This window comes from Paenibacillus sp. FSL H7-0716, from assembly GCF_038002705.1.
In the GTDB taxonomy this organism is placed as follows: Bacteria; Bacillota; Bacilli; order Paenibacillales; family Paenibacillaceae; genus Paenibacillus_AQ; species Paenibacillus_AQ odorifer.
Genome location: NZ_JBBODA010000003.1, coordinates 57672 through 115342, shown reverse-complemented (window position 1 = coordinate 115342; position 57671 = coordinate 57672). Strand labels below are relative to the sequence as shown.

Annotated in this window: 59 protein-coding genes, 1 pseudogene and 1 riboswitch (2 of these 61 cut by a window edge); of the genes and pseudogenes, 41 read left to right on the top strand and 19 right to left on the bottom strand. The window is 45.2% G+C overall.

Annotation, left to right across the window (positions count from 1 at the left end; genetic code table 11):
* Positions 1 to 743, bottom strand: the 5' portion of a protein-coding gene (locus tag MHH60_RS05325) for a carbohydrate ABC transporter permease (RefSeq protein WP_076125253.1). Its footprint begins 139 nt before the window's first position; only the first 743 of its 882 coding nucleotides appear in the window; it begins with the start codon at positions 741 to 743; its stop codon lies beyond the left edge, outside the window.
* 417 nt (positions 744 to 1160) lie between these two features.
* Between MHH60_RS05325 and MHH60_RS05320 the strand changes: the two genes are divergently transcribed.
* Positions 1161 to 1631, top strand: a complete 471-nt coding sequence (locus MHH60_RS05320; protein ID WP_076138022.1) for a VOC family protein — start codon at positions 1161 to 1163, stop codon at positions 1629 to 1631.
* A complete protein-coding gene (locus MHH60_RS05315) occupies positions 1631 to 2329 on the top strand; it encodes an SDR family oxidoreductase (RefSeq protein WP_076138024.1) in 699 nt (232 codons plus the stop codon). The genes MHH60_RS05320 and MHH60_RS05315 overlap by 1 nt, the downstream gene beginning before the upstream one ends.
* Positions 2330 to 2413: 84 nt before the next feature.
* Here MHH60_RS05315 and MHH60_RS05310 read toward each other — a convergent pair.
* Positions 2414 to 2602: pseudogene (locus tag MHH60_RS05310) on the bottom strand (iron chelate uptake ABC transporter family permease subunit); the annotation flags it as partial.
* Between the two features lie 217 nt (positions 2603 to 2819).
* Here MHH60_RS05310 and MHH60_RS05305 point away from each other — a divergent pair.
* Positions 2820 to 3653, top strand: a complete 834-nt coding sequence (locus tag MHH60_RS05305) for a metallophosphoesterase family protein (RefSeq protein ID WP_076138025.1) — start codon at positions 2820 to 2822, stop codon at positions 3651 to 3653.
* A 179-nt stretch (positions 3654 to 3832) separates the two neighbouring features.
* A complete protein-coding gene (locus MHH60_RS05300; RefSeq protein WP_076138027.1) occupies positions 3833 to 4900 on the top strand; it encodes a serine hydrolase domain-containing protein in 1068 nt (355 codons plus the stop codon).
* A gap of 160 nt (positions 4901 to 5060) precedes the next feature.
* On the opposite strand, the gene MHH60_RS05295 is transcribed toward MHH60_RS05300, so the two are convergent.
* Together MHH60_RS05295 and MHH60_RS05290 are read right to left on the bottom strand one after the other, a co-directional pair.
* A complete protein-coding gene (locus tag MHH60_RS05295) occupies positions 5061 to 6269 on the bottom strand; it encodes an MFS transporter (protein ID WP_076138029.1) in 1209 nt (402 codons plus the stop codon).
* Positions 6270 to 6387: 118 nt separating this feature from the next.
* Complete coding sequence (locus MHH60_RS05290; protein WP_076138060.1) at positions 6388 to 7557, bottom strand: serine hydrolase domain-containing protein; 1170 nt, start codon at positions 7555 to 7557, stop codon at positions 6388 to 6390.
* A gap of 178 nt (positions 7558 to 7735) precedes the next feature.
* On the opposite strand from MHH60_RS05290, the gene MHH60_RS05285 reads away from it, so the two are divergent.
* Complete coding sequence (locus MHH60_RS05285; protein ID WP_036675753.1) at positions 7736 to 8194, top strand: Lrp/AsnC family transcriptional regulator; 459 nt, start codon at positions 7736 to 7738, stop codon at positions 8192 to 8194.
* Between the two features lie 121 nt (positions 8195 to 8315).
* Here the strand turns inward: MHH60_RS05285 and MHH60_RS05280 are convergent, their stop codons facing one another.
* The 7 genes from MHH60_RS05280 to MHH60_RS05250 form a co-directional block, all read right to left on the bottom strand.
* Positions 8316 to 8810, bottom strand: a complete 495-nt coding sequence (locus tag MHH60_RS05280; protein WP_076138031.1) for a helix-turn-helix transcriptional regulator — start codon at positions 8808 to 8810, stop codon at positions 8316 to 8318.
* Positions 8785 to 9711, bottom strand: coding sequence for a sensor histidine kinase (locus MHH60_RS05275; RefSeq protein WP_256715222.1), 927 nt, complete (start codon positions 9709 to 9711; stop codon positions 8785 to 8787). The genes MHH60_RS05280 and MHH60_RS05275 overlap by 26 nt, the downstream gene beginning before the upstream one ends.
* A gap of 20 nt (positions 9712 to 9731) precedes the next feature.
* A complete protein-coding gene (locus tag MHH60_RS05270) occupies positions 9732 to 10493 on the bottom strand; it encodes an ABC transporter permease (protein ID WP_076138033.1) in 762 nt (253 codons plus the stop codon).
* Complete coding sequence (locus MHH60_RS05265; protein ID WP_076138034.1) at positions 10486 to 11409, bottom strand: ABC transporter ATP-binding protein; 924 nt, start codon at positions 11407 to 11409, stop codon at positions 10486 to 10488. The genes MHH60_RS05270 and MHH60_RS05265 overlap by 8 nt, the downstream gene beginning before the upstream one ends.
* An 82-nt stretch (positions 11410 to 11491) precedes the next feature.
* Positions 11492 to 12184 carry a response regulator transcription factor gene (locus tag MHH60_RS05260; protein ID WP_076138036.1) on the bottom strand — a complete coding sequence of 231 codons (693 nt, stop codon included), beginning with the start codon at positions 12182 to 12184 and terminating at the stop codon, positions 11492 to 11494.
* A 207-nt stretch (positions 12185 to 12391) separates the two neighbouring features.
* Positions 12392 to 14956 carry an FAD-dependent oxidoreductase gene (locus tag MHH60_RS05255; protein ID WP_076138038.1) on the bottom strand — a complete coding sequence of 855 codons (2565 nt, stop codon included), beginning with the start codon at positions 14954 to 14956 and terminating at the stop codon, positions 12392 to 12394.
* A 6-nt stretch (positions 14957 to 14962) separates the two neighbouring features.
* Positions 14963 to 15247, bottom strand: a complete 285-nt coding sequence (locus MHH60_RS05250) for an ArsR/SmtB family transcription factor (protein ID WP_036675735.1) — start codon at positions 15245 to 15247, stop codon at positions 14963 to 14965.
* Positions 15248 to 15348: 101 nt separating this feature from the next.
* Between MHH60_RS05250 and MHH60_RS05245 the strand changes: the two genes are divergently transcribed.
* The 6 genes from MHH60_RS05245 (at position 15349) to MHH60_RS05220 (ending at position 21705) form a co-directional block, all read left to right on the top strand.
* Complete coding sequence (locus tag MHH60_RS05245) at positions 15349 to 15669, top strand: rhodanese-like domain-containing protein (protein WP_076138040.1); 321 nt, start codon at positions 15349 to 15351, stop codon at positions 15667 to 15669.
* Positions 15670 to 15673: 4 nt separating this feature from the next.
* Positions 15674 to 16093, top strand: a complete 420-nt coding sequence (locus MHH60_RS05240) for a rhodanese-like domain-containing protein (protein WP_076138042.1) — start codon at positions 15674 to 15676, stop codon at positions 16091 to 16093.
* Between the two features lie 1092 nt (positions 16094 to 17185).
* Positions 17186 to 17863 carry a hypothetical protein gene (locus MHH60_RS05235; protein ID WP_076138044.1) on the top strand — a complete coding sequence of 226 codons (678 nt, stop codon included), beginning with the start codon at positions 17186 to 17188 and terminating at the stop codon, positions 17861 to 17863.
* A 45-nt stretch (positions 17864 to 17908) separates the two neighbouring features.
* Positions 17909 to 18202, top strand: coding sequence for a hypothetical protein (locus tag MHH60_RS05230; RefSeq protein WP_076138046.1), 294 nt, complete (start codon positions 17909 to 17911; stop codon positions 18200 to 18202).
* Between the two features lie 205 nt (positions 18203 to 18407).
* Positions 18408 to 21239, top strand: coding sequence for a glycoside hydrolase family 3 protein (locus tag MHH60_RS05225; RefSeq protein WP_076138048.1), 2832 nt, complete (start codon positions 18408 to 18410; stop codon positions 21237 to 21239).
* A 49-nt stretch (positions 21240 to 21288) separates the two neighbouring features.
* A complete protein-coding gene (locus MHH60_RS05220; RefSeq protein WP_076138049.1) occupies positions 21289 to 21705 on the top strand; it encodes an HIT family protein in 417 nt (138 codons plus the stop codon).
* A 51-nt stretch (positions 21706 to 21756) separates the two neighbouring features.
* Here MHH60_RS05220 and MHH60_RS05215 read toward each other — a convergent pair whose 3' ends face one another.
* Positions 21757 to 22095 carry a hypothetical protein gene (locus MHH60_RS05215; protein ID WP_341161116.1) on the bottom strand — a complete coding sequence of 113 codons (339 nt, stop codon included), beginning with the start codon at positions 22093 to 22095 and terminating at the stop codon, positions 21757 to 21759.
* 28 nt (positions 22096 to 22123) lie between these two features.
* Positions 22124 to 23062, bottom strand: coding sequence for an MBL fold metallo-hydrolase (locus tag MHH60_RS05210; protein WP_076138329.1), 939 nt, complete (start codon positions 23060 to 23062; stop codon positions 22124 to 22126).
* A 150-nt stretch (positions 23063 to 23212) separates the two neighbouring features.
* Positions 23213 to 23320, top strand: a riboswitch (guanidine-I (ykkC/yxkD leader).
* An 84-nt stretch (positions 23321 to 23404) separates the two neighbouring features.
* Here MHH60_RS05210 and MHH60_RS05205 point away from each other — a divergent pair.
* From MHH60_RS05205 to MHH60_RS05195, 3 genes are all read left to right on the top strand, one after another.
* Positions 23405 to 23767: a DMT family transporter gene (locus tag MHH60_RS05205; protein ID WP_076138328.1), complete on the top strand. Its 363-nt coding sequence runs from the start codon at positions 23405 to 23407 to the stop codon at positions 23765 to 23767.
* The gene (locus tag MHH60_RS05200) at positions 23768 to 24082 is read left to right on the top strand and encodes a DMT family transporter (RefSeq protein ID WP_036675721.1); all 315 of its coding nucleotides are present in this window, start codon (positions 23768 to 23770) and stop codon (positions 24080 to 24082) included. It begins immediately after the preceding gene.
* A gap of 195 nt (positions 24083 to 24277) precedes the next feature.
* Entirely contained in the window at positions 24278 to 25117 is an 840-nt protein-coding gene (locus tag MHH60_RS05195) for an aldo/keto reductase (protein WP_218640693.1), read from the top strand.
* Positions 25118 to 25608: 491 nt separating this feature from the next.
* Here MHH60_RS05195 and MHH60_RS05190 read toward each other — a convergent pair whose 3' ends face one another.
* Positions 25609 to 26682, bottom strand: a complete 1074-nt coding sequence (locus tag MHH60_RS05190; RefSeq protein WP_076138325.1) for a M42 family metallopeptidase — start codon at positions 26680 to 26682, stop codon at positions 25609 to 25611.
* Positions 26683 to 26929: 247 nt separating this feature from the next.
* On the opposite strand from MHH60_RS05190, the gene MHH60_RS05185 reads away from it, so the two are divergent.
* The 17 genes from MHH60_RS05185 (at position 26930) to MHH60_RS05105 (ending at position 40188) form a co-directional block, all read left to right on the top strand.
* Positions 26930 to 27106, top strand: coding sequence for a hypothetical protein (locus MHH60_RS05185; RefSeq protein ID WP_155288103.1), 177 nt, complete (start codon positions 26930 to 26932; stop codon positions 27104 to 27106).
* 139 nt (positions 27107 to 27245) lie between these two features.
* Positions 27246 to 27749 (top strand): stage V sporulation protein AC, encoded by a 504-nt coding sequence (gene spoVAC, locus MHH60_RS05180; protein ID WP_076125192.1) that lies wholly within the window; start codon positions 27246 to 27248, stop codon positions 27747 to 27749.
* Positions 27746 to 28777: a stage V sporulation protein AD gene (gene spoVAD / locus MHH60_RS05175; RefSeq protein WP_076138324.1), complete on the top strand. Its 1032-nt coding sequence runs from the start codon at positions 27746 to 27748 to the stop codon at positions 28775 to 28777. The genes spoVAC and spoVAD overlap by 4 nt, the downstream gene beginning before the upstream one ends.
* Positions 28778 to 28779: 2 nt before the next feature.
* On the top strand, positions 28780 to 29130 hold the full coding sequence (gene spoVAE / locus MHH60_RS05170) for a stage V sporulation protein AE (RefSeq protein WP_036675923.1): 351 nt from the start codon (positions 28780 to 28782) through the stop codon (positions 29128 to 29130).
* A gap of 155 nt (positions 29131 to 29285) precedes the next feature.
* Complete coding sequence (locus MHH60_RS05165; protein ID WP_038569465.1) at positions 29286 to 30242, top strand: AAA family ATPase; 957 nt, start codon at positions 29286 to 29288, stop codon at positions 30240 to 30242.
* 1 nt (position 30243) lies between these two features.
* A complete protein-coding gene (locus MHH60_RS05160; protein WP_076138323.1) occupies positions 30244 to 31488 on the top strand; it encodes a DUF58 domain-containing protein in 1245 nt (414 codons plus the stop codon).
* A 1-nt stretch (position 31489) separates the two neighbouring features.
* Positions 31490 to 33730, top strand: a complete 2241-nt coding sequence (locus tag MHH60_RS05155; protein ID WP_076138322.1) for a transglutaminase domain-containing protein — start codon at positions 31490 to 31492, stop codon at positions 33728 to 33730.
* Between the two features lie 87 nt (positions 33731 to 33817).
* Complete coding sequence (locus MHH60_RS05150; protein WP_076138338.1) at positions 33818 to 34339, top strand: YqeG family HAD IIIA-type phosphatase; 522 nt, start codon at positions 33818 to 33820, stop codon at positions 34337 to 34339.
* A 2-nt stretch (positions 34340 to 34341) separates the two neighbouring features.
* The gene (gene yqeH, locus MHH60_RS05145) at positions 34342 to 35469 is read left to right on the top strand and encodes a ribosome biogenesis GTPase YqeH (RefSeq protein ID WP_076138321.1); all 1128 of its coding nucleotides are present in this window, start codon (positions 34342 to 34344) and stop codon (positions 35467 to 35469) included.
* A 17-nt stretch (positions 35470 to 35486) separates the two neighbouring features.
* Positions 35487 to 36359, top strand: coding sequence for a shikimate dehydrogenase (aroE, locus tag MHH60_RS05140; RefSeq protein WP_076138320.1), 873 nt, complete (start codon positions 35487 to 35489; stop codon positions 36357 to 36359).
* A gap of 67 nt (positions 36360 to 36426) precedes the next feature.
* Positions 36427 to 36720, top strand: coding sequence for a ribosome assembly RNA-binding protein YhbY (gene yhbY, locus MHH60_RS05135; protein ID WP_036675703.1), 294 nt, complete (start codon positions 36427 to 36429; stop codon positions 36718 to 36720).
* A 36-nt stretch (positions 36721 to 36756) separates the two neighbouring features.
* Complete coding sequence (locus MHH60_RS05130) at positions 36757 to 37359, top strand: nicotinate-nucleotide adenylyltransferase (RefSeq protein ID WP_076138319.1); 603 nt, start codon at positions 36757 to 36759, stop codon at positions 37357 to 37359.
* On the top strand, positions 37331 to 37909 hold the full coding sequence (yqeK, locus tag MHH60_RS05125) for a bis(5'-nucleosyl)-tetraphosphatase (symmetrical) YqeK (RefSeq protein WP_076125176.1): 579 nt from the start codon (positions 37331 to 37333) through the stop codon (positions 37907 to 37909). The genes MHH60_RS05130 and yqeK overlap by 29 nt, the downstream gene beginning before the upstream one ends.
* The gene (gene rsfS / locus MHH60_RS05120) at positions 37906 to 38253 is read left to right on the top strand and encodes a ribosome silencing factor (protein WP_036675699.1); all 348 of its coding nucleotides are present in this window, start codon (positions 37906 to 37908) and stop codon (positions 38251 to 38253) included. Before yqeK ends, rsfS begins: the two co-directional genes overlap by 4 nt.
* On the top strand, positions 38250 to 39173 hold the full coding sequence (locus tag MHH60_RS05115) for a CvfB family protein (RefSeq protein ID WP_076138318.1): 924 nt from the start codon (positions 38250 to 38252) through the stop codon (positions 39171 to 39173). The genes rsfS and MHH60_RS05115 overlap by 4 nt, the downstream gene beginning before the upstream one ends.
* 56 nt (positions 39174 to 39229) lie before the next feature.
* Positions 39230 to 40000 (top strand): class I SAM-dependent DNA methyltransferase, encoded by a 771-nt coding sequence (locus MHH60_RS05110; protein ID WP_038569469.1) that lies wholly within the window; start codon positions 39230 to 39232, stop codon positions 39998 to 40000.
* Positions 40001 to 40035: 35 nt separating this feature from the next.
* Positions 40036 to 40188 (top strand): hypothetical protein, encoded by a 153-nt coding sequence (locus MHH60_RS05105; protein ID WP_162636701.1) that lies wholly within the window; start codon positions 40036 to 40038, stop codon positions 40186 to 40188.
* Between the two features lie 574 nt (positions 40189 to 40762).
* Here MHH60_RS05105 and MHH60_RS05100 read toward each other — a convergent pair.
* A complete protein-coding gene (locus MHH60_RS05100) occupies positions 40763 to 40921 on the bottom strand; it encodes a hypothetical protein (protein ID WP_036675694.1) in 159 nt (52 codons plus the stop codon).
* Positions 40922 to 41054: 133 nt separating this feature from the next.
* Positions 41055 to 42011, bottom strand: coding sequence for an ArsR/SmtB family transcription factor (locus tag MHH60_RS05095; protein WP_036675692.1), 957 nt, complete (start codon positions 42009 to 42011; stop codon positions 41055 to 41057).
* Between the two features lie 376 nt (positions 42012 to 42387).
* Here MHH60_RS05095 and MHH60_RS05090 point away from each other — a divergent pair, with 376 nt between their 5' ends.
* The 5 genes from MHH60_RS05090 to MHH60_RS05070 are packed head-to-tail and all read left to right on the top strand — an operon-like array spanning position 42388 to position 47791.
* Positions 42388 to 43758: an arabinan endo-1,5-alpha-L-arabinosidase gene (locus MHH60_RS05090; RefSeq protein ID WP_076138316.1), complete on the top strand. Its 1371-nt coding sequence runs from the start codon at positions 42388 to 42390 to the stop codon at positions 43756 to 43758.
* A complete protein-coding gene (locus tag MHH60_RS05085; protein WP_076138314.1) occupies positions 43755 to 45230 on the top strand; it encodes an alpha-N-arabinofuranosidase in 1476 nt (491 codons plus the stop codon). The genes MHH60_RS05090 and MHH60_RS05085 overlap by 4 nt, the downstream gene beginning before the upstream one ends.
* A gap of 4 nt (positions 45231 to 45234) precedes the next feature.
* Complete coding sequence (locus MHH60_RS05080) at positions 45235 to 45504, top strand: DUF6171 family protein (RefSeq protein WP_076138313.1); 270 nt, start codon at positions 45235 to 45237, stop codon at positions 45502 to 45504.
* Between the two features lie 31 nt (positions 45505 to 45535).
* Positions 45536 to 46813, top strand: coding sequence for a glycoside hydrolase family 27 protein (locus tag MHH60_RS05075; RefSeq protein ID WP_076138337.1), 1278 nt, complete (start codon positions 45536 to 45538; stop codon positions 46811 to 46813).
* A gap of 12 nt (positions 46814 to 46825) precedes the next feature.
* Complete coding sequence (locus tag MHH60_RS05070; RefSeq protein WP_076138312.1) at positions 46826 to 47791, top strand: glycoside hydrolase family 43 protein; 966 nt, start codon at positions 46826 to 46828, stop codon at positions 47789 to 47791.
* A gap of 80 nt (positions 47792 to 47871) precedes the next feature.
* Here MHH60_RS05070 and MHH60_RS05065 read toward each other — a convergent pair whose 3' ends face one another.
* Positions 47872 to 48399 (bottom strand): hypothetical protein, encoded by a 528-nt coding sequence (locus tag MHH60_RS05065; protein ID WP_076138311.1) that lies wholly within the window; start codon positions 48397 to 48399, stop codon positions 47872 to 47874.
* 246 nt (positions 48400 to 48645) lie between these two features.
* On the opposite strand from MHH60_RS05065, the gene MHH60_RS05060 reads away from it, so the two are divergent.
* Positions 48646 to 51321, top strand: coding sequence for a YhgE/Pip domain-containing protein (locus MHH60_RS05060; protein WP_076138310.1), 2676 nt, complete (start codon positions 48646 to 48648; stop codon positions 51319 to 51321).
* 81 nt (positions 51322 to 51402) lie between these two features.
* On the opposite strand, the gene MHH60_RS05055 is transcribed toward MHH60_RS05060, so the two are convergent.
* Positions 51403 to 52377 (bottom strand): aldo/keto reductase family protein, encoded by a 975-nt coding sequence (locus MHH60_RS05055; protein WP_076138309.1) that lies wholly within the window; start codon positions 52375 to 52377, stop codon positions 51403 to 51405.
* Positions 52378 to 52443: 66 nt separating this feature from the next.
* Between MHH60_RS05055 and MHH60_RS05050 the strand changes: the two genes are divergently transcribed.
* The gene (locus tag MHH60_RS05050; protein ID WP_076138308.1) at positions 52444 to 53151 is read left to right on the top strand and encodes an SGNH/GDSL hydrolase family protein; all 708 of its coding nucleotides are present in this window, start codon (positions 52444 to 52446) and stop codon (positions 53149 to 53151) included.
* Between the two features lie 41 nt (positions 53152 to 53192).
* On the opposite strand, the gene MHH60_RS05045 is transcribed toward MHH60_RS05050, so the two are convergent.
* Positions 53193 to 53963: a DeoR/GlpR family DNA-binding transcription regulator gene (locus tag MHH60_RS05045; RefSeq protein WP_076130709.1), complete on the bottom strand. Its 771-nt coding sequence runs from the start codon at positions 53961 to 53963 to the stop codon at positions 53193 to 53195.
* A 241-nt stretch (positions 53964 to 54204) separates the two neighbouring features.
* Here MHH60_RS05045 and MHH60_RS05040 point away from each other — a divergent pair, with 241 nt between their 5' ends.
* The 3 genes in view from MHH60_RS05040 to MHH60_RS05030 are tightly spaced (at most 29 nt apart) and all read left to right on the top strand, a layout consistent with a single transcriptional unit that may run on beyond the window.
* Positions 54205 to 55971 (top strand): L-fucose isomerase, encoded by a 1767-nt coding sequence (locus tag MHH60_RS05040; protein ID WP_076138306.1) that lies wholly within the window; start codon positions 54205 to 54207, stop codon positions 55969 to 55971.
* A gap of 29 nt (positions 55972 to 56000) precedes the next feature.
* Positions 56001 to 57446: a rhamnulokinase gene (locus MHH60_RS05035; RefSeq protein WP_076138305.1), complete on the top strand. Its 1446-nt coding sequence runs from the start codon at positions 56001 to 56003 to the stop codon at positions 57444 to 57446.
* A gap of 20 nt (positions 57447 to 57466) precedes the next feature.
* Positions 57467 to 57671: the start of a class II aldolase/adducin family protein gene (locus MHH60_RS05030; protein WP_038569477.1), read on the top strand. The gene runs 446 nt beyond the window's last position; 205 of the gene's 651 nt are visible here — the first part of the coding sequence; its start codon is at positions 57467 to 57469; its stop codon lies off the right edge, out of view.

Below are 57671 nucleotides of genomic sequence, written 5' to 3'. Positions count from 1 at the left end.
GCTACAGATTCGGTAGCTTTAAAGGGTCCACCCTTGGTCAGCGACAGGTTGAGGTCAAACAGCTTAAAGGACCAGGAGATAGATAGAAATAGACAAACAGTTACAGCGGGCATGACCAGTGGTAGAGTGACATGGCGCAAGGCCTGGAAACGTCCGGCTCCATCCACTTTGGACGCTTCAATTAGGCTTTGGGGAACATTGTTGATAGCAGAGATGTAGATCACCATCAGATATCCCGCATTTTGCCAGACAAATACGATAACAATCGCCCAGAATGCTGTCCCTCCGGTGCCTAGCCAGGGAAGATTAAAGAAGGACCAGCCGGTGGCCTGCCCGATAGAGGAGAATCCTCTGACAAAAATAAACTGCCAAATAAACCCGAGCAAAAGTCCGCCAATCACATGCGGTACAAAAAATACCGTTCTCAGGACATTGCGTGTGAATAATTTGCGCGTCAGCACATAAGCGAGTGCGAAGCCAAGCAGATTGGTCAGCACTAGACCGAAGAAAGTGAACTTTGCCGTGAACCAGAATGAATTAAGAAAGGAAGGATCCTTGGTGAAAATATGTAGATAGTTCCGTAGTCCGGTCCACTCGACATGCCGCGAGATTCCGTTCCAGCTGGTAAATGAATAATAGAGTCCCAAAAAGAAAGGAATCAGCACAATAATAAAGAAAAACAAGGAAGTTGGCCCGACAAAAATAAACTGCTGCATCAGGCGTGATCTTTTTCTATGGTCCATCGTTCCTCACCCCTTTTGTTAATTTAAACTTTTCATTCTATAACCGAATTGGTGATTAACCGAAACAAAAAGTAACATCACGCACCAAATATTCTTAACCAGTTGCGGTATCGGGAGAGGTCACAAAGCCTTTGATAGCGCCGAAAGTGTGTGAGTTGGAGAAAAGAGAGGCAAAAATGCCTTTGATAGCGCCGAAAGTGGGCGTTTTGGAGAAAAGAGAGGTAAAAATGCCTTTGATAGCGCCGAAAGTGTGCGATTTGGAGGAAAGAGAGGTCACAAAGCCTTTGATAGCGCCGAAAGTCGGCTGAGCTTTCTCTGGATAATTTTCGCTGCCCCGGAGCGATTTCTTTTCAGGCTTGACAGCCTTTTCAAAGAATCGGTATGGTGGACTTGTCAGACAAATGGGAGGTAGGGTACATGTCAGGATGGCTGGGAAATCATTTTGTTACGCAGATTGGAATTTTGGTGAATGATGTTGAAAAGGTAAGCACGGCTTATGCGGAGTTTTTTGGACTGGAAAAGCCGCAAATTATCGTTACAGATACAGAAGATAAGGCGCAGACTCGGTATAATGGCGAGGCGACGGTGGCGCGGGCTAAGTTGGCTTTTTTTGAGATGGGCTCCCTGCAGCTTGAACTGATTGAGCCAGATCAGCAGCCCAGTACGTGGCGTGATTATTTGAATGAGCATGGTGAGGGACCTCATCATATTGCTTTTGTGGTTGAAGGAATGAAGGAGAAGATTATGCTGCTCGAAGGCAAAGGGTTCCCACTCCAGCAAAAGGGTGAGTATACCGGTGGGCGTTATGCTTATATGGACACGTTCAAGGAGTTAAAGGTGATTGTGGAGCTGCTGGAGAACGATAAGGATAAAGGAGAGGTTGTATAGTGAATATTCTAATTACTGGTGCCGGACGTGGACTAGGTTATGAGCTGGCGGCTGAGGCATTGAAGCGGGGGCATGGGGTCATTGCCGGGGTTCGCCGTCCCGATCAGGAACAAACAGCACTATCCCAGCTTGCTGCAACCTATGGGGAGAAGCTGACTGTGGCCCAGCTGGACGTGACGGACGAAGAAGGAATCGCGGCTTTAGCTGCGAATCTGCAAGGACAAGGCCGGACGCTTGGTGCCATTATCAACAATGCGGCAGTACTGACTGCAAGGGACACACAGATTGAAGAGCTGGATCTCCAAGATATGCTTACCACGATGGATATTAATCTTTATGGACCGATGCGAGTGGTTAAGCATTTCTTGCCGCTACTCACTGAACCCGAGCTTTCAATTATCAACATATCGTCGGAAGCAGGCAGCATCACTAATGCTTATGCGGGAGACTATCCTTATTCCATCTCCAAAACGGCACTTAATATGTTCTCACAGCAGCTGCATGTATATTTAAAAGAACGCGGGGTACAAGTACTCGGCGTACATCCCGGCTGGATGCATACGGATATGGGCGGGGCAGAGGCGCCAACGAATCCGACCCAAAGTGCTGAGGGCATCATGGACTTGATCGAGAAGCGGACTACACCGGAAGGTCAATTCATGTTTGTAGACTATACGGGTAAGGATATGAAGATTTAATAAAGAGTGTTCTAACTAAAAGAGGTAACTCAATAGCCATTCATGGCTTCTGAGTTACCTCTTTTTGATCTTCTATATGCTTATTTATTTCTTAATCAATAAATAAGCGAAATAAGGTACGCCGATCAACGCTACCATGATCCCAGCCGGGATGCCATCAGGGGAGACGAGATTGCGGCCAAAGGTGTCCGCGATCAGAAGCAACCAACCACCCAGCAATACTGCGACGGGAATAAACATCTGATTGCGGGCCTTGCAGATTTGAGGTTCCATAGCCTCCGTTACCTATAATTCTATGAATGGTATTATATTCTTCACTTCTATGGGACTAATTATAACATCTCCCCTTTGGGACAAGCAGCATAAATGACCACAAAGTAGAAGAGAAACTAATCTCCTAGATGAATCCATTGGTCCAAGAGTCCCTAAGGTCAAGCGAATATAAATACTACTATGATCCTTTATCCATTTTAAAAGAGGTGAATCTAAGATGAAAAGACAGGTGAAACCTAGTAGGAAAAGAAGACCTTCCTCCAGACTGCAGCCTAAACGTAGTTTAATTCTCAAAGCAAAAGCGCAAATCATTAACTTTGCGGTTATTGGTGATAGTCATGTGGGGTATGGAAACAGCGCAAGCATTTTTAGAAATCTTTTGCCTAAAGCTGTGAATAGCGGGAATAAGAGATTTGTTATTTTTGGAGGAGATAATACGCAAGCGGGAGCTAATCATGGAAATAATGCGAATGCTTACTACAAGGACTTCAAGGATACGGTAACAAGCACGCTTGGGAGCATTCCATATAAAGCATCTATAGGAAATTGGGAGGCAAGCACACAGTCCTTATTCACACAATATTTAGGTGCTGTTGAAGGTCAAATGAATTTTCCGGGTACGCAGGGAAAGGTCAAGTATGTATGGCTTAATTGTGCGCTTGGACGGTTTACTCCGGGTAGTATAAATTTGTTGAGAAATTTAGATGATAGTTTTTATTATATTATAGATTTTCATTGGCCCCTCAAAGTAAGTGGGATTACGGTGGACCCAACCCATGTATTAAGCGCATCGGAGACGAATAAGTTTTTTTCATCCATTCCTACAAAAGTGAGAGATAAGGTGCTAGCTATTTTTACGCATCATGGACATCTGTTTTACCGAAAGCTTAGTAATATATATCCCGGTTACAACAAAACTAAATTTTTCGTATGCGGGTGTTCAGGCGAATATAAATGCAAAACAAATGGTGATCGGGGTTATTACAATGCCACATTATCCATCAACGGGACAACATTTAATGTGGATGCTTTTAAGGTAGCGGTAACTTAGTAAACAAAGCTGAAGCTGATTTTCGGGAGAAACCGGGGTCAGCTTTAGTTTTGTTTAGCGAATAGTTAATAGAAACTCAACAATTCAGTCACAGGATAATAGTAAACTAGCAGGATTACTTAATATATTTGTATAATAGTTTATATATGTATTAAATGAATCATATTGGAGGGCTACCGATGAGAGGGTTAGTATTTAATTCTTTAGAACAGGCGGGTGTCTCAGCTTTTGGTGTGGAGCGCATTCGTACAGCCGCCGCACAAATGGTTGAAGACAATATCACACCTGCGCAAGTTATTGTTGCTGCAAGAAAGGGGACGCTGCTGGTCCATCAAGCGAATGGGAAATTCGGACCTGAAGCAGACGCAGCAGATTTAACAGTGGATGCTATATTTCCACTCTGTTCCATCACAAAACTATTTACTGCAACCGCTATTATGATGTTAGTGGAACAAGGGAAAGTGGGCCTAAACAGGCCGGTTTCTGATTACATCCCCGAATTTACAGGGGAGAACAAAACAAAGGTATGCGTACATCATTTGTTGACACATACCTCTGGAATTGAGGTTGATGGAGGTTATGATGCACCACTTAGCCACGAGCCAGGTATTGTGATGTCTTACTGTGGATATGGTTATGAGCTGTTGGGTGAAATTATACGGCGTGTTAGTGGACAAGCTTATGATGTATTCGTAAAGGAAAGTATTTTTAAACCGCTTGGAATGGAAAATACATATTATCGTGTGCCAATGGAAGTGCGGAACATAGTAGTTAGACGTTCCCCTGAGGCAGCATGCGCGGAATGGGTAGACAGCGAATACAATTTGAATTCTGTATCTGCGGGGGGAGGCGCTTACTCAACGGCTATGGATATGGCTGTTTTTGGCCAGATGTTCCTTAACGGCGGAATTTATAACGGAGTACGATTGCTAAGTCCGGTAACAGTAAAAGAAATGACCCGCAATCAAATTCCGGGCGTATCCTCACAATATAGAGACGAAGTTTTCCCTGAAGCGTACTGGGGGTACGGATGGGCGATTAATGGCACGAAGCGTGACGGCGGAGATCTGCTCTCTCCAGATGCCTATTCACACTGGGGGGCGGCAGGTCCTTTCCTCTGCGTGGATCCGATTTATCAGACAGTGACGGTTCATTTATCCGTAGAGCTGGATCACCAGAAGCCATTTAAAAATATGTATGTTGATTACTTCAACAATACTGTTCTTGCAGCAATCACTGATCTTTAATTCGGCAAGGATCTGCAAAAAATTATTTAGAGTTGATTTTATAAAAAACTAATATAAGTAAGCCAGTGGCACATATTAGTCCTATCTAATATGCTCACTGGCCTTATTTGTGTAAATTTCTTGTTTGGATACCGTTACCCTTAAACTCGATAGGTGCGCCTTAACATTTCCTTGCAGGAAATCCGTAATCTTTAGCGCGCCACGCTACTAGCAGTGCAAGAATCAATAATATAAATATTACCCACGGGAAGGAGCGGACACCAAGTGTTTCAATAAGAATTCCGCCTATCACTCCGCCACCGCCAATAGCTAGGTTCCATGCCGTCACCAACATCGATTGGGCCACATCTGCACTTTCGCCAGCGGTTTCGGCAACGGCTGTCTGTAGCAAAGTAGCCGCTCCTCCGAACGTCAATCCCCATACACCAACCACTAAATAGATCACTATGGGCTGGCTGCTACTATTGCCTAGTACAATGGATGACAAGGCAAAAGCAGCTAGGCTGATCAGAACCAATGGACGCAGTTTGCGGTCGATCAAAATACCGATGACCCAGATGCCAACAAGCGCTGTAATGCCAAAAATAAGCAGTACCAAATCAACTCGCTGGGTTAAACCGGCCTGATTAAGATAGGGAGCAATGTAGGTGTACAAGATGTTGTGTGCTAGTACCCATGCCAGAACGACAAACAATACCGGCCGTACCCCCGGAATAACGAAAACCTTGTAGAGAGGGAGCCGCTTATCAGAGGCTTCTCCTGGATAGTCTGGTAGCTTCCAAAATACCCAAGCGGTCAGCATGAGAGCTAATAGCGACATGATTCCGAAGATAGAGCGCCAGCCTACAAGGTTGCCAAGAAGTGTTCCAGCAGGGACACCGAGTGCCAGAGCGAGAGGTGTGCCAACCATCGCTACCGCCATTGCTCGTCCCTTGAGTGACTCCGGCACCATACGCCGGGCGTAACCTGCTATCATCCCCCATAAGACTCCAGCGGATACGCCTGCGAAGAACCGAGCTGTCAGCGTAAGTATATAATTGGAAGAAAAAGTGGTGACGGTGTTGAATATGAGAAAACCAAGGATGCACATTAGTAGCAGTGGTCGCCGCCGCCATCCACGCGTCACAGTTGTTAAGGGAATCGCGGCTAACAGGGAACCAAGAGCATACAAAGAGACAAGCTGACCGGCAAGGGCCTCGGAGACTCCAAGCCCCTCACCTATTTGGAGTAACAAGCCTGCCGGAATCGTTTCGGTAAGAATACAGATAAACCCCGTCATAGCTAAGGCGAGTAATCCAGCCCATGGCAGACGTTCAGAAGAGGGAGTACTGGAGGCACTTTGTGTGGCAGAAGATGTGTTTTGGCTCATAGAGAAGCCCCTCTCTTATATAATTTTAGCAAACTCAATGATATACACGACGAATAGGTCTATTAGACAGAGAGCCTAGGCCGGTTCATTCCGGACCCAGGAACCTTGTGTAATTGCTCTATTTATTACGTCTATCATAAATGGCATCACAAAGGTCAATAGTAAACTGACCCGACATGCCTTCCAATGCAGTATTAGTGAAAGCGACGACACTGAGGCGTTGCTTGGGATCTACGAACCACGAATGACCATAAGTACCCCCCATGCGCCAAGTACCCGGAGATTCCGGAGTGTCTGCGGCGACAGGATCCTTTAGTACCGTAATGCCTAGGCCAAAGCCTCGTCCTGGCCAGAAGGCCATGGGCAGATCACCGATCTGGTTGGTCGTCAAATCGTGAACCAGTGACTCCGGTAGCAGCGGCGCTCCGCCCTTACGTAATGTTTCCAGCAGTTGCAAAAAATCTCCGGCGCTGCCAACCATGCCAGCTCCTCCAGAAGGATAGGCAGTAGTGTCAAGTGCTCGGCTAGGAGCAAGCAGGAACCCGGCCGTTCCCTCCACAAAGGCAATACTGTCGGGATCAAGTAAGGGTCGTGGCTCTGGAGTATCATTGGCATAGGAAGTGGCCAGCCGTTCTCGGTCAACTGCAATAAAACCCGTGTCGTTCATGCCAAGCGGCTTGGTCACGAGTGAATGTACAGCCTCATTGAGCGGTGTTTCTGTCACCTTTGCAATTACTGCTCCTAGCACATCTGTCGCGATGGAATATTTCCACTCGGTACCTGGCGTATAAAGGAGGGGGACAGAGGCGAGACGACGCAGGTTCTCTTCCAACGTGATGCCGGACTGATCCATACCATCTGATACCCCTGCTGACTGATAGGAACCCTTCTCTTCTTGGAAAAATCGGTAAGACAGGCCTGCGGTGTGCGTCATCAAATGACGAATTGTCAAGGAAGCGAACTCACCATTCTGCAAACGCGGCCGAAACTCTGGAAGCCAACGATCAACGCGGTCGTCCAGTTGGAGGCGACCTTGCGCAACTAATACTAGGGCTGCCGTTGAAACGATAGGTTTAGTAACTGAAGCTAGCCGGAATAAGGCATCTTCTCGCATAAGTCGGCCTATCTCGCGGTCGGCAAAACCGGCAGCGCGGCTATAAACCAGTTCCCCATCTATCGCCACTTTAATGACAGCACCGACCAAGCGCTTGTCAGCGAGGGTTCGATCGATTACTCTATCGATGCGATCTGATAAACATTCTGTATTTATTTTGTTTGAAACCAATATACTCAACGGTCTTCATCCCTTCGGAATAGTTAAAGCCAAGAACACTTTACTATTGTAGGGTTATTATATATAACGAGTTATCTTGATTACATAAGGCAACTAAGTTAAATTAGCCTTATAACGGTTAATTACAAGCTAGTTAATATAGGAAACCTTAAATTTAAAGGAGGCGATTTTGATGGACCATGTTGATAAGCAAATTCTTTTCCATCTTCAAAATCAAGCAAGAATTTCTATGACAGAGCTGGGGAAATGTGTCGGCTTATCGCAACCTGCGGTTACGGAGAGAGTTAGGCGTATGGAGGAAAAAGGCATCATCAGCGAATATCGCACCATAATTTCTCCTGAAAAGATTGGGAAACATGCTGCTGCCTACATGTTATTTCATTCTAGGGATTGTAATGCATTCCTTGATTTCTGCCGCTCAAGTCCTGATGTCGTCGAATGTTACCGTATAAGCGGGGAACACAACTACTTATTGAAGGTAGTAACCGACTCTACACGAGCCCTCGAGGAGTTCGGAAATCAATGTGACAAATACGGAACTTACACGATTCTAATCGTGATGTCATCGCCAATCGATCATAAATTTCTTATACCCTCGCTTGAAGAAGCAAGCCTAAACTTGCTGAGTTAGATTTTAAACATAATCCGTTAGCCTGCCGCAACGCAAAAAGACTCTTCTATATAAATAGAGGAGTCTTTTTGGTTTAGATATTGTAATAAAAATGATTGCAGCTGCTCCTATTGCGTAGATATCAAGGACTCTCTACCTTATAAGTCCGGCGGTATTTTAATGGAGAAAGCCCGGTGATTTCCTTAAATACCCGACCAAAGTGAGTCATATTATCAAATCCAACATTTTCAGCTATCTTGGCTACTTTAAAGGCAGTATTAATTAACAAGGCACGAGCTTCCTTTATCCGCACATTATTCAAATATTCTGTAAAGGTGAAGCCTGTACTATCACGAAAAGTTTTGCAGAAGTAGGAAGGACTGATATAGAATCTGTTGGCAATATCGCGTATGGAATGATGTTGGTCGTAATAACGGTTGAGATAGTCAACAATTTCAAAGATTTTTTTGTTCAGATAGAATTCATAGCCGGGAGGTTGCTTCGTAAATTCAGAGACCATTTTATTGAATAATTTCTCGATAAAGTTTTGTTGGGCTACCTTCCATAAACGGCTTAGAACAATGGTTAGTCTAGACCAACTATAAAATGAATTAAGTAGCCAAGCTAATGCCGGCATCACCTAGTTTCCAACGGCAGGTCATTCTCAGCTGCTCACCCTCCAGTTCGGCTGTCAGCGTGCCACCCATTTTATTCATTAGACTTTTGGCGATGGAGAGACCCAGCCCGGAGGCTTGAGAAGATCGGGTACGGTCTGCGGTATAGAATCGGTCAAATAAGAGGTTAACATCGCTTCCGGCTAGTTCCTTCGCATCGTTTACTATCGTTAAGTCAGCTGTTTCCTGCTGTCGTTCGAAACGGATTTCCACATACCCGGCCGCGTGTTTGACCGTATTGACAAGCAAATTTTCGACAACTCTCCGCACAGCAGATTCATCGGCGTATACGGATACATTTTCCTCAGGTAGCCGTATATCCGGTGTAATATTGCGTTCGTTGAAGGAATCGTAAAATCCGACCAGAATTTCCGAGAGTAGGGCCGTCATCCCAAGCTTTTCGGAATGTAGAGGATAATCTAGCGATTCGATCAAGGAAAGCTCAAAAAAATCATTCAGCAGCGCCTGCAGCCGTTTCGTCCGATTTTTAACGATGGCAACATATTCAAGCTTTTCACCAGGGGTAATAGAATCATCCTCCAACAGTTGAATATAACCGAAGATGGAGGTGAGGGGTGTACGGATATCATGTGAAATATTTGCAACAGCCTGACGGAATTCTTGTTCGACACGTTTTCGCTGGGCATCCGCTTCGACGATTAAATCAGATTGACGATTGATTTGTCCCGCAAGCGCCTCAAGCTTCTGGTCGAATAGAGCCACATCAATTTTTTTACCGGTTGCTCGCTCATTGTAGGTATGCAATTGCCCTGTTATCCGCCCTAGCTCTCGCCTTAGCATCAACAAACGGAAAAGCAGGAGAGCTCCTGCCGCAAACAATATGATTGTCAGAATAAGCAACACTCTCCTGCACCTCCTATTTGTTATTTGATTTCTTTTCGGTGGAATACGAGAATACCGAGTACCCCGGAAACGGCTATTGTCAACAACGGTACAAGTAAAAGCGCTGGCCAATCTCCGCTGTCGATACTGGGCTTACCGATATCGCTCACCCGTTTGAAGATGGAATAATCGTACAAATTACTAAAGAAAGAGATCTTCGAACCTATACTAGCTAAAACCGTATCGATCATAAGGAAGAAAATCATTGAGAAGCCGATAGTTTTGCCGCTGTCGGTTAGGATTACGGTGAACAGCGCCCCGATGGCTGCATAACCAGCCGTGTACAATAACGTTAGCCCGAGGGCTCGTGGTATGAAAAGTGTAGTGCTTCCTTCCGGCAGATGACCGAAGCCCGAAAGCAGCGTGACTTCCACTGTGCTGAGAATAGGAAAGACGAGCGAAATCGCCATGGCTCCAACTGCAAATACGATTAGTTTTGCTGCGAACAGCCGGCCTCTGGTGTTGCCCGAAGATGCAATCGTCTTCATGACCCCTGTGGAATATTCGTTAGAGATAAAGAATCCAGCCAGAATGGCTACGCCGAATTTAATAATGTAGGCATTGCTTGAAATGAAGGTAGTCAGAAATTCAGCGCCGGTGATCTGAGGTTCCCCATTGGAGCGATGATCAAAATAATATAGCAAAGGGTACGCAAGCGAGAGGACGGAAAGTGCCAATAGAAAAGTCCAAAATGATCTATTCTTTCGGAGCTTGAAAAACTCCACTCTGATCAGATTATACATTTGGATTCCCTCCAATTCGCTTCGTAAAATAACTCTCCAAGTCTTCACCCATAGGCATAAACTTCTCAATCTCGAGGCCGGCATTGAATAACGCTGTTGATACTTTGCCTGGCTGCCCAATACGGCTATACAACTTGATGGTTCCATCCTGCATCACTTCAAAATCGGTCGTACCCAGCTCGTTCTGAATGACGGCTGTTGCCTTGCCCGGATCATCCACTTTGATAAATAAATACTGCTGACATTTCTCGTTTAATTCCTCCGCAGTGAGTTGTTCAAGCAACTGACCGTGATGAATAATGCCATAATGACTTGCCATTAAATGCAGCTCACTTAGAATATGACTTGAGATCATTATCGTAATGCCTAGCTCACGGTTTAGTCGCTTGAGCAGTTCGCGCATTTCGACGACACCCATCGGATCCAACCCATTGGTCGGCTCGTCCAGAATCAGAAATTCCGGATCCCCCAGTAAGGCGATGGCAAGACCTAACCGCTGCTTCATTCCAAGTGAAAAATTTTTGGCTTTCTTCTTGCCGGCGCCCTGCAGTCCAACTTGCTCTAGCATTCTAGGAACACAATCTTTGCCGGGAATACCACGTAGAATCCGGTTTGCTTCTAAATTTTCGCTCGCAGTCATATGGGGGAACAAAGCGGGGCTCTCGATAATCGAGCCGATTCGCTTACGAGCCTGGATTAAGGCCTGCTCTTCACTGGCTCCGAACAGCTCGATTGTCCCCTGAGTCGGAAAAGCAAGTCCGGTCACAATCCGGATTAATGTTGATTTTCCAGCTCCATTTTGCCCAATAAAACCATAAATAGAGCCTTTACGGATTGACAAATTGACTTTGTCCAGCGCTGTATGGCCCTTGAACTTTTTGGATAGCTGATTTGTTTTTAATACATACTCGTACATCTCGTCTTGGCCTCCTTTTCGTGATAGACCAAGTATAGAATTGAAAACATAAGAAGAGCTAAAGCCAAATCTTAAGAATGTCTTAAGGCTTGAGCCGATAACCTATACCCCATACCGTCTCGATAAAATCGCTTCCTGGCGCGGCCTTGACTAGCTTGCTGCGCAAATTGCTCATATGGACATTGACTGTATTGTCGTCCCCGTAATATGGCTCGTGCCAGACTCTTTCATACAAATTCGCTTTCGTAAACACCTTTTTGGGGGCTGACAAAAGTAATGAGAGAATCTCAAACTCTAGAGCTGTGAGCGTCAGTTCCGCACCATTTGCCGTAACCGACATTGCATCTCGATGAAGTACAAGACCCTGATGCTGGAGCAGGTTAGGCAAAGCCGATTGCGTAATCCGCGAATACAAACGTAGATGAGAATCGATCCTTGCAGAGACTTCCTCAACGTCGAAGGGTTTCGTAATGAAATCATCCGCCCCCGCCCGCAGAGCAGACACCTTGGTCTGGGGCTCACCCTTGGCAGAAATGATAATTACCGACATATCGTCCCGCCCGGCAATCCTCTCAAGTAGTTCCTCACCCGACATGCCAGGCAGCATCAGATCCAGTAGCAGCATGCTCCATTGACGTTGCTCCAGATAGAGAAGCGCCTCCGTTCCCGAGTAAGCAGGTTGGGGAATGTAGCCGCTTTTCTTAATAATGTTGCATAGCAATCGGTTGATGTCGCTGTCGTCCTCAGCAACAAGAATATGTATCGGGTTATTCATTTAATCTCCTTTTTTTACCTGAAATAGGTCGTTGTTCGGATGAATGCCTATTAAATAGGATAGCAGGTTTTAGATTCTGTATCCAGATCTAGCCAATTTGCATTTTGGTTATTTAAATCTATATCACCGATTCTCGTGAGTTTATTTTTATATAAGAAAGAGACTCTTCTATATAAATAGAGGAGTCTCTTTGCGGTGTTAAGGTATTTAGATAAATAGATTATGACCCGACTGATCGGCTTGGCCGAGGTAATAACCAACGCCGCCGATTCCGACACCGTCAATCAGTTCTTCACGAGTGATGCCCATAAGATCCATGGACATTTGGCAGGCGACGATTTCCACACCTTGGTCGATAGCCATCTGAATCAATTCCTCCAAGGAAGAGATATTTTTGCTCTTCATTAGAGAGCGGATCATCTTCGAGCCCATGCCCATCATGTTCATATTTGAAAGCGTCAGCTTCCGGCTGCCGCGTGGCATCATGGCACCGAACATTTTACCGATGAAGTTTTTGTTCACAGGCACCTTCTCATCCTTGCGGATAATATTGAGACCCCAGAAGGTAAAGAACATTGTGACTTTTTTGCCGCTGGATGCTGCTCCGTTGGCAATGATGAAGGAAGCGATCGCTTTATCCAAATCCCCGCTAAAAACAACCATTGTGCTTGCGTTGCTAGTTTGAATTACTTGTGCGCCTGCTTCGGTTGGTGCTGATGCTGAAGTCTCGATAACTCCTTTGCGCAGATAAGCTTCGATCATGCCAGTAGGCAGCTTTGTGAGCTGCAAAAGCGTATTGTTGGACATACGAGCCCAAGCCTTGATATCCTCATAAAATCCGGGATCGGAAGCAGTGACCTTCAGGACTTGCCCGTCCAAGAGCGGGTCCATGCTCATTTTAACTTGGATCAGCGGCCCTGGGCAGCACAGTCCGCAGGCATCAAGCACGGAATCAGGTGCTGTGAAAGCTGCAGCGTAAACAGTGGGTGTAACTGTGCCAGCCCCAGTCCCAGTCTCAGTTCCAAACCCAATCCCAGTTCCTGGATCCGTCATTACTCCCGTTGCTGCGATTTCTTTACGGGCTGCTGGTGTATCAACGTTTGGCGTCAAGTTATCTTTTTTTTTAGGCGTAAATTGGCTCATCTGATAGGTTTTATAACCGCCGGTCAGATTCTTCACACGATAACCTTTTTGCTGTAAAATCCGGGAAGCGGTGTAGCCTCTGAGTCCAACTTGGCAATACACCCAAATTTCTTTACTAGAGTCAAGCTCGCTTAGCCGACCCCGCAGATCATCCACAGGGATGTTAATGGACCCTTCAATATGACCATTAGCATGTTCAATTTCCGAACGTACGTCAACTAAAATGGTATTGTTTTTGTCACGACTCTCTAAATCCTTAGGGACGAATACCGTAGTCAAACCTTGCAAAATATTTTCAGCGGCAAAGCCAGCCATGTTCACCGGATCTTTAGCGGAAGAATAAGGAGGGGCATAAGATAGCTCCAACTCCGTCAAATCAGTGACCGAACCTCTAAAACGAATAACTGTAGCGATATCGTCGATACGTTTGTCTACACCACTGTAACCTACAGCTTGTGCTCCTAGCACCGTACCTTTTGGATCAAAAATCAGCTTCATAGATATCGGAGTTGCCCCCGGATAATAGGTTGCGTGTGAGCTTGGATATATATAAATCACGTGATACGGCAGACCCAGACGTTGTAGTGTTTTTTCGTTATTTCCGGTAGAAGCACCTGTGACTCCAAAAACCTTAATAATAGAAGTCCCTTGTGATCCTTTGTAAGTTGTGCCGAGACCACTGACGTTGTCCGCAGCAATCCGCCCTTGCTTATTGGCAGGGCCAGCTAGTGGAATGGCGGTTTTTGTTCCGTTTACGAAATCAACCACCTCAACCGCGTCACCTACAGCGTACACTTGATCCAGATTGGTCTCCATCCGCTCATTGACTAAAATATGGCCGCGGGGACCGAATTCTAAGCCACTGTCCTTCAGAAAAGAGGTATCCGGAGAAACGCCGATAGCCAGCAGAACCATATCACTTTGCAGTACAGTGCCACTTGCTAATTGCACCTGTATTTGTTCTCCCACCTCAGCAAACCCTTGGACCATATCGGAAAAAATAAGATTAACACCATGCTCGTCAAGTTCTTTTGCCAAAATAGAAGACATTTCAGTATCGAATGGAGCTAATATTTGTGGTCCTGCTTCAATTAAGGAAACTTCCAGACCAGCTTCTCTAAGATTCTCAGCCATTTCCACACCGATAAATCCACCACCGATCACCACGGCCGAACGTGTGCCTTCCGCAGCGACTTTAGCTTTGACTTTGTCAGTGTCGGGAATGTTACGCAACATGTGTATTTGGGAACTCTCGATACCGGGCAGATTCGGACGAATCGGTTTAGCACCTGGCGATAAAATAAGCGCATCATAGCTCTCTTCATAGGAGCCTTTTTCTATACTTTCTACTCGCACTTTTTTGTTCACAGGGTCGATAGCCACTACTTCACTTTGAATCCGAACATCGATGTTAAAACGTTTATGCATCGCCTCCGGCGTCTGCACCAGCAGCTTGGAGCGGTCCTGAATGGACCCACCGATATAATAAGGAAGTCCGCAATTGGCAAAAGAAATGTACGGATCACGCTCAAACATTACAATATGGGCATCTTCATCTAATCTCCGAAGTCGAGCGGCTGCTGACGCGCCTCCTGCAACTCCACCAACAATCAATACTTTTTTACTCATGATGACTTATTCCTCCCCTAAAAATAACTGAATCAGATGTTTAATTTTTTCGTCTTTAACAGAATAGTTAATCTCCAGCCCATTACGTTCGGTTTCAACGATGCCTAATGATCTAAGCTTCTGTAAATGCTGGGACACCGTAGATTGTGGAAGATCGAGGCAGTCCTGCATGAAGCTCACGTTGCAGCTGCCCTTTTCCAGAAGTCCTTTAATGATGCACAAGCGCACGGGATGAGCTATAGCCTTTAAGGTTTCGGCGGTTTGGTTATAAGCTTTAAAATTTTTGTCCATGGTAACGAACACCTCGCTTTACAATATCCTTATATCGTAATATTATGATATAGTGATATGAAAATCAAGTTATTTTTATAAAGGTGAAGGAGAGATGCTCAATGTCTTTTAAAATTTCAAAGGAAATTACCCCACAGCAAGTGGCGGAACGCTTGAAGAATGGCGAGACTCTTACTATGTTGGATATACGCGAACCAGCCGAATGGGTGGAGGGACATGTAATGGGTGCTAAACATATTCCGCTTGGACAGCTATTGATGCGCACAGATGAACTGGATTCTTATGGCGAGATAATTGTGATGTGCTTAAGTGGTGGCCGTAGTGGACTGGCTTGTGAGCTACTGAGTGAAAAGGGGTATAACGTTGTGAACATGACGGGTGGATTAGGCGCTTGGACGGATGATTTTTTGGTACGGGAGTAATGGCATGAGCATGATGGTACGGATTCTACTGAGTATCTTAATAGTCTTTAGTATTGTGAGGTTTTTGCGTTACGCTTGGCCTGTTCGTTCACTTACTTATATAGAAGTCCGTGAGGTTCGTGAATTAGCGGATCAATCACTGGATATGAAAATGCTCGACGTCAGGGATGCCGTTGATTACCAGAAGGACAGTATCCGTGGTTCGATAAATATTTCGCTGGGGCGGTTACCTTATGTCTGGCAGCACTGTCTATCTCTGGAAGATTCGGTTCTAATTCTTGCTGATAGCTACTATAAAAGAAATAAAGCTGCGAGAATTCTTTATAAGCAGGGATTTCGTAAGCTATATGCGGTAAACGGTGATTTGTTAGGGAACAAAAGAACGCTCTCCGACATTCCTGTGAAAGGTTGTTGTGAAGGATAATGGATTTAGGGTCATTGATTTCCCGTCGATATATTAATGTTGCTAAGCCGCGATGTTGTAGCTAGGTGGCTCGGTCAATGTAGCTAAGTCGCGATGTTGTAGCTAGGTGGCTAGGTCAATGTAGCTAAGTCGCAATGTTGTAGCTAAGCAGCTAAGTCAATATAACTAAGTCGCGATGTTGTAGCTAGGTGGCTAGGTCAATATAACTAAGTCGCGATGTTGTAGCTAAGCGGCTAAGTCAATATAACTAAGTCGCGATGTTGTAGCTAAGCCGCTAAGTCAATGTAACTAAGTCGCGATGTTGTAGCTAAGCCGCTAAGTCAATGTAACTAAGTCGCGATCCAGCCAGCCTCATCTCGAACTCAGTTTTAATTGTATTTTGTGCAGTTAAACTTCAGTAGTTTTAGCAAAAGTAACAGTTAACTGCACTTTGTACATCTAAATTTGATCATTTACGCTTAACTGCCTAATGTTTCCCTTTTTAGTTGTAGAAAGTACAACTAAATGGACTTTTAGGGGGATAAGGGTTAAATAGTTGCATGAAATACAATTAAATATAAAAATCACAGGTCGATAACCAGTGAATAGTGGAGAATGGGAGACGGTTTTGGGCAATTTCAAAAAGGTAGGACGAATAATATTATTCTAGCGGAACTTAGTCAAACTGAGATTACTTTAACTGAACCTACTTTGCAAAACCTACTATATTGAGCTAAATCTAGTTGTCTAACTCAAATGTTACTTAACCGAGATTGCTCTTGCTGAGCTAATTCTAACTGAACTGTAATGATCTACTCTAGCTGGACTTGCTGTAGTGATCTAACTCTAGCTGGACTTACTGTAGTGATCTGACTCTAAATGAACTTACTGTAATGAGCTAACTCTAACTGAACTTATTTTTATGCAACATACTTTAACCAATTTGAGTTTTTTAATAGAACCGTATATTTAGCTCGAGTGCTAAGGTTGAATGTAGAGTGTCATTGACAGCATAAGAAGGCGAATACTATACTTTTGATTAATAGGACGAAGTACGTCCCGCATCCATAATTGGGTGCGGGATTTTTTTATGCCAAGGAGGAGGGGAATGTTATGGGGTTTACGGAAGAACATCGTAAGTGGGTGGAAGATCATATTAGTCGAAGAACGGGAGAAAGACGGGGGAGATTGGAGCGGGGACATGGGCATGGTGAGCGAATGTTTGCGGAGAAGGTTTGGTGGCCAATGATGGGTCATTTTAATGATCTTCATCCTGAATATGAAGTGTTGGATTGGCGGGGATGGCCTTATTTTGTTGATTTTGCGTGGAAGCCTGGGCAGGTTAAGTTTGCTTTTGAGGTAAAAGGCTACGGCCCACATGTGCAAAACACAGATCGGACGCGTTATCGGCAGGAATTGAATCGAGAGACTTATCTACAAATCGCGGGTTATCGGGTAGTGGCGATACCATATGATGATCTGGAAGCGAATCCCGAGAATACTATTTTTTTGTTGAGATCATTGCTGATGCCGTACCTCGCTTTGAGGACAGTAGAGAAGGAGGCGTTTAGTCGACTGGAGCGTGATATTCTGCAAATTGCGGTGCGTTCGAGCGGGGACATTCGGCCTGTTGATTTGGTGAGAGAGCTTGGCATTCATCCGCGTACGGCTAGAAAAGGATTGGGTACACTATGTGAAAAAGGGATATTTAGTCCAGTGGTTTCTATAGAAAGTGGTAGAGTTTGTAGGTATGAGTATAAGCATTCTTTTAAGGATAATCAGATATGGTAAGGCTACTATTTTAATAAGGGCAAAGATGCCCTAGATATCATCCGAATGGTGGGAATTGGTCGAAAGAGAGGCAAAAATGCCCTAGATATCGTCCGAAAGGTGGGAGTCAGGCAAAAGAAGGGCAAAAATGCCCTAGATATCATCCGAATGGTGGAAATTAGGCAAAAGAAGGGCAAAAATGCCCTAGATATCGTCCGAAAGGTGGGAGTCAGGCAAAAGAAGGGCAAAAATGCCCTACATATCATCCGAATGGTGGGAATTGGTCGAAAGAAGGGCAAAATGCCCTACATATCATCCGAAAGGTGGGAGTCAGGCAAAAGAAGGGCAAAAATGCCCTAGATATCATCCGAATGGTGGGAGCCAGGCGAAAGAGAGGCCCCCCAAATCTCTAATTATGACCTGATTTCTATTTAGATTGTTAAGGTGTTGCGGAGGAGGGGAATCTTCTATGATTAGATGGATAGGACGTATGGGTGTTTTTTTCGAAGATTGTCCTTGAGAATGAATGAAACCGCTATCAACAAGAAACGAAGGAGCGATTTTGATGGGAACAGATATAGCTAAATATCCATTTCAACAGATTGATTTACCTTTAAATGAGCGAGTGCAGGATCTGATCTCCAGACTAACACTTGATGAAAAAGTAAGCCTGATGCCTCAGTATCAAGCTGCGATAGAGCGTTTGGGTGTTGGGGCCTACAAGCATGGTACGGAAGCGGCGCACGGGATTTCTTGGCTTGGAAAAGCGACTTCTTTTCCTCAGCCGAGCGGACTGGCTTGTACTTGGAATCCAGAGCTGCTGAAGGAGATTGGTTCGGCCATCGGAGATGAAGCTAGAGCCTTTTATAAAAAGAATCCAACGGTGAACGGTCTGACATTATGGGCGCCAACGGTGGATATGGAACGTGATCCGCGTTGGGGAAGAACCGAGGAAGCTTACGGTGAAGATCCAGAGTTGACCGGCCGCCTCAGCACCTCTCTTGTGCAGGGAATCCAAGGTGATCACCCGGTCTATTTGAAAGCGGTAGCAACGCTGAAGCATTTCCTCGGCAACAATAATGAGATTGAACGCGGGAACTGCTCCGCGAGCATCGATCCGAGAAATATGCGGGAGTATTATCTGGAAGCGTTTAAGCCTGCTTTTCAAGAGGGTGGCGCACAGTCCATGATGACCGCTTATAACTCGGTGAATGGCGTGCCTGTTATTCTTCATCCGGCAGTAATGGATGTGGTCAAAGGCGAATGGGAAATGGATGGCTTTATCGTAAGCGATGCCGGCGATCTTTTTGGGATCGTGAAGGATCACAAGTATTATGAATCTTTTGCACAATCGATGGCTGAGTCTATCAAAAATGGAATTGACAGCGTAACAGAAGAAACCGCAGAAACAATCAAGGTTCTTCATGAAGCACTGGACCAAGGCCTCTTAGCAGAGGAAGATTTGGATCGTGCGCTTGCCAACACTTTCAGAGTTCGTTTCCGTCTGGGAGAGTTCGATCCAGCTGAAGGGAACCCATACGCAGCGATCGACGATTCCGTTATACTTAGCAAAAAACATACCGCGCTCTCCTTGGAAGCAGCGAAACAATCGATAGTATTGTTGAAGAATGATCAAGGCACATTGCCATTGAACAAAGGCAGTCTGAGCAAATTGGCGATTATTGGTCCACTTGGTGATGAAGCTTTTAGAGACTGGTATTCTGGCACATTACCTTATGGAGTGACTCCGCTGCAGGGGGTTAGCAAAAAGCTGCCTGGTAAACACGTTACCTTTGAGAGTGGCGCAGATCAGATCATTCTTACTTCAGCTGCAAACGGCCAAGCCATTGGAATCACAGGGGAGGACGGAAGACTGGCTGTACAGCATGACATAGCAGCGCACGGAGAATTGTTCCAACATACAGCCTGGGGCTGGACTAGCAATACTCTGAAGTCGACAAGTCGCGGTCAGTATGTAACTTTAAGCGAAGCAGAGACTCTCACAGCATCTGCTGATGAAATTTACGGCTGGTTTGTAAAAGAATCGATTAACATCGTTCCGGAGAGCGAAGATACGGTATCTTTGCGGACCTGGAATGATAAAATGATCTCGGTGAATCCGGAAGATGGAACGCTGCAGGTGGCAGATCAGGATGCCAATGCGGAAGCACGTCTTTTCAAAAAGAACATTGTAACTAACGGCATAGAGGCTGCAGTAGAAGCTGCCAAGGCTGCGGAAATCGCTGTGGTTTTTGTGGGCAACCATCCACTCCTTAACGGAAAAGAAGAGATCGACAGACCGGATATTGTGCTTCCAGAGGAGCAAGAGCGACTGGTCAAAGCTGTCTATGAAGCGAATCCGAATACAGTTGTAGTCATTGTCGGCAGTTACCCGATAACTTCCACTTGGATTGACGAGAACATCCCGGCTGTATTGTATACCTCCCACAGTGGACAAGAGCTGGGCAATGCGGTGGCAGAAGTTCTTTTCGGCGATTACAGTCCTTCCGGCAAGCTGAACATGACTTGGTTCCGTTCTGTAGAACAGCTGCCTGAGCTGATGGATTATGATATTATCAAAGGCAAAAGAACATATATGTACTTTGACGGAGAGCCACTGTATGCGTTTGGACACGGCTTAAGTTATGCGCAAATTTCCTACAGCAACCTAAGCCTAAGCGCTAAGGAGCTGCAAGCGAATGAGACGCTGAAAATTTCTGTTCAAGTAGAGAATACAGGCGTTGTTGATGGGGACGAAGTGGTGCAGCTATATGTGCAAGCTCTGAATTCCCGGGTCAAACGTCCGATTAAACAGTTGAAGGGTTTTGAAAAAGTAAACCTAGCCGCAGGTCAATCGCAAACCCTAGAGTTTACGTTGCCGGTTGCCGAGCTGGCATTCTGGGATGTTACCCGTGAGCAATATTGCGTGGAAAATGGAGAGTACATGGTTCTGATCGGCCGTTCATCTGCTGACATCCAATTATCCGCTCAACTATCGGTCCAGGGGGACGTTATTCCGTCACGTAATCTGTATATCAATACCAAAGCAGAGAATTACGATGACTACGAAGGCGTATATCTGGACGAGTGCAAAGCAGGCGGTGCTTCCATACATCCGGTAAAAGATGGCGCTTGGATCGCTTTTAAAGATGTATTGTTCGAGCAAGGGGCAGGTGCTTTTGAAGCGTTGGTATCCTCTGCAAAAGGTGGCACCCTTGAGATCAGAACGGGCAGCCCAGCAGGAAAGCTGGTTGGATCTGTTACTGTACCGTCGGGTGGCGTGTTGCAGCAGTGGAACACACTTACTGGTGAAGTGTCCGTGGAATCTGAAACTACCGATGTTTATCTCATTTTTAATGGTGAGGTACTGCTTAGCCGTTTACAATTTAATCAATAAGATAAGCTAGAACGCTCTTAATTTCTTCGGATGGAGTGGTGGTGCCTGTATGGATTGTTTGGGATGTCGAATCGCTAACGGGATTGAGGCTAACGTAAACGTAGTATACGAGAATGAATTTGTAACTTGTGTGCTCGACATTGCTCCATTTAACGAAGGACATCTCTTAATACTCCCTAAAAAGCATTATTGGGATCTTGAAGATATCGATTCAGAAACATCGTATGCGATTATGGACGCTTCAAAGAAGCTATCAGTTGTCCTGAAGGTTTTGTTTGAACCTGCTGGCATCAGCATTTGCCAAAATGGCGGGAAGTTTAACGACCTGACTCACTATCATATGCATCTTATCCCTAGATACGAAGGAGATGGCTTCGCTTGGAGCGAACCAATCCATCCGCACGGTGCCGAAAAGTTATTAAGCCAAACTCAAGCTAAAATTCTCAGTATCATAAATGAGTATTAAAAAAAAGGGCATTCCTGAAGGATCAGGGATGTCCTTTTCGTTTCTTTTCAATTAATCACAACCGCCCCCGCCAGCATCTCCACCCCCACCGCCGTCTCCACCGCCACTATGTCCGCCGTCTCCACCCCAGCTATGCCCCCCGCTGTCAGGTCCAGAATGGTGATGCGAGTGATCTCCGTGGTGATTATGGTGGTGGTTAGAATGATTAGAGTGGTTAGAGTGGTTTGGATCCAGCAGATCCGGATGACTGGCAGCCATAAAAGACATGTTGGCGGCATCATTTTGTCTATTTCTATCAAAGGTACTTCTGTTCGAGCTCGAGCCATTCCGTATAACGGCTTGTATAATAATAAATACAGCGACACCTACAAATAGTATCCCAAAAACCATAACGAACCTCTCCCTTCAACTCCAAAAATTAGTTATTAGCTGCTTTCGTCAAAAACTCAAGATTTCTGTAAAAAATACTCCCATAATTCCAGCACTGATAAGGCTCAGGAATTTCTATATGGTTCACATTCACATTCATGTCTTCGTGTATCAATGATTCGCTAATATGGATTATATCATTTATATACCGTTTTATTTGCTGTAGATAATGTTTTTGAGTAACGGGCCCGTGACCGGGAACAATTATATTCACATCTAAGCGCTCGACATAAGTAAGTGCCTCCAACCAGGATAAGGGATTACCGTCTACTAATAATGGATGATTATCAACAGCGACAATATCTCCAACAAAAGCTAAAGAATCGGAAGGAGAAAATAGAATAGAATCGCATTCCGTATGGGCAGCACCCACCGATAAGAGCTCAACGGATCTAGCCGAGCCATGTATGGTCATTTTGCGGTCATAAGTTAGTTGGGGAAGCGTTACTTCAAGCGTTAGTATAGACTCTTTGATTTCTTGTAAATAACTTATTTGCGAAAGGAGCTCTCGTTGTTTGGAATCGTTCAGTTCGAGCTCGAGAGATGTATTAAGCTTCGTAAGATCTTCTTCAAGATTAGGAAGCAGTTTCTTCATTCGGGCAAGCCAGTCTGGTTGATTTTTTATCATGAGCTCTCTAGTCCTACTGGAGGATATGATTACTTCATCCGAGAAGAATTGGTTCCCTCTAACATGGTCTCCATGCCAATGGCTGTTGACGATGTATTTGATAGGTTTATTAAAATAATACAGAGCGGCATCCCTAAGATCTTTGCCAGCTTGTGGAGTGTTGAATGTATCAAAGATTAATGTGTAATCACCCATATCTATCAAACCGGCATTGCTCATGGCTCCGCCTTGCTCCTTCGCTTCAAGGCAATAAATGCCTTCCACTAGAGGGACGCAGTTAAAATGTCTGGAAAGGAACATGAATTAACCTCTTTTCCTAGATAATCGAATAAAATTTATATCTATTTTATAATTTTATGGAATTTTATACTGTGATTTAATTACGCTTGAAATAGAAAAAAGGTTGCTTTTATACGCCCGATTTGCTACCATACGATGTAACTTAATCATTTATTTGTTTTCTAGGGTTCCGCAGCGAGTGCACAGCTGGTCTGGTCCGAGGGAAAACGCACGAACATTAAGTTTGTGTCTACACGGAGGGATAAAAGCCCGGGAGGTATCGCCATTTGGCGATGACCTTCCGGGCTTATTTGTTTGTCCGTGGGCAATCATAAGATAGGGTGAATTGAAGGAGGGCTTGAAATGAAAAGAAATTCAGAGTGGCTGAAGGTAGTTGGCGCTGCGATTTTCGAAGTCATGTGGGTCATTGGTTTAAAGCATGCTTCAAGCGTGTGGGAGTGGCTGATCACAGTTGTAGCCATAATAATAAGTTTCTATGTCATTATTTCAGCAAGCAGTAAATTACCGGTGGGTACCGTATATTCTGTATTTGTTGGGTTGGGGACGGCAGGAACAGTCATTGCGGACATGGTTTTATTCGGTGAACCCTTCAAGCTAATGAAGCTGGTACTAGTGGTTATTTTGCTGGCAGGAGTTATAGGTCTGAAAATGGTAACTAACGAAACCAAAGATATCAAAGAAACTGAAATAAAGGGGGAGTCTTAAATGGCATGGGCATTTTTGGTTGTTGCTGGATTGTTTGAAATGTTCGGAGTGGCTATGATCAACAGGTTGAATAAACACCGGAATCTGCAGTCGTTTTTGCTGCTCTTCCTTGGTTTTGGAGGAAGTTTTCTTTTTCTATCATTTGCAATGAAAAGTTTGCCTATGGGTACAGCTTATGCGGTATGGACGGGGATCGGTGCATCCGGTGGAGCGATTTTGGGGATGCTTTTATATGGGGAGGCCAAAGACTGGCGGCGGGTTATCTGTATTTTTATGATACTGGGAGCCGCAGTGGGGCTGAAGTTGATAGCGTAGTTAGCAATCAATTTGTTGCTTTTTCTCTCCTAAAGGAAAGATAAGTTATAAATTAGACACGATTCAGATGTTTCGAAAGGGTCATAAAGGTCGTATAAAGTAAGTATACAATTTATCGGTAAGGAGATTTTTACAATGACTAAGGATTCAATCGAGCATTTGGCTGAAATTGTGAAAGTGAACCGAGCTAACCGCATGCTGCTTCCAGACGGTACCTCTGTGCCTAGAATAGGACAGGGAACTTGGAATATGGGTGATGATGCTTCCCGTAGAGAGGAAGAAATTGCTGCTCTTAGATTAGGCGTGGAATTAGGCATGGATTTGATAGATACGGCGGAGATGTATGGGGAAGGAAACTCAGAGCTTTTAGTAGGTGACGCTATTAAAGGAATTCGGGATGACGTTTTTCTGGTATCCAAAGTATACCCACATAATGCCGGCAACGAGAATCTTATTCGCAGCTGTGAAGAAAGCTTGCAACGACTGAATACGGATCATCTGGATCTCTATTTACTGCACTGGCGGGGAGATATTCCGCTTGAAGTGACTGTGGAAGGCATGGAGAAACTGGTCTCTCAAGGTAAAATAGCAAGATGGGGTGTATCGAACCTTGATGTTGACGATATGAAAGAGCTGCTTAGTATAGCTGGGGGAACTCAATGTGCTATGAATCAGGTGCTGTATCATTTAGGGTCGAGAGGCATTGAAGCTGAATTGCTGCCATGGCAGAAAAGTCACCGGATGCCCGTAATGGCGTACTCTCCGCTTGCACAAGCGGGCGCGCTCCGCAAAGGGGTTATCGAGAGTGAGGCAGTTCAGGAAATTGCCCGTGTTCATAACGCAACCCCACTACAAATTATGTTAGCTTGGACGATTCGCGAGGAGGAGATCATTACGATTCCGAAAGCTTCTTCACGTGAGCATGTAATTGAGAATGCTGCTGCAGGTTTAATTACGCTGAGTGAAGAAGAAAGATGGAAGCTGGATGAGGCTTTCCCGATACCTTCGTGGAAAGTGCCGCTGGATATGAGTTGATATAACAGTTAAAGAGCTCGCCGTTGAGGCGGGCTTTTTTTATATGAAAAGAGATAAGGGGAGTCTCTATAGGACACAGATGATCTTAAACGCAGAATTATGCCACTTTTGGGGGAATATCGGACACCAGAGTCGCTATTAGCATGAATGACACCGATTATGAGGCCATTTCTCTGGAATAGTGTCACTGGGGTCCGGAACTTTACTCCAAAGGCTCTAAATTAGCAAATAGCGTCATCTGGGTCCGGAAGCAACTTGAGAGCGTAAACAATAAACAACGTGGGTTCGTAAGCATCATGGGTCCGTCGTTGTATCAATGGCGGGATCAGCGGGTAATGGGGTGCATAAGCATAAGCGCAATTGGTTTTTAAAAGTAATATCGGGGTTTGTAAACACCACTGGGGCGCAAGTGACACAGGTCTGTAAGCCCCGAGCCAAAAAAGAGCAGCAATCCTTTCAAAAAGGATCGCTGCTCTTTTAAAAATAAGAACTTAGCTGTTCTCAATAATTGTTTGCAGTGTAGTGCGGTCGAGGCCTTCTACCAGTTTAACTAACAGCTCTTTAGCAGCTTCGTAGTCATCGCTATGAATAACTGATGAAGCAGTATGAATGTAGCGGGAGCATATTCCGATGACTGCGGAAGGAACGCCGATTCCACTTACATGAACCTGACCTGCATCTGTTCCACCTTGGGAGACAAAATACTGGTATTTGATCTTGTGAGTATCCGCTGTGTCTTGTACATATTCGATTAAGCCGCGATGGGTAACCATCGTAGGATCATAAATGCGCAGGAGAGCGCCTTTACCCAAATGGCCAAAGGCTTGGCTATCCCCGGTCATATCGGCAGCAGCGCTCGCATCCAAGCCGAAGAAGATGTCTGGGGACAGAAGATTAGCGGCTGTACGTGCTCCACGAAGTCCGACTTCCTCTTGGACGGTAGCACCAGCATAAACAGTATTAGGCAGCTTTTTACCATGTAATGATTTAACCAATTCAATAGCGAGACCTACGCCGTAACGGTTATCCCACGCTTTAGCCATGATTTTTTTAGGGTTAGCAAGCGGGGTGAACGGACAGATCGGCAGTACTTGTTGACCTGGTTTGACGCCAAAGCTTTCTGCCTCTTCTCGGCTGTCTGCACCGATATCAATATACATTTTGCTAATTTCGCCTGTCTTGCCGCGTTCTTCAGCGCTTAGTAGGTGGATAGGCGTGCTGCCAACAACACCGGTCAAAGTCCCTTTTGCTGTAATGATTTGGAGACGCTGAGAAGCAACAGCAGAAGCGAGCCAGCCACCTAGCGGTTGAAAACGAATCATCCCGGTGTTAGTAATTCCGGTGACCATAAAGCCCACTTCGTCAAAATGTCCAGCGACCATAATTTTTGGCCCGTTTTCCTCACCGCGCAATACGCCGAACAAACTTCCGAGACGATCCTGCACGAACTCTTCGGTATAAGGTGCCATAGCATCCTTGACGTAAGCGCGGAGTTCGCGCTCAAAGCCCGGGGCTGCCGGGAATTCGGTAAGTGTTTTGAATAGATCCAATGTTTCTTGATTCATTAGAAATCACTCCTTTATTAAAATATAAGGACGTATAAGCCTTGCGTTATACATTATCCTTATAGTTCTACGAGAAACGGTTGCCATCCAAAATGGACGACAACGTTATTTCTTCCTGCCACTTAGTATGAACATTGTGAGCTCACTTGTCCATGCTAAAGAGACAAATGAACACCCGGTGAACGCTCCGCGAATACAATGCAATAGGGGCTCTGGTGGCAGGAGCTTTAGAAAGGATGCGAAGGAAATGAGGGTAGCAGGTAGTGTACCCAAAAGAAGGGTGCAGGGAGGATACTCCAAAAGAAACCTAAAGGTTAGCGGAGCGCGCAGACGTTACTGGCGCCACAACTCTCTGGAAAAGGAAGCAGTGCTTATTCTTGTGCTGTTCTTGCTGCTGATAGTTGTGTTACTGTATTTTTCCTGAATTGGAGGGACATAACGAAGCGGGGTATGGCAAACAATAAGGAAAACTTCTAAGCGAAGAAACAACTTGAGGGGCTCAAAGTGAGTACTACTATTATGCTTGTCAGCCCCCTTCGCCTAACTTTCAGGAGGTGCCCTTAATGCCGGCGAAAACGAAAAAATCGGGTGTCAAGCTGAAGCTTGATACCCTGACCCCGCAAGATTACGAGAAATTGTCCAAGCCCTTTGTACCCGCTAGGCCCGTATTCAAAAACTGTGTGCGAGCATTTCTTGCTGGCGGCCTAATCTGTGTAATTGGACAAGGGATTCAGGAGGCTTATATGGCAATATTCGATATGACCTCCAAAGAAGCCGCAAGTCCAACTGTAGCGACGATGATTCTACTCTCTGTAATCCTGACCAGCTTTGGCGTGTATGACAAACTGGCTCAATGGGCCGGTGCAGGAACTGCGGTTCCGGTTACTGGTTTTGCGAACAGTATGTGCTCAGCAGCTCTTGAACATCGTGCGGAAGGACTTGTTCTCGGTGTAGGCGGCAATATGTTCAAGCTGGCGGGTTCAGTCATCGTATTTGGTGCCGTCGCTGCTTTCATAATTGGTATCGTCTATCTCTTTTTAGGCGTAGGCGGAGGTGCACATACATGAAACAGCTTGGCAGTCAGACTTGGGAGTTCACGAGCCGTCCCGTTATTTTAGGCTCTTCTGCTGTAGTGGGTCCTGAAGAGGGAGAGGGTCCATTAACGTCAGATTTTGATTTTATATTTGATTCCTTGGAAATGGGTGAAAAAACATGGGAAAAGGCTGAGCGGGCTCTTTTCGAAAAAGCCTCCCTACTGGCACTGATTAATGCAAATTTGGATAAGGAGAAGCTGGAGTTTTTTGTTGGCGGAGATTTGATGAACCAGATTATCAGCAGCTCCTTCGCGGCAAGAAAATTAGGTGTGCCTTATCTTGGAGTTTTTGGTGCTTGCTCCACTTCCATGGAGAGCCTTGCAATTGCCTCTATGATCGTTGATTCCGGAGGCAGCAAATACGTGCTCGCGGGAACATCCAGCCATAACTGTACGGTAGAAAAGCAATTTCGTTATCCTACCGAATACGGTTCACAGAAGCCGCCAACGGCGCAATATACGGTCACAGGCTCGGGCTGTGCTGTAGTAGGTCAGAATGATGGAACTGGCAACAATCCGGTAGTGGTCTCGGCTACCCTTGGACGAATAATGGATCTCGGTTTGACAGATCCTTTTAATATGGGAACTGCTATGGCACCGGCGGCGGCGGATACGATCACTGCGCATTTTCGGGATACCGGACTATCCCCCGGGCATTATGACTTAATTGTTACAGGTGATCTTGCCTCTGTAGGCTTGCCCATTGCGAAAACCTTATTAGCTAAAGAAGGGATCCCAATGGAGCAAACAACCTTTGATGATTGCGGTTTGCTTATCTACGATTTGGAGAAACAGAAGTATGTGATCGCCGGAGGAAGTGGTTGCGGGTGTTCCGCGGTAGTGACTTATGGTCATATACTCAAGCGTATTAAAAAAGGTGAACTAAAACGGGTGCTGATTGTGGCAACTGGAGCCTTACTATCCCCATTGTCATACCAGCAGGGAGAGAGCATTCCGTGTGTGGCTCATGCTGTTGCTATAGAAAGTGGAGGTGTAGTTTAATGATGATTTACTTATGGGCTTTTCTGATCGGAGGAGCCATTTGCGTTATAGGCCAGCTGATGTTTGATGTATTGAAGCTGACACCTGCACATACGATGAGTACATTAGTTGTAGCCGGAGCGATTGCTGATGCTTTTGGCATCTACGATCCACTTGTGAAATTTGCGGGTGCGGGCGCAACCATTCCAATCACAAGCTTCGGTAACTCTTTGGTCCATGGGGCATTGACAGAGCTGGAACGGGATGGCTGGATCGGTGTAGTTACAGGGATTTTTGATATCACAAGCGCAGGGATTTCGTCAGCGATTGTGTTCTCTTTCCTGGCTGCATTGGTTGTTCGGCCTAAAGGATAATGGGATTATAGTGCTTTAGATTAGAACCTGCGGGACATTGTGTCCTGCGGGTTTTTGGTTTGTTTACACTTCGTAAGCTTCAACAATGTACTTTGGGTCCCCTAATCATGTAAAATATAAATATTACTGCTTATTCTGACCTAGGAGGATCATATATGCCCGTTCGTCAAGAATCAATGCACATCATGAATGCTGTCCGTAATAATCTAGAATCCTGCATACTTGGAAAATCATTTGAAATACAATTGCTGCTAACAGCGCTGCTTGCCGGTGGTCATGTTTTGATCGAGGATGTGCCGGGAACAGGAAAGACCCAGCTTATTCGCGCACTTTCCAGATCAATGTCCGGAGAGTATCGCCGGATACAATGTAATCCGGATATTCTTCCGAGTGATATTACCGGTGTATCTGTGTATCATCCTAGAGATGAGATGTTTCATTTCCGCCCAGGTCCAGTGATGACGAATATCCTGCTGGCCGATGAAATTAACCGAGCCACCACAAAGACACAATCCGCCCTTCTGGAAGTGATGGAGGAACGAAATGTAACCGTAGATGGGGAGACCTATCCGCTGCCGCATCCATTTATGTTGTGCGCCACCCAGAATCCAATAGATTTTGAGGGAACCTACACGTTGCCGGAAGCTCAGTTGGATCGGTTTATGCTAAGAATTAGTCTTGGTTATCCTGATGCAGCAACCGAAAAAAATCTATTGTTGAGCCATCAAGAAGGTCAACCAGTGGACAGGCTTACGGCTGTCACTAGTATGGAGCAGATCGCTAGTATTCAGGAGGAGATTCGTGAGATTTATATGAGTGATCCTGTACTGAATTACTTGTTAGATATTGTGCGCCAGACAAGAGAGCATCCGCTTGTATTGCTCGGTGCAAGTCCACGAGCTTCGTTATCGTTTATGCTGGCTTGTAAAGCTTATGCTTTCTTACAGGGAAGAGATTATGTGCTTCCAGATGACGTAAAGGTGCTTACTCCATTTGCCTTGGGTCATCGTATATTGCTGCGTCCAGAGTCGCGCCTAGATAATGTTAGCGTAGATTCACTGCTTCAAAAGCTTCTGCAGAGCATTCATGTGCCTGTTACGATGAGGCAATAATATGAGACGTTATTTGTCTACGGTGGCAGCTCGCATTCAGCCTACTAAATTCGCCAGCATTCTTGTAATTTGGAGTATTACTCTCTTATATGTACTATTTCAGGGCGGTAAAACTGCATTTATGTTGTTTATTATGGTCTCTGTACTTATTGCATATCTGATTGCTGGAGGTTTGGGAGGCGTTCGGCGGGCTAAGGGTGTTCGCAGTTTTTATGCCGAACAGGATAAGGGAGATTTGCTCTCTGCCGGTGGGTATCTTCGTGTAGGTCTGAAGGTCACAATCCCGGGGATTTTGCCTTTACCTTATGTAGTTGTTAGGGAAGTTCTGAAACGGCATAATGGCGAATCATGGGTATTTGAAGAAAGTCTGATTCCCAGCCTCAGAGGACTTGGGGAACTGCGGTTTCAGACACCAGTTCTGGAACGGGGCACTTACACATTTTCAGATACGGATATCATCAGCCAAGATATTTTCGGCCTTGTCGAGCATAAAGGTACTTTTTTGGCTGAAGGACAGTTTCAGGTGTTGCCTCGTGCAATCTATGTTCCGCGTTGGCAGTTATATGAAAGAAAATCCCGTCTTTCTGGGCCACAGACCTCTGTAGTTCAATCCCGTCGTGAGACTACCCAAATTAACGGTGTACGCGACTATGTATATGGCGACCGCTTAACACGTATTCATTGGAATGCAACGGCAAAGACAGGCTCGTGGAAGTCCAAAGAGTTCGAGCATGAGTCGATTCCCAAAACCATTCTAGTTCTGGACGGCTCTGCTTCTGCTTATATGAATTCGAATCAATTTGAACTCGCAGTCTCCGTTGCAGCCTCACTACTTGGATTCGGCATTCGAGAGCGAATTGGGATCGGTCTTTGCTGTTTGGATAAGACCACGAAGGTATTTGCACCTGTTGAAGGTGCTGCCGAGCGTCAGAAAATGATTCAATATTTGATCGATCTTAACGCCGAAGGGCACGGTCCACTCATTTCCCGTTTGGAAAAAGGTTACCGTATGTTCCCTAAAGGCTCATACTTCGTACTAATTAGTCCTCAACGTGGTCAGCCTGTACTGGATGCACTACGTTGGGCTGACAGCAGAGGGATGACTCCGTCGCACATTCATTTAGGAAATTCATCAGAAACGAATAGCAGCACAGATTGGACAGACGTTCTAAGATCACGGGGGATTACAGGCTACAGCATTAGCTCACTGCAAGAGCTTCCCATAGTATTAGGAGGGGAAGTCTGATATGAGAAACTGGTGGAATCAGATGAAATTCTCCTGGCACCGTTCTTTAGGTCTATTGTGGCTTTTGATTATAGCCCACCAGTGGGTCTCTTATACGGAGCCTATCTGGTTAAGACAGACAACTGCTGTTGTGTGGGCTGCATTAATAACAATCACTGTGATTGAAATCATAATTCCTGTAAAGGTTCAGATAAGGCTCTTTATTGAAGCGGCAGCTATTATTTATATCGTTTATCGGATACTTATCAATTATGGTATATACGTTACTGATCCTTGGGCAACAACCCTCCCGGACAGACTGCAGGATATTGCAGTTCATATGGTGCCCTATATCTGGTTTGCTCTCGGAGCCTCGGCCCTGCTGCTGTTGTCGTCTTGGTGGGCATCCTCAAAAAGACGTATTTTATGGTTTATAGGAATGAACATAGTGGCCTTGGCTGCCTTGGATTCCTTTACATCTATTGTTTTGTGGCAGGAAGTAGCCTGGACGGTATTTGCGGGGATGGGCTGGCTGGTCAGCCAGCATCTGAGAAGCTTCCAGCTTCATTATCCGCGTGGTTGGGTGCATCTGCTGAAATATCCCACGAAAATAGTCATTAATATTGCCATCGTCTTCTCTTTGGTCATCCTAATTGGAGTGAATATGCCTGGGGTAAGGCCTACCCTAACCGATCCTTATACCGCTTGGCAAGAATGGAATGGGATTGGGAAGTCTTCTGGGAAGGGCACAGTTGGGACCACGAAATCTGAGATGGGTTCTGTCTCCCCTACTAACAATACTTCGTCAGGCTACAGTCTGAATGATGATCAACTAGGTGGCGGCTTTACCTTCGATTATACACCGGTGATGACAGTGGTTTCTGATTTGCGTATTTATATGCGGGGAGAAACGCGCAGATTATATTCCGGAAGAGGTTGGGTCGATAGAGATCGGTTAAATCGGGGACCTCTAGAAGCGGTGGATGTAGGTGAAGCTTTAGAGAGCAGTGTGGGTTCTAAAGTAAATACACGAACACTGAAACAAACAGTAACCGTGCTTAATAATAATGAATTTCCCGTACTATTTGGCACTTATTCAGTATCTTCGGTGGATTCTTTAAATGGGGAAAAAGCTGGAGATGGACTCTCCTGGAGAAGCCGAGACAGCGAGCTGATCTGGGATGTGGATGGGAAGAAACTCGCTTATCCGTCTACTTTTGAGGTGACGTCTGAGGTTCCTGTAATTCCTGTTCAAGAATTGACAACAAAGACGTATGAGGAGCTATATAAAGGGAACGATTTGGAGAAAATGTTTCTTCAACTGCCTAACGATTTTCCTAAAAGAGTCAGGGAGCTGGCTGAGGAAATCACGGCTGAAGGAAAAACGCCGTATGAAAAAACAGCGCTTTTGCAACAATACTTACAACAAACCTTTCCATATACCAATAATCCAGATATATCACGTGTCACAAGCAACGATTTTGTAGAAGGGTTTTTGTTTGAGTTAAAGGAAGGTTACTGTGATTATTATTCTACGGCACTGGTTACTATGGCGCGCTCTCTGAACATCCCTGCACGATGGGTTAAGGGGTACGCACCTGGGGAACAGCCAGAAATCCCAATGAATCCGGCACAACAGCAATCCGGCACAGTGAATAATAACTATACAATTACCAATGCGGATTCCCACTCTTGGGCTGAGGTTTACTTTGGTGATTATGGTTGGATTCCAGTTGAAGCTACACCTGGATTTAATATTCCGCTTTTAACTCAGAGTGAGCAAACCCCTGAAGTCGAGCCAGAAGATCAAGAAGAGCAGGCAGAACCTACACCAGCGCCAGTGAATAATGCACAAGAAGATCAAGGGTTTCATGTAGGTCTATGGGTTGTTGTGGCAGCTGTAGTGGTGTTGCTGTCTTGGACGATTTTTATAGTTTGGCATAGACGCTTTAAGCTTCGCTTCTTCATGCAGCAGCTGCGCAATGGCCGGCCTTTAACGCCAGATCAGAAAGTAGTGGCGGAAACTGAGCGTTGGGTAAGGTATTTGCATCGCAAGGGAATGCTAAAAGAAGAGCACGAAACTTTACGTGAAGCCGTAGATCGCTGGAGTGGAGAACGGCCGGCAGTGGCTGATCATCTATACTCACTACTAACAATGTTCGAAAAGGCGAAATATAGCCCTGAGGTTATTGAAGACAAAGACTGGCAGAGCGTGTATACTGAAGCTTTGTGGGTGCGGAGAAAAATGAGATCCAAGAAATAACACTTTGCGTGAAAGTATAGCTACAGATTTATTTGCGATGCGCAAGGAGTATGTTATAGTTTTTTGTATGAAATCGAGGTGAACGTATTGTTTAAAATGTTAGTTCCCAAACTCCGGGTGAATACGGTATTCGATATTGCTCTGGACGAGCTGTATAGACAGGGATATCGCGGAATCATCACGGATCTGGATAACACACTGGTCGGTGCCAAAGCGCCTGTGGCTACTCCGGAGCTGTTGTTATGGTTCGAAAAGGTGAAGGAACTGGGCTTTAAGCTCATCATCGTATCTAACAATAACATGGAACGGGTGTCCCGCTTTGCAACACCGCTTAATATTGAATTTGTGCACCAGGCTCGTAAACCGAGTAATGCTCCTTTTCTCAAAGCGATGAAGCAGATGGAACTGCCCCCTGAACAAACGATTGTGGTGGGAGACCAAATGCTTACTGATGTATACGGCGGCAATCGCCTTGGCCTGTATACTGTTTTGGTACTGCCAATCTCCGTCAAGGACGAGGGGTTCGGCACAAGGTTTAATCGCCGGGTAGAGCGGGTTGCTCTGACACGGCTTCGCAAAAAAGGATTGTGGCACGAGGAGGATAAATAGTAATGAACGAACAAAGCGAAACACAGCGTCCTGAGAAGTGCAGCGGTTGCGGCATCAAGCTTCAGACGGATCATAAGGATCAACCAGGATACCTTCCGGAGGCTGCACTTGAACGGGACCCGGTGATTTGCCAACGCTGTTTCCGGATTAAAAATTATAATGAGGCTTCATCTGTTTCGGTGAATCAGGATGAATTTCTTCGCCTGCTGAGTGGAGTAGGAGAGAAGAATGCGCTTGTTATTCATATTGTCGATATCTTCGATTTCGAAGGCAGTCTGATTTCCGGCCTGCAGCGGTTTGTTGGCAATAACCCTGTTATTCTTGCAGTGAATAAATGTGACTTGCTGCCGAAGGTTACAAACTGGAACAAGTTGCGTAACTGGATGCAGCAGCGCTGTAAAGAGGAAGGCTTGCGGACGGCTGAAATCGTACTTTGCAGTGCGAAACGCAATCAAGGTTTTGACCGTTTGCTGGAAGCCGTAACGGAGTTGCGCGGTCAACGCGACGTATATGTAGTAGGTGCTACCAATGTGGGCAAATCCACGCTTATTAATCGTCTGATTTCGGACTATAGCGATTTAGAGCAGGAGTTAACGACTTCACGTTATCCTGGCACAACACTCGATACGGTCAAAATTCCACTGGATGACGGCCACTACATTATAGATACTCCAGGGATTGTGTATCCTTGGCGTTATAGTGAATTAGTTGAGCGTCAGGATCTGGATGCAGTTATGCCTGCCAATCCTTTGAAGCCAACAGTCTATCAGTTGAACGAAGGACAGACTCTTTTCTTCGGTGGACTGGGACGTTTTGATTTCGTACAAGGCCCGCATCAATCGTTCACTTGCTTTATTAGTGGTACTTTAAAAATCCATCGCACGAAGCTGGAACGCGCAGATTCCCTCTATCAGGATCATCGCGGTGAAATGCTGTCTCCACCGGGAAGTGACCGGATGGACAAGCTGCCACCTTGGCAGCGGCATGAGTTCCGGATTAACCGGGGCAGCAGAACCGATCTGTACATTTCGGGTCTGGGCTGGATTAAGGTTAATGGGACTGAAGGTGCAGTAGTGGCCATTCACGTTCCGCGTGGTGTGAAGGTGCTTACCCGCCCTTCGATGATTTAACGAGGGAGGATAATCTATTGTCTACAACTGCAGTCGAAGGCTACAATAGCGGTAATATTCTCCTCGGTGTAATGGGAGATCCTATTATACAATCCAAATCTCCAATTATGCATGAAGCAGCGCTGCAAGCGCTGGAAATTCCGGGTGCTTATGTACCGCTTCACATCCGCCCGGAGAAGCTGGGCGATGCGGTGCAAGCGATCCGTACGCTTGGTTTCCGTGGTGTGAATGTGACGATTCCGCATAAGGTTGCGGTGATGCAATATTTGGATGTATTAGACGAGAGTGCAGTAGCTGTTGGTGCAGTCAATACGATTGTTAATGATAGCGGAGTGCTCACCGGATATAATACGGATGGGATCGGTTATGTGCGTTCACTCAAAGCGGAAGCTATTTCTGATTTGTCTGGTGTGAAGATTATGGTTATCGGGGCCGGTGGAGCAGCAAGAGGAATTGTTGCCGCACTACTTCAGGAGAAGCCTTCTTCAATCATTATTGCTAATCGCAGTGTTGATAAGGCAGAGGACTTGGCGACACAGTGCCGGAGCCAAGGGAATGTCATCGGGGTTAGCATGAACGAAGTAGCAGAAATGCTAAGTGGTGTAGACGTGCTGATCAATACTACCTCCGTAGGTATGTATCCTCATATGGATGAGACACCGATAGATCCTGGACTGCTTCGTGAAGGAATGGTCGTAAGCGATCTGATTTATAATCCGCTGCGTACGCGGCTATTGTTGGAAGGACTCGAACGGGGCTGTACGATTCATGGAGGCCTTGGTATGTTTGTCTATCAGGGAGCTTATGCACTGGAGTATTGGACAGGGCAGCCTGCACCTACGGAAATCATGCGGCAGACCATTGTCGATTGTTTGGGTGGAAATGAGTAAGAAATGGATTCATCAAGTTAGGGTAATAATAGGTAATAATATATGTTAATTAAGGAGTTATTCATTTATGTTAACTGGTAAACAAACACGGTATCTTCGTTCATTGGCGCACCATCTCGATCCTATTTTTCAAGTGGGCAAAGGTGGAGTAAATGATCACCTCGTACGCCATATTGAAGAAGCTATTGAGAAGCGCGAGCTTATGAAGATTAGTATACTGAGCAATAATATTGAGAATCCCAAGGAAATCGGTGCTGCTCTGGCTGAACAATCGGGTTCTGAGCTTGTGCAAGTGATCGGTAAGACTGTCGTTCTGTACAAAGAATCACGTGATAACAAAACCATTGAGCTGCCGCGTTAATAGCTGTAAGTATACCTTACCGAGGAGGTCGTCCTCTTGAAAGTTGGAATTATGGGAGGTACCTTTGATCCTCTTCATATCGGTCATATGATGGCAGCGGAAGCCGCAAGAGATACTTATGGGCTGCAAGAGGTATGGTTTATGCCTTCACATATTCCGCCTCACAAACATGAGGCGGGTGTATCTGGAGAAGACCGACTAGCCATGGTGCAGGAAGCGGTGAAGAATCACGAAGCTTTTTGCACATTAGATTGGGAAGTTGTCAGAGGTGGCGTCTCCTATACCTATGAGACCATAAGACGTCTGCAAGAGGAGTATCCGCATTTCGATCTATATTTCATCATTGGAGCGGATATGGTCCAGTATTTGCCGAAATGGAACGAGATTGAAGAACTGGTGCAACGGCTTACATTTATTGGTGTGGGTCGTCCGGGAACACCTCTTGATCTGGATGCATTGCCAGACTTTATAGCAAAAAAGGTATTGCTTGCAGATATGCCACTGGTTGATATTTCGTCAACGATGTTAAGAGAACGGGCGGCAGCAGGTAAATCTATTCGTTATATGGTTCCAGAGGCAGTGTTCGATTATGTTCAAAGGAGTGGATTGTATGGCATACAGCCGCGAAGCGCTGATTGAGGCGGTCTCCGCACAGATGCCTGATAAGCGCTGGAAGCATACACTCGGCGTGATGGAGACATCTATTCAACTGGCGAAGCAATATGGTGCTGACCCTGAGCGTGCAGAGACAGCAGCAATTCTGCATGATGTGGCCAAGTATTGGCCAGTTGAGCGTATGAAGGAGATCATTGAACAAAATCAATTAAATTTGGATCTTCTGGTGTATGACAAGCAGATGTGGCATTCGGAAGTAGGCGCCTTTGTAGCTGAGAAAGACTATGGGATTACGGATCCAGATATTATCAATGCGATTCGTTTCCATACCTCAGGCCGTGAAGACATGAGTTTACTTGAAAAGATCGTCTGCCTAGCTGACTACATCGAGCCTGGGCGTGATTTTCCCGGGGTTGATAAAATACGCGAGAAGGCACAAGTAAGTTTGGAAGAAGGATTAGTCGCTGGGTTCGATTCTACGATTAGTTTGTTACTGGAGAAACGCCGGGTGATTTTCCCCTTAACGGTACTGGCGCGTAATGATTTAGTTAGAATATTGGAGGATAAAATATGAGTGTACAACCAAGCAAGCTGTTAGAACTGGCCCTTAAGGCTGTTGAAGATAAAAAAGCAATGAACGTCGTGGCACTAGATCTACGTAATGTTTCACCAATCAGTGATTACTTTATCGTATGTCACGGTAACTCGGATATTCAGGTACAGGCGATCGCTACCGAAGTCCGTAAAGTGGTTCATGAAGCAGGCGGAGTGATCAAAGGGATTGAAGGCATGGATTCAGCACGCTGGGTGCTGATGGATCTTGGCGATGTTATCGTTCATATATTCCACCGCGATGAGCGTGAATATTACAATATCGAGCGTCTGTGGTCCGATGCCAAGGTTGTGGAGACTGTATGAGCCTGATTGCAGGAACTACGGTTACACTTCATGTAGAGCGGGAAGTTTCCCCATACGGATTTTTTCTGAATGCTGGAGACCAAGATGTTATGCTGCATTATACGGAGCTGACAGAGAAGGTAAAAGCCGGCGATAAAGTTGAAGTTTTCATTTTCTTTGATACCGAGGACCGTCTTGCGGCAACTATGAAAAAACCATTTCTTACGCTGGGCGAGATGGCGTTATTGGAAGTGGCTGATATTCATCCGCGTCTGGGCTGCTTTTTGGAAATGGGTCTTGGACGTCAGCTGCTGCTGCCTATCCGTGAGCTTCCAGAGCTTCCAGAGCTGCGTCCGCAGGTTGGGGACTATGTGTTTGCGATCATGGAGCATGATAAACAGGGGCGTCTGCGTGCTAAGCTGGCCGGAGAACAGGAGCTTGCTCCTCTAGCTCTGCCTGCACCTGAATCTTGGATGGGACAGACTGTAACAGCCCGAGTGTATAAGCCGCTGCAAATGGGTACTTTTGTACTTGTGGATGCGGGTGTGTTAGGCTTTGGAATTATCGGTATGGTCCATTCATCGGAGCGGAGCCGTCTGCTGCGTCTTGGTGAGCAGTTTGAAGCACGTGTCTCTCATATCCGTGAGGATGGACGCGTTAACCTTTCTATGGGTCTTCGTAAAGAAGTGGGGATGGATGTAGATTCTGCCGCACTTTTGGAGTTCTTAAATGCTCGTCCAGGTGGAGCAATGCCTTATTCCGATGCTACGCCGCCAGATATTATCAAACAACGATTCGGAATCAGCAAATCCGCCTTCAAGCGTGCACTTGGGAAGCTGATGAAGGAAGGCCATATTACTCAAAAAGAGAATTGGACTTATCTTGTTGCTAAGGATAATGAAGACGGAACAACCGAAGTGCAAGAAGAAACGACGGATTAAGTTCACGATTCAATAGACGGAATTTATAAAATGTTGTTATAGAAAGCGGTGTAATTGTGTCTTCCTATGGGAAATTTGCTTATGTATACGATGAGCTTATGGCAGATATGCCGTATCCAGATTGGATATCCTTTGCTGAAGCCGCATGGAGTAAATACGGCAAACCGTTAACTGTAGCCGAGCTTGGCTGCGGAACAGGAAGTATTACAATTCCTTTGGCGGGTTCAGGATATCATATGACCGGAATCGATTTATCTTCTGATATGCTCTCAGTGGCACAGCGCAAAATGGAGGAGCATCCCCAGGGACGGCGTTTTTTGCGCGAAGGCAGTGTTCGTTGGATTAGGCAAAACATGAAGGAATGGGAGCTTCCGGAGCTGGTGGATTCTGTAATTTCCTTTTGTGATTGTCTGAATTATGTGTTGGAAGAGGATGACATCAGCGCTGTTTTTGCCAGTACCTATGCAGGGTTAAAGCAAGGCGGAACCTTCCTGTTCGATGTGCATCATCCAAACACACTAATTCGTTATGAAGAAGAACAGCCCTTTATTCTGGACGAGCCATCTGTTTCTTATATTTGGACTTGTGAGATGGATGTTCCACGCCGCGAAATTGAACATCATTTGTCCATTTTTGCCCGTGAAGACGGACATAGCGATCGCTATCGCCGATTCGAAGAGACCCATATTCAGCGTGCCTACGATCCTAACTGGATGAAGGAAGAGCTGCTTAAGGCTGGGTTTAGTGATGTGAAGATCTACGCCGATTTCGAGTGGGTAGAGGCAGAAGATGATGCTGAACGATTATTTTATGTAGCTATAAAATAATTATTCAAATCCTAAGAGGGGCTGTCCCATAAGCTATGAAAATAGCTGCTGGGACAGCCCCTTTTTTTGACTTTAGCTTATTGATGGGGGAAGCGAGTGGAATGCTGCTGTTGGAAGCACATTGGTTGACGCTGCTGGAAACAAGTAGGTTCCCGCTCTCGAATGCTCATGCATTACCGCCGGCGTGAGTGTGTTGGTTTTCACTATCGAATGCTCATGCATCACCGCTGTCGTGAGTGTGTGGATTCCTGCTCTCGAATGCTCATGCATCACCCTTTGCGGAAGTGTGTGGGTTTTGACTACCCAACACACATGCATGCACAACTACCATCAGATATACGCATTTGTAGTAGCTATCGGACCCAGCTGACCTTATACGCAGCACTTTCCAATATTTTGGGTGCTATCGGACTCCATTGCAGCTATTGGCTTGAAATACGTCCAATATTGGTCATTTTCCAATGGATAGCGTCACTGGAGTCCGAAAACATGCTCCAAGAGCTAAAAATATGCAAATAACGTCATCTGGGTCCGTAGCCACGTGAGATACCTGAGATACGTGAGATACGTAAGCTACGTGAGATGATGGAGACAAGGTTGGAGCAACCAGCCAGCGCTCCAAACATAAACAGCGCTTCTCCGATATCAGGAGAAGCGCTGTTTTTTTATGACGTCATCCGTTGGAGCAGCTTGTAATTGCGCCAACATAAGAAATACAAAATCAACCGGGCAGTGTTCATACCACCCGGCATCTTCCAATCCTTACCGATGCTCAAACAGATCAATGGCACCCAATACGACATGAGCCAGACCAAATCCAAGTACGCCTGTTGCTGCCATCTTATACTTGCTTCCAAGAAAAGCGGCGCTAGAAGCGGTTACGACGGTTCCAAGAACAGCGGGAATTAGACCTTCACGCATTCGAAACACTCCTTCTCGGTGGTTTGGGAGACAAAGTTATTATGGTTCAATATCGAAAAAATATACGAAGCACAAAAAGACCCTAGATCAGCCTTAACTGAATCTAGGGTCTTCTTATTTAAATCAGGGTTGGTTACTCTGCTATTATAACAGCGTTACGAGGAAGGCCCTCTCCAACTTCATGTACATCATATAACACACGTGCCAGTAGGTCCTGGCTATAATTGCCGAAATGTTTTCCGTAAATCGTGAGTCCACGTTTGTTTGTAGGCTTGTCGGTTACTGCGATACGGAATGTGAGTTCACTTTTGTAATCCAATTGGATATCATCAAGGGTCACATCAGAAATCCGACAGCCATCAATAAAGCTGCCTTCATTATTGATACGGATCAGCTTCAGCATACCGTATTGGTTTAGGTGCGGAGGCCACCAATCGGGGTTAAATGTTCCCCGGGTATCTCCGAAATCGCCAGGGCTAGTCCAGAATCCGATTTCAATTCCATTTAAATAGAAATAAAGGTCGGACGGATAGTTATCGTTAGACCCAGGAGCTTCAGAGCCGATCTCCATCGAGAACTGAATTTCGCGGAACGTTTGGTTGGCTTTAAGGTAGTTCGGAATTCTATATTCGAGGAACCCTTCAGCCATCCAAATAATTTCGGATTCAATTCGCTGCGGATCTGCAAAATAACGCGGCTCGTCGAAATCCCCGATGATGCTGTCTTTGGTAGCCAGTCCACAAGTTGGAACAGCCTGATAGTTACTGTAATGACCTACTTGAATTTCCACTTCGTAAAGATTATCAACATCCTTGCTGCGAAGGTCAACAATAAGCTTGTCTTTATTTAAGTAGCAGACCTTTTGAATACCGTGTTTACCCACTGACGTGTTTATCTCAATGAGACCGCTTTCTTCTAACTTTTTAATATGCATGGTGATGGCGCCGTTGCTGAGGTTTAGTTTCTTGGCAATTTCATTCAGGTTCAAGGCTTGATTGGTGGCCAGGAGCTCTAAAATGAGGATTCTAATTTCTGAGCTTAGTGCCTTAAAAATTTCTAATCCACTCATTAAATCTTTAATATAGATCATTTTATCAATACCTTCTTCCGATTACGTCATAAATTATACTATTTTATAAAATTATAAACTAATAAGGCATATAAATAAAGTATACTTCCTTATTTTGTAGAATGTACGAATATAAGAGGGGTTTTTGGCGTGATTTTTATTTGATTTAGTAAAATTTAAATGAATGAAGAATTAATCTAAAGAAAAAGGCTGTTATTTCGCCATAATTCATTTATTCTGAGTTTAATTTCATATAAATATAAAAAGGTTTATAGAAATATATTTACAAGGCTTTTTATATATGTTATTTTATATTGTAAGCGAATACATATTTTTTCATTTTAAATTTAATATTTATTGCTACTCAAGCTGTTGCTATTTCTGAGGTGATAATCTAATGGTAAAAAAAACAACAGATCTTGTCTTTCCAAGTTCCCCGGGGAACATGCCAATGTATGATTTATCAGTGATTGATATCGAGTCTTTATGGACGATTCACAACACACATGATCCAGGCATTATTAAAACAGATGAGGGTTACTATGTTTTTTCTACCGACATAAGAGTTGGAGGAGAATTACGTCCAGGCGTAATGGTTCGGAAATCACAGGATCTTATCCATTGGGAATGGGTTCATTATGCGCTGCCGGGAATTCCCCAAGTTGCGAAGGAATGGGCAGGGGCTACTAATTTATGGGCACCCGATGTGGTGAAATATGGTGATCAGTACCGAATGTATTACTCGGCCTCCTCTTTCGGAAGTAGACAATCGCTAATCGGACTTCAAACTTCATCTTCTATTGAGGGACCTTGGACCGACGAAGGTGTAGTGATTCAGACGCGTGCTGAAGATTCACTGAATGCAATTGATGCCAATGTGCTTACCGATGCAGATGGACGAATGTGGATGGTGTATGGTTCTTTTTTTGGTGGAATTCATATCATTGAGCTGAATACGCAAACGGGCAAACCGAAGCAAGAAGGTTTTGGTACGCTGATCGCTAAACGGGATAATACCATTAAAGATGGAGCAGTTGAAGGACCGTACATAGTGTATAACGAGCAATTCAAAAAATACTATTTGTTCGTCTCCTATGACTCCCTGTTTGAGGATTATAACGTTCGTGTCGCTCGTGCAGATACTATTACCGGCCCATATGTGGATTATAACGGACGAGATATGACTGATAGTGTGCATCAACCCCGATATGAGGTCGGCAATAAAATACTGGGTGGCTATCGCTTTGGACAAGATCCAGGTTGGATTGCTCCCGGTCATAACTCAGTTCTTCATGAGGATGGGAGCTATTATATAGTTCATCATGCACGTGGTGAAATCGATAAACATTGGTCCTATTTACAGGTTCGTCGAATTCTGTGGACAGAGGATGGTTGGCCTGTTGTATCTCCAGAACGGTATGCGGGTGAAGTCGAACAGGATATTCCAGAACAGCTAATCGCAGGACAGTGGGAATGGATTGTAATGGACCCCTCAGCGGATGGCCAGATTCAGTCTGCCGTCATAAGTCTATCCTCTGACTTTAAGCTGGAAGGTGCGAATGGAAAGGGAAGCTGGTCTTTTGATGGATGCAGAGTCCTGACCTTGGTCTGGAATGATGTTGTCGAGGGTAGAGGCCGGATAGAGAAGGTGCAATTGCTTCCGTCATGGGATTGGGAGAAAGAAACTCAGACCCTTGTATTTACTGGATTAAATGAAAACGGAATTTCCATCTGGGGTAAGCAAAAGAATGGAGAAGAGAATAGATGACTACGATCAAGCTACATGCAGGTAAAGGAATTAATAAGATCAGCAAATATCTATATGGTCATTTTGCTGAGCATTTGGGCAGATGTATCTATGATGGGATCTATGTGGGGGAAGATTCACCGATTCCGAACACCAAGGGCTTCCGCAATGACATCCTAGCAGCACTCAGAAAAGTTAATATTCCTGTCCTTCGTTGGCCGGGGGGCTGTTTTGCCGATGAGTATCATTGGAAGGATGGCGTCGGTCCAAAAGAAACCCGTAAGCGGATGGTGAATACCCACTGGGGCGGTGTTGTCGAGAATAATCATTTTGGGACGCATGAATTTTTTGAATTATGTGAGTTGCTGGATTGTGAACCGTATATTTGCGGGAATGTTGGCAGTGGCACTGTTCAGGAGATGTCGGAGTGGGTTGAATATATGACCTTTGAAGGCGAATCACCGATGGCGGACTGGCGTCGTGAAAATGGGCGTGAAGAGCCGTGGAAATTGAAGTATTTTGGTGTAGGTAATGAGAACTGGGGCTGCGGCGGCAATATGCGTCCAGAATATTATGCAGATTTGTACAGACGTTACCAGACATATGTGCGCAATTATGGTGAAAATCAGATCTATAGAATCGCTGGTGGCGCCAACGTTGATGATTATAATTGGACGGAAGTGTTAATGCGCGAAGCTGGACGGTTTATGGATGGTCTCAGTCTTCATTCGTATACGATTCCTGGAAGCTGGGAAGAGAAACGTTACGCTTTAGGTTTTGACGAAGCCGAATGGTTTGAGACTATGCAAAAAACCTTGCATATGGATGAATTAATTACTAAACATTCAGCGGTTATGGATAAATATGACCCGGATAAGCGGGTTGGAATGATTATAGATGAGTGGGGAACCTGGTTCTTAAATGAACCTGGTACGAATCCAGGGTTCCTGTATCAGCAGAATACACTCAGAGATGCATTGGTAGCAGGGGTAACGCTGAATATTTTCCAAAAGCATAGCAGTCGTGTGCAAATGGCGAATTTGGCTCAAGTGGTCAATGTACTGCAGGCTCTTATCCTGACGGAGGGCGACAAGATGATTCTAACGCCTACCTATCATGTATTTGAAATGTACAAAGAGCATCAGGATAATGAACTGCTTGAAGTTACTATTGAGAGCCCTGATTATACGTTTGGGGAGCTTACAATTCCACAGATTAGCGTTTCTGCATCTCGTGATACGAATGGAAAAGTCTATGTTTCACTCTGTAACCTGAGCCATAATGACAGCGCATTGCTAAGTATTGGTATTGAAGAGGTTACCTTTAGCAAAGTGACAGGTCAGATTTTAACGCATTCCGTGCTGGGAGCGCACAATACGTTTGCGGCACCGGATACAGTTACTCCTGTAGCTTTTGAGGGTGCGTCTTTATTAGGTGAAAAGCTGAGCTGCGAGCTTCCACCTGCTTCCGTGGTAGTCTTGACTCTGGAATAACATCATGTCAGAGAACCAAGAAAAAAACCGTCGCTGCAAAAGCTGTGATGAGAACATGAGAATAAGCCCAAAAAAACTGGAGCGTTTAATAGAAATAGCCACTAAAGAAAGACCTTTAGCGCCGGAGGGGCAATATTTGCTGCGTATTGAACATTGCCGAGATTGCTCTGGCCTGCAATTTGGTAGCACTTGCCGTTATTGTGGCTGTCTCGTAGAGGTAAGAACAAGATTGCAGGACTCTACTTGCCCTTATCCCTCGGCACCTCGCTGGTAGTTACTAAGTTTTTAAAAAGGACGTGAAAATCATCAAACAAAATTTGTTAGCTGCTACGCCCCCGATGGGCTGGAATAGTTGGGATTGTTACGGAGCCAGTGTAAATGAAGAAGAAGTAAGAGGCAACGCAGAATATATGGCTACCCATTTGGAGGACTTTGGTTGGGAATATGTAGTTGTGGATATTCAGTGGTATGAGCCTGGGGCGAATTCTTCGCAGTATCGCAACTTTGTACCGCTGGTTATGGATGAGTACTCCAGACTTCAACCTGCTGAGAACCGGTTTCCTTCCGCAGCGGGAGGCAAAGGGTTCGCGCCACTCGCTGAATATGTACATGGATTGGGTTTGAAATTCGGCATACACATTATGCGCGGAATCCCGCGTCAGGCTGCTCATGCGGCCAGTGCCATTCTAGGATCTGAGCAAACCGCACGCGATGTGGCTCACCCAAATTCTATTTGTCCATGGAATACAGACATGTATGGAGTAGATGCTTCAAAAGAAGGCAGTCAGGCGTATTATGACTCGCTGTTCCAGTTGTATGCCAGTTGGGGTGTGGATTATGTGAAAGTGGATGATATTGCCGCTTCTCGCATTTATGGATATCACAAAGAAGAAGTTGCTATGATCCGTAAGGCTATTGACCGCAGCGGTCGCAAGATGGTGCTCAGTCTTTCGCCTGGACCTGCTCCAGTGGAAGAGGCTGAACACTTAACCGGACACGCTAACCTTTGGAGAATGACCGATGACTACTGGGATCATTGGCATTTGCTGCGCGGGATGTTTGAGCGCTGTGAGAAATGGGCTCCTTATGTGCAGCCGGGCCATTGGCCGGATTGTGACATGCTGCCGTTAGGTCATCTGGGCATTCGTTCTGTAGATGGCGGGGGAGACCGGTTCACGCGGTTTACTCATGACGAGCAGGTCACCATGATGACACTTTGGAGTATTTTCCGCTCCCCGTTAATGTTTGGAGGAGAACTTCGGGACAATGATGATTGGACATTATCTTTATTGACCAATAAGGAAGTGCTTCATCTGCATCGTTATGGTAAAGGCGGCAGACAGGTAGCGCTAAATGAGGAGCATGCGATCTGGACATCTGAGGATGAACAAGGTAACCATTATGTAGCTTTGTTTAATCTTAGCGATGAAGCCTTAACGCTACAGGTGTCGTTCGAGCAGCTTAAGGTTTCAATTCCTAGTACTATACGTGATCTATGGCAAAGCCGCGATTTGGAAGTGGTTAACGAAGGTATTTCTCAAACTCTTCCACAGCATGGTTCTGTATTGTTAAAGTTTAAATAGAGGAGAGAGATTATGAATACGAGTGTAGAATATAAAAATCCATTGGTGGAGCAACGTGCTGATCCATGGGTATATAAACATACAGATGGTTATTACTACTTCATTGCTTCTGTCCCAGAATACGACCGGATCGAAGTGCGGAGAGCATCAACTATCGAGGGATTGGCTGCTGCAGAACCGGTTGTAGCTTGGCGTAAATATGAGACGGGTCCGCTCAGTGCAAATATTTGGGCACCAGAGCTCCATTATATTGACGGGAAATGGTACATTTACTTTGCGGCGGCGCGTACTACGGAGACTAAGGATGGATTATTCGATCACCGTATGTTTGCTCTTGAGAATGAATCTGCTAATCCTTTAGAAGGAACATGGGTAGAAAAAGGCCAGGTAAAAACCGCCTGGGAATCCTTTGCATTGGATGCAACCACCTTCCAACACAAAGGGAAATTGTATTATGTATGGGCACAGAAGGATCTGAATATTGAGGGGAATTCTAATCTGTATATTTCGGAAATGAGTAATCCATGGACGCTAACCGGTCCGCAGACCATGATTGCTACTCCTGAATATGACTGGGAGATTATTGGATACAAGGTAAACGAAGGAGCTGCAGTGCTTAAACGTAACGGCCGTATCTTTATCAGCTTCTCGGCTAGCGCTACGGACTTCAATTACTGCATGGGACTTTTGGTTGCAGATGAGGACAGCGACCTGCTGGATGCCACTTCATGGACAAAACTGCCGGAACCGGTATTTCAGACCAATGAAGAGAATGGACAATATGGGCCGGGTCATAACAGCTTTACTGTAAATGAAAATGGGGAAGATGTACTCATCTACCACTGCCGCAATTATAAAGAAATTACCGGCGATCCACTGTACGATCCGAACCGTCATACTCGTGCTCAAGTCTTCTATTGGAATGAAGATGGTACGCCGAATTTTGGGGTTCCCGTTAAGGATGCTGCTAAACAATAATTCGTTGAGTATATAAAAAAGAGGGTTACTCATAAGCCATGTACATGGCTGCTGAGTAACTCTCTTTCTTATGTTGCACCTTAAGGTATATATTGTTGAACGATAGAAGTAATTACGCCATCCTGAATGGTGATGTGATACGGGAACTGGCTCAAGTCGATGACATCCGTTTTATTAAATTGATCCATAAATTGCTGTAAGGTGATGGACTCATTCCAGTTGATATCCAAGTCATCCATATTGCCATTGTGATCAAAAATTTGCATCGTCACTGTGGCGTTATCCGCAATCGGATAAGTTGTCAGAGTATCGACATCATTTACAATATAATAACTGTCTGGAGCTCCGCCTATTTCTGCTGCAGCTTCTGGATCTCTTTCAGCAAAGATTCGATCGGCATCAGCACCCTGATACCAGTTTATTTCATCGGTCGTACCGGAGAGCTTGCCATGGTCGGATTCAATAGTATGAAAGTAAACTGTTTGATGCTGGGTCTTGTCACTATCTTGCGCATCTACCCGTGTTCCAACGGTACTTGCAGAAGTAATGAGGGAAAGAAACAACAGAACAACAACCGGTAACACATACGCTGACTTTTTCTTAAACATTATTAATCTCCCCCTTGAGATATGTAAGACGTTGTATAAAACTGTATAAAACTTATTACCCGCTCTGTTTTTTCTTAAACGGGTTTTATATTACTCTTTACGTGAGAAGAGCAGTTTTTGTTGCATTTTTTTAAAAGTTTTTTTAAAAAGCAATGAGAAGTCACGAGTTCCCTAAAATGAATAGTAAAAGCTTGTCTCCTCGGGCATATTAAAATATCAAAACATGCAGATTAGGGGGAGCAGCGAATGGGCGGAATACTACGGATTTATAGGAACGATTGGCGTAACTTATTCAGAGTTCCTGTGGCCGTATTGCTGGTTGCCGCTTTGGTGGTATTGCCCTCCGTGTATGATTGGGTGAACGTTGCGTCAGTATGGGATCCTTATAGCAATACTTCTGGCATTAAAATTGCTGTTACCAGCTTAGATGAAGGTACTAAGGTGCAGGAGAAGGATTTTAATATCGGCAATGAGGTCATGGAAAGTCTTCGGAGCAATAAAAACTTGGGCTGGACCTTTGTAGATGCAGAGACTGCACATAATGGTGTCAAACGCGGAGACTACTATGCCAGTATTGTTATCCCTGCTAATTTCTCCAAACGAATGACTGGAATTCTTGAAGGAACGATTGTGAAGCCGGAGATCGAATATACCGTCAATGAAAAAATAAATGCGATTGCTCCTAAAATCACGGATAAAGGTGCCACTTCAATCACCACACAGATCAGTGAGAATTTCACGGAAACGATTAGTGAGACGGTATTTACTGTTTTAAGTCAAATCGATAAGGAATTTCAATCTGAATTGCCCATTATACGCAAGGTAGAAAAAGGATTGTTTAAATTAGAGGCGAGTCTGCCAGAAATTGAAACCGCAGGTAAACGAGTATTGAAAATCCAGGAAAATTGGCCGCAGATTCATGCCTCAGCAGAGCGTATTTCCACATTGGAGAATAAGCTGCCAGAGGTGGAAAAAGCGGGTGAGGCTTTAGAGAAAATTGCTGAGCATTGGCCGCAAATCGCGAGTACCTTAGAACATTTAGGGGGGCTACAGGACAAGCTGCCCAAGATTGAAGAAGCGGCACAGCTAATCGTTCAACTTGATAACCATTATGGTGAAGTTGAACAGATCATGGCTCAGGCCTCGCAAGGTCTTACGGAAGCGCATAAAATCGTTAATGCTGCCTTAACAGCACTGCCTGAGGCAGAAAAGATTGCTTCAGCCGGAAATGATTTTGTTCTGGAGCTTCAACAATTTTTGGAGAAGAGCAGTGCTGCATTTGAAGCTGTTCCAGCAGCTATCAAACAGAATCTTAATCTCCTACAGCAAACGGAGAACTCGGTGGTCAAGCTTGCTGAACAGTTAAAGGGAGAGGATAACGAGCCGCAAGCTGTACGTGAGCAGTTGGAGTTACTCTCAGCACAGTTGGCTGCAGGAAGCAGCGTGATTGAACACACACTTTCTATGTTAAATGCATTGAACACATTTTCACCTGAAACAGTGCCTATTGCTGATCTTGCAGCATTGAAAGGTGTAGACAGTGTTTTGAACAGTCAGAAGTCCTTGGTAAATGCTATGACGGCTGACCTTCAGAATAAGGATAACGCTGATTCCAGTGCAATTAACCCATTGTTCCTAAAGTCTGGTCTTGGGAAGCTGGCAATTGCGAAGCTTATCTCAGGGTATGATTCGTCGACTATCCCTGCCATAAAAAATACACTGGAGCAAATAACTTCGGCGGCAGATGTCACAGCCACCGCATTGCAGCAGGTGCCAGATCGCTTACCCGCGCTGGGTACCCTGCTGGAAGAGACAATGTCGGCGATTGAGTTCGGGCAGACAAGCTTAGCTAGTCTGCAGCAGGATTTGCCAGCTATACGCGAAGCGGTCCACACAGCAGCCAGTGGGGTTGCCGATCAGACCCAGGGCTTTGGTGCTTTCATCCGAGATACACTTCCGCTATTGGAGAGCAGCTTACCTACTGCAGGGGAAAAGATACAACAAGCTGCGAATTTCGTGCGTCAGGATCTGCCTACCGTAGAAGAGCGGGTTCATCAGGTCTCGGAGTTGATTCGTACAGGACTCCCCCGTGCGGATAAAGGAGTGGCGCTTGCCGCAGATTTGGTGAGAAATGATCTTCCAGTACTGGAAGACTCGATTCGAAAAGCCGCCTCCACGATCCGCCAAATTAAAGAGGAGATTGATCTGGGGGAAATTGCGCAACTGCTCGGAGGAGATATTAAGAGCAAAAGTGATTTTTTGGCCAATCCGGTAGTGTTAAAAGAGAATAAGTTATATCCCATTCCGAATTACGGCTCAGCAATGACTCCTTTTTATGTTGTACTTTCCTTATGGGTCGGAGGCACACTGCTTGTCTCTCTTCTCCGCACAGGTGTGGATACGGGAGGCCTAACGTACAAAAGATATCAATTGTATTTTGGCCGCCTGCTGACCTTCCTTACGGTGGGAATTCTTCAGGGACTGGTGGCTGTCCTTGGCAACATTTTTATTCTGCACTGTTACGTGGTGAATAAGGTGTGGTTTGTACTTTTTGGAGTGTTAATCAGCATCGTGTTCGTAACCATTGTATTTACCCTTGTCGCTGTATTTGGCAACCTGGGAAAAGGGATAGCGATCGTATTTATGGTGCTTCAATTCTCTAGCTCTGGCGGTACATTTCCGATTAGTACGACTGGGCGTTTTTTTCAAATATTAAATCCGTATATGCCGTTTACCTATGCAATTAGTCTGATGCGGGAGGCGGTTGGGGGAATTCTGCCGGAAGTGGCGATTCGTGATGTAATTTATCTGATTATCTTCGGTGTGCTGGCATTCTTGCTGGCATTACTCCTCAAGAAACCACTGGAGCCGTTTATCCATAAGGCATCTGAACAAGCCGAAGAGTCCAAATTGATTTCCTAAAGAAAAAGAGGATGTACCTAAGCCATGGTGATGGTTTTTGGCACAACCTCTTTTGTGTATTATATGGAATTGTGCAAAAGGTTATCTGGCAGGAGCAAAATCAGCTACCGGCTTAAGAATCTCTTCGATGTGCTGTAAAGTATCTGCGGAGAGTACTGCATCTACAGCTTTGGCGTTCTCTGCAACTTGTTCTGGCTTACTGGCACCAATTAATGCTGAACTTACACCAGGCTGGCGTAGAATCCATGCCAATGCCAATTGCGACAGCTTCAGGTCTAAACTGTGAGCGAGTTCATCCAGCTGTCCAACCACAGACAACACATCATCACGGAGGTAGCTGGAGATTACACCATTAACTGAATTATCCGCTGCACGGGTTCCTGCTGGAGGTTGTTGTCCCGGTTTATATTTGCCAGTCAGAATTCCTTGCGCTAGTGGAGAGAAGACCACTTGACCCAGCCCCTCACGCTGGGATACTTCAAGGACCTCGTCTTCAATATAACGTTCGAACATATTATAGATAGGTTGATTCGAGATCAGTGGACGCAGATTCAGTCTGCGGCTGATACCAGCAGCATTGGAGATTTGGGCTGCGCTCCATTCGCTAACAGCGGAGTAGAGAATCTTACCTTGAGCCGTCAGATCATCCAGCGCGCGTAGAGTCTCCTCTACAGGGGTCTCTGTATCAAAGCGATGACAAAAATACACATCAATATAATCGGTGCCTAAGCGGCGGAGGCTGGCTTCACATTGCTCCATAATATGCTTGCGGGACAAACCACGGTTATTAACATCGTCTCCCATGGGGAAAAAGACTTTTGTACTTAGCACATAAGATGATCTTTCATAGGAGCGTAGAGCAGCCCCCATCGCTTTTTCGCCTTCACCAAGGTTATATGCATTAGCCGTATCAAAGAAATTGATACCGCATTCAAAAGCTTTGCTGATACAAGCATCGGCTGCCTTTTGCTCTGCTGCTGTTCCATATGTAAGCCAACTGCCTAGTCCGATCTCGCTGATTTTGAGCCCTGAATTGCCTAGTCTTCTATATTTCATTTTTCTCTTTCCTCCTTGTATTCTATATGATAACTTTACTTGTATTATAGGAGACATTCAAGTTGAATGATTAATATACTAGTAATCAAGGAGATGAAAGATTCAATGACTAATCCAGCTACTAAAAAATCAAAAGTGATCTTATTTCAGGGTGACTCCATTACGGATGGGAATCGGGGTCGTGATGAAGACCCGAATCATATTCTTGGACATAGCTATGCGTATATCATCGGAGGCAAGCTAGGGAATGAGCGGGCAGAAGAGAATCTGGTATTCTATAACCGCGGAGTGAGCGGAGATCGAATCTCCGATTTATATGCACGCTGGAATGAAGATGCAATTAGCTTGCAGCCTGACATCATTAGTATATTGATTGGGGTTAACGATATTTGGAGAATGATGAAAGGGGAACCAAGTGGAGTTACGGACCGTTTTGAACGCGCTTACCGTCACGTACTTGAAGAAACACGTGAAGTTCTGCCACATACGAAGCTGGTTTTATGTGAGCCTTTTATTTTAAATACCGGAGCTCCAGCTGAACAGTGGGCAGAATGGGAAGCGAAGATTAGACATTATCAGGGAGTGGTTAAGCAGCTGTCTGAGCAATTTGATACGGTCTATGTACCTTTACAGGATGCTTTCAATGCAGCTGCGGAGAGAGCAGAAGCAGCCTACTGGCTGTGGGATGGCGTTCATCCGACGACTGCCGGGCATGATCTGATTGCTGGGGAATGGCTGAAGGTCGTCTTGGAAAGTGGTCTTTTAAACAACTAAGTTATAAAGCCATTATCTCTCTTTATCTATGCACCTACTGATCACTCAGCGGGCGCATAGATAAGAGATACATGGTAATTATTTAAGAAATCGGTCCATTCCTCAGAAGGCTTCTGATCTGTAACGATATAATCCACTCTATCAAAGCTGAACAACTTAATGAACGCAGTCCGGTCAAATTTGGAGTGATCTACGAGCAGAACCACTTTATTTGCCTGCTGCTGCATAAGCACCTTCAGTTCACTTTCTTCTTCATTTGAATCGCTTAGCCCGCCTGTCATGGACAATGCTTTACAGCTGAATATGGCTACATCCACATTATATTTTCGAATCGTCTGTGAAGCGGTATTTCCAACAAAGGAGCTGGTCTCGGGGCCTAAAATTCCACCTGTGGAAATCAGCTTTTGACCGGAGTGTTGAAATTCGGATAATACCACCAGAGAGTTCGTAATAATTGTCAGATTGTTTTTCTCCTCAATAATTCTACGCAAGGCTTCAAACACCGTTGAGCTCGTATCCGTCACCAAGCTGTCTCCATCATTGATTAATTGCAGTACATTATCGGCTATGATTCGCTTCGCTTCAATATTGACCTGGTGTCTGCTGATATAGGAAGGATCTTCATTGGTATGGGCATTGAGAATGGCCCCACCATAATTTTTTTTGGCAAGACCTTCTTTGTCCAGTTTATCTAGATCCCGCCGAATGGTCTCTTCCGAGACGTTGAATTTTTGCGCTAGCTCTGCGACATGGACCTTCTTCTGTCTGTAAAGCTCTTTAATAATTAGATCCCGTCGTTCAAATGCTTTCATTCGTTCACTCACCTTTATATATAAATCGTCTGCTTTCTAGTGTACTACATTGTTGTTTAAATCTAAAAATAATTACATATTCACATAAAACCACAATATATAATAATGATATCACATAAAACCACACTTTTGTTTAGGTAATATGTTGTTTTATGTTGACTAAAGCGCTTGCAGATTTTATGATGAAGGAGAAATGGATCTATTAACGATGACTCTAAGATGATCTTGAGGAGGAACGGCATTGATAGAAAACTATCCGAAAATTGGTATCCGCCCAACCATTGATGGCAGAAGAAGAGGCGTTCGTGAATCACTGGAAGAGCAAACGATGGGCATGGCTCAGCGGGTGGCTAAGTTTATTGAAGCGAATTTAAGGTATCCGAATGGAAGTCCTGTAGAGTGCATCATCGCCGATTCTACGATCGGTGGTGTTAAAGAAGCTGCTGCTGCGGCTCAGAAATTCTCCGGGGCTAACGTAGGGGTGTCGATCACCGTGACGCCTTGCTGGTGTTATGGCTCAGAGACAATGGATATGGATTCATCCATTCCGCATGCCGTGTGGGGATTTAACGGAACGGAACGGCCGGGTGCTGTGTATCTAGCTGCTGTTCTCTCTGCGTATGCTCAAAAGGGAATTCCTGCGTTTGGTATCTATGGTGAAGATGTTCAAGAGTCTAGCAGTGAAGAGATTCCAGCGGATGTGCAGTCTAAATTGCTACAGTTTGCTAGAGCAGGCTTAGCAGTTGCTCAAATGAAGGGAAAATCATATTTATCTATGGGTTCTGTTTCGATGGGGATTGCGGGTTCCATTGTGAATGAACAATTTTTCCAAGAGTATCTGGGCATGCGCAATGAATATATCGATATGTCTGAATATGTCCGGCGCTTTGAAGAAGAGATTTATGATAAAGAGGAATTTAAGCGGGCGCTTGCGTGGACTAAAGAAAACTGCCAAGTTGGCGCCGATAATAATCCGCAGCATCTGCAAATCAGTGCAGAAGAGAAAGAGAAGCAGTGGGAGACCTGTGTGAAAATGACATTGATCGCCCGCGACCTGATGATCGGCAATCCGGTTCTCGCTGAGCTTGGTTTTGCGGAGGAAGCTAACGGCCACAATGCGATTGTTGGCGGTTTCCAAGGCCAGAGACAATGGACGGACCATTTCCCTAACGGCGATTTCATGGAGACGATGTTGAATTCCTCTTTTGACTGGAACGGTAAACGTGCACCTTATCTCGTAGCGACAGAGAATGACAGCCTGAATGGGGTAACGATGCTGTTCAATTATTTGCTTACGAATACAGCACAAATCTTTGCTGATGTCCGAACCTTCTGGAGTCCTGATGCTGTGAAGCGAGTGACGGGGCATCAATTGGAGGGAGAAGCAGCTCATGGAATATTGCATCTGATCAACTCTGGTTCGGCTGCGCTTGATGGCACAGGTGAGCAAAGGATAGAGGGTAAGCCTGCAATCAAACCTTTTTGGGAGATTACAGACGAAGAGGCTAAGGCTTGTCTAAGCAATACACAATTCCGGCCTGCTTCTCAAGAATATTTCCGGGGAGGCGGCTTCTCTACCGATTATTTAACCCAAGGCGGAATGCCGGTTACTATGGCTCGTTTGAACCTGGTGAAGGGGCTTGGACCTGTTCTTCAGCTTGTTGAAGGTCACACCGTAGAGCTGCCTGAAGAGGTTCATCATACTTTGGATCAGAGAACAGATCCGACATGGCCGACGACCTGGTTCGCTCCTAAGCTAACTAACAGTGGTTCATTCCAATCGGTATATGATGTCATGAATAATTGGGGCGCCAATCATGGGGCGATCAGTTATGGCCATATCGGGGCGGATCTGATTACGCTGGCGTCGATTTTGCGTATTCCAGTAAGTATGCATAACGTTGAGGAATCACGTATTTTCAGGCCACGGGTGTGGTCGTTATTTGGGACGGAGAATCTGGAAGGAGCAGATTACAGAGCCTGTCAGAATCTCGGACCGCTATATTAAAATCTTCTTGTGGAGCAGGTGTGCTTGAAATGGGTGATACGATTAAGCTTCTGGCTATGGATCTTGGCGCCAGTTCCGGAAGAGTGATGTTGGGATTGTATGACGGTAACACCCTTCGCATGGAAGAAATTCATCGGTTTGCTAATACGCCGGTGTATGTTGGCGGGCATTTGTATTGGGATGTTTTGAAGCTCTTCCACGAAATGAAAAAAGGAATCCAGAGAGCTTATAGGGCGCATGGAAAATTGAGGTCTCTAAGCGTGGATACTTGGGGAGTCGATTACGGTTTTATTGATAAAAGAGGGATGTTGCTCTATTCCTCCCATCATTATAGGGATAGGAGAATGGGAAGCCATCGTCTAGGGTTGGAGGCGCTGCTTCCACCAAGGGAGCAATTTAGCATTACAGGTATTCAACCGAGCTTGATTAATACGGTTTATCAGCTGTTTGCTGATTTTCAGGATAATGATTCTCTGCTAGAGGTCGCAGATACTATTTTAATGATGCCAGACCTGTTCCACTATTTATTCTCTGGTATCGCGGCAGCAGAAAGCACGATTTGGAGTACAAGTGGCTTAATGGATGCTGTATCTGGTGAAGTCTCCACTGAAGTATTCAGCAGGCTTAATATTCCGGTTGGTCTAGTGCCACAACGGGTTCAAGCGGGAACGGTTATTGGTTCTATCCTTCCGGTAATTCAAGAGGAGCTTAGCGTAGGTTCAATGGAGGTAATTGCGGGTGCTTCTCATGATACGGCTTCAGCAGTAGCGTCTATTCCTTATTCTCTAAAGGATGATGCAGCATTTATTAGCTGTGGTACATGGTCGTTAGTGGGCATGGAGACGCCTAAAGCTGTCATTACAGAGAAAAGCTATGAATACGGATTCACAAATGAGCAGTGTTACGGCCAATCTAATCGTTTGCTCAAAAATATAACGGGACTATGGATTTTGCAGGAGCTGCAAAGGAATTGGGCCGAAGCGGGAAAATACGTCAGCCAAGGCCAAATGGTTGAGCTAGCCGAAACTATAAATCATGCCCCAGCAATTATTGATCCGAATGATGAACTGTTTAGTACACCCGGCGTGATGACCCAGCGGATTAGAGAATATTGCGAACGAACAGGCCAGCAAGCCCCTTATACGAAAGCTGAGATTATACGCGTCATACTTGAGAGCTTAGCAGAGTCCTATCGCCATACGATTGACGAAATGGAAGAGATCACCGGCAAAAAAATCAATATCATTCATATGGTCGGTGGTGGGATTCAGAATGAATTGCTCTGTCAGCTTACCGCTAATATTACGGGGAGAAAAGTTGTAGCAGGGCCTGTGGAAGCCAGTGCAATTGGCAATATAATTATTCAACTGGCTGCCCTAGGGGAACTGGAAATCTGCGAGGGCAAGCAGGTAGTGGAAAGATCTTTTGCCTTTAAGACATATCAGCCTTCTTTGGTGAAGGTTTGTGAAAAATAGGATACGAGGAGAGAAACCCTATGGATACCTTGGAACAAAAATTACGTTTGCAGATTTGTGATATCGGGAGAAACCTGTTTAATAAAGATTTTATCGCGGCTAATGATGGGAATATTTCTGCTCGCTTATCAGAGAATGTAATTCTGACTACCCCCAGAGCGGTGAGTAAGGGATATTTAGAGCCTCACATGCTTGTAAAAGTGAATCTGCAAGGTGAAGTCCTTG

Bases quoted from the DNA above. Each gene is read 5' to 3' on its own strand.
- MHH60_RS05245 (WP_076138040.1), top strand. From the start codon at position 15,349: ATGTCTTTTAAAATTTCAAAGGAAATTACCCCACAGCAAGTGGCGGAA.
- MHH60_RS05255 (WP_076138038.1), bottom strand. From the start codon at position 14,956: ATGAGTAAAAAAGTATTGATTGTTGGTGGAGTTGCAGGAGGCGCGTCA.
- MHH60_RS05185 (WP_155288103.1), top strand. From the start codon at position 26,930: ATGAGGGTAGCAGGTAGTGTACCCAAAAGAAGGGTGCAGGGAGGATAC.
- MHH60_RS05260 (WP_076138036.1), bottom strand. From the start codon at position 12,184: ATGAATAACCCGATACATATTCTTGTTGCTGAGGACGACAGCGACATC.
- MHH60_RS05285 (WP_036675753.1), top strand. From the start codon at position 7,736: ATGGACCATGTTGATAAGCAAATTCTTTTCCATCTTCAAAATCAAGCA.
- MHH60_RS05195 (WP_218640693.1), top strand. From the start codon at position 24,278: ATGCTGCTTCCAGACGGTACCTCTGTGCCTAGAATAGGACAGGGAACT.
- MHH60_RS05190 (WP_076138325.1), bottom strand. From the start codon at position 26,682: ATGAATCAAGAAACATTGGATCTATTCAAAACACTTACCGAATTCCCG.
- MHH60_RS05205 (WP_076138328.1), top strand. From the start codon at position 23,405: ATGAAAAGAAATTCAGAGTGGCTGAAGGTAGTTGGCGCTGCGATTTTC.
- MHH60_RS05265 (WP_076138034.1), bottom strand. From the start codon at position 11,409: ATGTACGAGTATGTATTAAAAACAAATCAGCTATCCAAAAAGTTCAAG.
- MHH60_RS05320 (WP_076138022.1), top strand. From the start codon at position 1,161: ATGTCAGGATGGCTGGGAAATCATTTTGTTACGCAGATTGGAATTTTG.
- MHH60_RS05210 (WP_076138329.1), bottom strand. From the start codon at position 23,062: ATGTTCCTTTCCAGACATTTTAACTGCGTCCCTCTAGTGGAAGGCATT.
- MHH60_RS05160 (WP_076138323.1), top strand. From the start codon at position 30,244: ATGAGACGTTATTTGTCTACGGTGGCAGCTCGCATTCAGCCTACTAAA.
- yhbY (WP_036675703.1), top strand. From the start codon at position 36,427: ATGTTAACTGGTAAACAAACACGGTATCTTCGTTCATTGGCGCACCAT.
- MHH60_RS05035 (WP_076138305.1), top strand. From the start codon at position 56,001: ATGGGTGATACGATTAAGCTTCTGGCTATGGATCTTGGCGCCAGTTCC.
- MHH60_RS05250 (WP_036675735.1), bottom strand. From the start codon at position 15,247: ATGGACAAAAATTTTAAAGCTTATAACCAAACCGCCGAAACCTTAAAG.
- MHH60_RS05295 (WP_076138029.1), bottom strand. From the start codon at position 6,269: ATGAGCCAAAACACATCTTCTGCCACACAAAGTGCCTCCAGTACTCCC.
- MHH60_RS05115 (WP_076138318.1), top strand. From the start codon at position 38,250: ATGAGCCTGATTGCAGGAACTACGGTTACACTTCATGTAGAGCGGGAA.
- MHH60_RS05235 (WP_076138044.1), top strand. From the start codon at position 17,186: ATGGGGTTTACGGAAGAACATCGTAAGTGGGTGGAAGATCATATTAGT.
- MHH60_RS05100 (WP_036675694.1), bottom strand. From the start codon at position 40,921: ATGCGTGAAGGTCTAATTCCCGCTGTTCTTGGAACCGTCGTAACCGCT.
- MHH60_RS05085 (WP_076138314.1), top strand. From the start codon at position 43,755: ATGACTACGATCAAGCTACATGCAGGTAAAGGAATTAATAAGATCAGC.
- MHH60_RS05060 (WP_076138310.1), top strand. From the start codon at position 48,646: ATGGGCGGAATACTACGGATTTATAGGAACGATTGGCGTAACTTATTC.
- MHH60_RS05280 (WP_076138031.1), bottom strand. From the start codon at position 8,810: ATGCCGGCATTAGCTTGGCTACTTAATTCATTTTATAGTTGGTCTAGA.
- MHH60_RS05300 (WP_076138027.1), top strand. From the start codon at position 3,833: ATGAGAGGGTTAGTATTTAATTCTTTAGAACAGGCGGGTGTCTCAGCT.
- spoVAC (WP_076125192.1), top strand. From the start codon at position 27,246: ATGCCGGCGAAAACGAAAAAATCGGGTGTCAAGCTGAAGCTTGATACC.
- MHH60_RS05055 (WP_076138309.1), bottom strand. From the start codon at position 52,377: ATGAAATATAGAAGACTAGGCAATTCAGGGCTCAAAATCAGCGAGATC.
- yqeH (WP_076138321.1), top strand. From the start codon at position 34,342: ATGAACGAACAAAGCGAAACACAGCGTCCTGAGAAGTGCAGCGGTTGC.
- MHH60_RS05155 (WP_076138322.1), top strand. From the start codon at position 31,490: ATGAGAAACTGGTGGAATCAGATGAAATTCTCCTGGCACCGTTCTTTA.
- MHH60_RS05105 (WP_162636701.1), top strand. From the start codon at position 40,036: ATGAAAATAGCTGCTGGGACAGCCCCTTTTTTTGACTTTAGCTTATTG.
- MHH60_RS05305 (WP_076138025.1), top strand. From the start codon at position 2,820: ATGAAAAGACAGGTGAAACCTAGTAGGAAAAGAAGACCTTCCTCCAGA.
- spoVAE (WP_036675923.1), top strand. From the start codon at position 28,780: ATGATTTACTTATGGGCTTTTCTGATCGGAGGAGCCATTTGCGTTATA.
- MHH60_RS05050 (WP_076138308.1), top strand. From the start codon at position 52,444: ATGATTAATATACTAGTAATCAAGGAGATGAAAGATTCAATGACTAAT.
- MHH60_RS05090 (WP_076138316.1), top strand. From the start codon at position 42,388: ATGGTAAAAAAAACAACAGATCTTGTCTTTCCAAGTTCCCCGGGGAAC.
- yqeK (WP_076125176.1), top strand. From the start codon at position 37,331: ATGGCATACAGCCGCGAAGCGCTGATTGAGGCGGTCTCCGCACAGATG.
- MHH60_RS05200 (WP_036675721.1), top strand. From the start codon at position 23,768: ATGGCATGGGCATTTTTGGTTGTTGCTGGATTGTTTGAAATGTTCGGA.
- MHH60_RS05165 (WP_038569465.1), top strand. From the start codon at position 29,286: ATGCCCGTTCGTCAAGAATCAATGCACATCATGAATGCTGTCCGTAAT.
- MHH60_RS05270 (WP_076138033.1), bottom strand. From the start codon at position 10,493: ATGTATAATCTGATCAGAGTGGAGTTTTTCAAGCTCCGAAAGAATAGA.
- rsfS (WP_036675699.1), top strand. From the start codon at position 37,906: ATGAGTGTACAACCAAGCAAGCTGTTAGAACTGGCCCTTAAGGCTGTT.
- MHH60_RS05240 (WP_076138042.1), top strand. From the start codon at position 15,674: ATGAGCATGATGGTACGGATTCTACTGAGTATCTTAATAGTCTTTAGT.
- MHH60_RS05045 (WP_076130709.1), bottom strand. From the start codon at position 53,963: ATGAAAGCATTTGAACGACGGGATCTAATTATTAAAGAGCTTTACAGA.
- MHH60_RS05065 (WP_076138311.1), bottom strand. From the start codon at position 48,399: ATGTTTAAGAAAAAGTCAGCGTATGTGTTACCGGTTGTTGTTCTGTTG.
- MHH60_RS05215 (WP_341161116.1), bottom strand. From the start codon at position 22,095: ATGGTTTTTGGGATACTATTTGTAGGTGTCGCTGTATTTATTATTATA.
- MHH60_RS05070 (WP_076138312.1), top strand. From the start codon at position 46,826: ATGAATACGAGTGTAGAATATAAAAATCCATTGGTGGAGCAACGTGCT.
- MHH60_RS05080 (WP_076138313.1), top strand. From the start codon at position 45,235: ATGTCAGAGAACCAAGAAAAAAACCGTCGCTGCAAAAGCTGTGATGAG.
- MHH60_RS05220 (WP_076138049.1), top strand. From the start codon at position 21,289: ATGGATTGTTTGGGATGTCGAATCGCTAACGGGATTGAGGCTAACGTA.
- MHH60_RS05095 (WP_036675692.1), bottom strand. From the start codon at position 42,011: ATGATCTATATTAAAGATTTAATGAGTGGATTAGAAATTTTTAAGGCA.
- MHH60_RS05225 (WP_076138048.1), top strand. From the start codon at position 18,408: ATGGGAACAGATATAGCTAAATATCCATTTCAACAGATTGATTTACCT.
- spoVAD (WP_076138324.1), top strand. From the start codon at position 27,746: ATGAAACAGCTTGGCAGTCAGACTTGGGAGTTCACGAGCCGTCCCGTT.
- MHH60_RS05230 (WP_076138046.1), top strand. From the start codon at position 17,909: ATGGTGGGAATTGGTCGAAAGAGAGGCAAAAATGCCCTAGATATCGTC.